The organism is Halalkalibacter kiskunsagensis (genome assembly GCF_037027555.1).
Classification (GTDB): domain Bacteria; phylum Bacillota; class Bacilli; order Bacillales; family Bacillaceae_D; genus Halalkalibacter; species Halalkalibacter kiskunsagensis.
Genome location: NZ_JAXBLX010000039.1, coordinates 1 through 42,868, shown reverse-complemented (window position 1 = coordinate 42,868; position 42,868 = coordinate 1). Strand labels below are relative to the sequence as shown.

Genomic DNA, 42,868 nt, shown 5'->3' with positions numbered 1-42,868 from the left:
GGATCAAACTCTCCATAAAAGTTGAGTTGATTCGCTCAAAATGTATCGCTAACGATACTAAGTTATTTCAACCTATCAAATGATAGGATTTATTGACGAGAAAACATATTTCTCTATTTCGCTTGGCTTTTGTTCAGTTTTCAAAGAACTCGTTAACCGCTGTTTCATCAGCGACATTTATTATCATAACACAACACTCAATTCCGCGCAACAACTTTTTGAAAGTTTTTTTTGCGGCTCGTTACGAATCAATCAATCGTTCGTAGCGACAAGTAATAATATATCACAATAAATAATTCTGCGCAAGAGTTAATTTAAAATTAATTTTTGCGGCTAGATTTAATAATCTATCATATTTCGACACGAATAGCAACAATCAATTTCGATACTACACTTTTACCACAGTTCTCTATTTTTAAACTTAATACTAAAAAAACAAAGAAGACTTTAACTTTTAATATAAAGGAAGCTTTCCATCGCTTTTACATGTTCATGCAAATAACAATCTGCTCTCTATAATTAAAAACTCAATGCTGAACATCTACTCATAATCGTCTGCTCCAGCCACTATTAGGGAATAATAGGAGTAATCCTAAACGAGAAAGGAGCGGCATTTTGAACATAACCTCGATATCGTTTACCGACCCTCCAGTCTTTCATCAATTTCCCGCCATTTATGAAAACTTAGGTCTCCGACAGGTTTCTTCTTATATAGAACAGCCATTTAAATTTGGTTACAAATTAGGGAAAGCCGAAAGTACAGGACATGCTGGCATTCGGTTTTTTCAACAACAAGGGGATTTCCTTATTACCACCCCTAAAAAAATACCTGGATTCGGCACAGTAAGACTTGAGCAGCTAAAGAGTCTGTTACTGGAACAAACGAAACCTCACTTCATCGAAAAGCTGAAGTCCGAACCGCCAAAACAAAAAGTAATCCACACCTATTTCCGCCGAACTCGGAAAGAAACGGGTTGATCGAGTATATTAATGTTCGTTTAGAAAATGCTAGTAAGAAAGGATTTTCAGGAAGGAGATTGCATGATGAGTCATTCAAATGACCAAAACCAAATTCAACAGATGGCTGACTGGCTAAAAACAAATGTTGTGCATGTTACGGAAGGATCAGTCAATAAGACGATGATTCGACATAGTCTAAGAATGGAATTTGACGTTCAAGATGAAGAAGTGGTCGATGAGGTGTATGATTTGATCACTGAATGAAAAGAGAAAATCTCTGCTTTTTCAGGGGTGTCTTCATTCATTTTTCAGGGCTCAAATCCGCTATTTACAGAAGATTGCTAGCTTAACCCATAAAACACTAAATAACGGAACCACAGTCCTCAAACATAGTGCAAACACTGGTTTTTGTCACAAACGTAACGTGAGTCCGCTTGAGTCGATAATAACCGCTAAGGTGGGCCAAGGAACCTGTCCCTCCACGTTTCTCCACCCCCTCACTCCTTTCTCCCAGACCTCCACTTCAACACCCGTAACTGCTGCTTAAGCAACTGGTTCTCTCTTACTAGTAATTCATTCTCTAATTGGTATTCGCGAATTTGCTTTTTCAACAGTGACATATCATACGCTACTTTTAATTGCTGGACTTCTCCCATTTTTCGGCCTCCTTTTTTATAGGCCACTAAAAAAGGGTGCTTTTCCCTTTTTAGTGGTCCTTCGAGGTACTTTTTCAGCGTCCTCCTTTTTTATCCTTTTTCAGTAGCTATGCTTGTTGCTAGATTCACAAACCTTCCATATTCCTTCTCAAATAAGGCCTCCACCGTCCCAACTGGTCCATTCCGTTGCTTTGCGACGATGATTTCAATTTTGTTTCGCCCGTCCGTTTCATTGTCGTAATAATCATCGCGGTACAAAAAGGCAACAATGTCCGCATCCTGCTCAATGCTTCCCGATTCTCGGATGTCCGACATCATGGGCCGTTTCTCTTGGCGGGTCTCAACCTTCCTTGATAGCTGTGAAAGGGCGATAATCGGGACGTCGAGCTCTCTTGCCATCGCTTTTAGGGAACGTGAAATGGACGACACTTCTTGTTGGCGGTTTTCTCCTCGTTTGCTTGAGGATTGGATGAGCTGAAGGTAATCAATGATTACAAGATGGTCTCGGTTCGGGTATCTGCGTTTGATTTCGTTTAGTTTGGAACGAATTTCAGAGACTTTGATACTCGGGTTATCGATGATTTCCATGTCCCACTTTTCAATGGCTCCGATGGCGTTTACGGCTTGACGATAATCGGCAGCGGAAAAGAACCGTGTCGGATTTTTCCATTTCATCCCGTCAATCCGCCCTTCTGCGTTGATCCACCTGATGGCCAGTTGTCTATCCGCCATTTCTAGGGAAAAGAAAGTCGTCACTCCTCCCCTACGGCAGTTGACAGCACCCATCTGCAAGGCAAATGCCGTTTTTCCGACAGAAGGTCTTGCGGCGATAATGATCAAGTCCTGCTTTTGCCAGCCACCCGTCATTTTATCGAGATCGATGATGCCACTAGGTCTTCCTAAGAGATCCTCGGTTGGTTCATGCAACGTTTCGACGACATCAGCAAGGATCTCTTTTTTCGTCCGGTGTTGTTTCTTAATCGTCAGCTCCTGTATCTGTTGGAGCTCCGTTATCAGAGTATCGATGGACTCATCATTTGCTTCATTGTGGAATTGTTCGGTGAGTTTCATGGCCGACCGTTTCCGAACATGTTCGAGGATCAATTCTTCGTAGTGCTTGAAGTTGCTTGTTGTGGCGACGGCATTCATCAGATCAGATAGGTACGACACTCCCCCAATCGATTCGAGGACATCACGTAACATGGTGACGACAGCTACGATATCTGAAGGGGTTTCGGACCGCTCTAATGCTCGCATCGCTTGAAAGATGATTTTATGGCGGGCTTCGTAGAACTGTTCTTCCTGCAGACTGCATTCTTTAATGAGTTCAGGCTCAAGGAGGATCGCTCCAATAACAGCTTGTTCGGCGACGGATGGGTGCTCACTCATCTTCTGCCTCCGTTACTCCAAGCTGCTTGAACCGCGCTTGGAATTCTTCGATTTGCTCTTTGGTTGGGGGATTCCGAGAAGCATGTTTTTCATACTCCTGCGCTTTTCTCAACACTTCGTTTTCCTGAAGTGGATAAGAGGCAATATCTGAAATCGTTGGCGGCCAAGGGTTGGTGAGAATGTATTCATTCAACCGTTTCATGACCCCAGCAAGGTCCATTTGCAGCAAAGCCGGGACAAGGATTTTCATTTTCCGTTCTGTGAGTTCGTAGGATGGATAGACTTCGTGGATCGTTAGGAGAACTTCGGCTGCTTCCTCATTTGTCATGAAAAATCACCTCGTTTCACTCGTTCAAGTACATCTGTTGGGGAGGTTCGCGTTTGTCGCTTCTGGAAGTGGGTGACGCTTGCTTCAATGGCTTGGATGGTCGTTAAGTTTTGATTCGACCATTTTTTCAAAATTCCTTCTGCATAATCCCAACGTTTTTGCTTCATCAAAGCCTTTTTTATGGCAAGCATCACAACTTCCGGACTAAGTTCTTCTAACCAAAGGGCAATTGACTCTGCGATAAATGGATTCAGGACTCCGATGTTTTCTTCGTAAAAACGAAATACGACGGCGTATGGTTCTTGTTGTTGTTCTTCTTCTTTTTCTTCTTCTTTTTCTTCTTCTTTTTCTTCTTCTTTTTCTTCTTCTTTTTCTTCTTCTTGTCCACGTAACGTCGACGTATCGTCGTTTTTAAGGCAGAAGGATGCGTAAAGTTCTCGAATCGACTCATTGGTCACTTCTTGTCCAACATATTCAATAAGAGAATGATCCTTGACGTCCTCTAGTTCCTTCCGAATACAATCAAGCATTGGTTTGCCTCCACGGCCAAGATTGTGCTTGCCCCAGTTCTTGATCGCCAGCTCCCTTGTTTCAGCATTGTAACGAATGAGCTCATGTTGGTGCAAAAAGCGCTCAAATAACAGCTGCACCGTTTCAACGGAGAAGCCAGTTTCAAAAGCCACTTGTTTCTTCGTAATCCGGTAGATGCCAATTTGAGTTACTTGCGGATTGGTGAGCAGATACATGAAAAAGAACTTATCCTCCGGTGTCATCTCCTCCATCACTTTTGGGTCATTCCAAAAGCCTGTTTGAATCATACGGAATTTAGCCATATGAAGTTCCTCCTATCGTATGTATGTCTTCATACTATATATATAAAGATAGGTTGATTTGTGGTGGGAGGATTTTTAAAAAAAGTACTCTTCGTAAATATATTTATAAGTTCTTGCAGATAAAAAGTAGATATCGATAACAATAGCGGTTTTAGATTGCCTACTCCAGCGCTCTGATTTCCCTCATTTCTCTACCAAAATAGTTGACAACGGGTATTTTCATTTTGGGGAGCGCCTGGTCACTCCCCCTTGATGCTAAATAGATAAAAAATCTATATTTAGATTTCAATCCAATCCACATTGCTAAACCTATTTGTTTTCACCTTTCAACCTTTATTTCCTTTTACTCCCTTTATTGTTATCACCGCTAGCTGGAACTTTGCCGTGTAATTCTGGTGCATTTTGATTACGGCTGCCTTTATTATATTTTTTGGTCATATTTCACATCTCCTTTCTTAAATTCTTTCTTCAGTTTATCCCTTTTTTGAAATCATATGTTTTTTCTATTCATATATTGTAGCTAGTCACCTTAAAAATAAATACGCTGGCGTTTTTGTATGTATGATACTGGTGGTGTAACAAGCGGTGCCTGTGCGTTGAGACCCAAAGTGTTTCTGACATTTTTTAATTAACTTATCCATAAATGATAAACTCAGAATTGGGCAATCTAAAAATGGGAGGTATGAAAATGATCGCTTATTTTGGTACTCTGAATAAAATTGAAGATTTTACTAGTGAAGCAAAAGTTCAAAACGTCAATAACGTTATTGGTACAATTGGATTTTGGCTTACATCTGATATTCATTCTGCTAAACCCTATGCAATCGGAACGGAGACGGTTTATCAAAAGTCAGAAACGGAATTTTGGGAAGATGGAAAACCTAAGGTTATTCAAGTTGAAAGGCGAGTAACTGGCTTTATTTACAAACTATTTATAGATGAACCAAACCTTAAAATATATGATTCTAATACCGGGGATTCGTATGATTTGTTTATGAATGATCGTGACAAATATTGTGAATATATTCATGCCGGAAAAAGAAACTTTACCTGGAAAGATGAGGCTACCCTTTTAAATATGGAGGAAGCCAATGAAAAATTTCGTAACAGCCTTATTCAACAGGGGTATGAAGGCTTTGTCATTCAAAATTGCAAACTACAAAATGGGGTTACTGACTTGTATTGTCTTTTTTCAATAGAATCTCCGATCATTTCAGATATTATACCGGTAGAAACTTTGTAGTGTGAAACAGCGCCTGTCCCCCAATCCACTAACGCTTTAAATAAGCGGGGGACCATAACCCACGGTTAACTATGACTACCCATGAATTTTCTCATATCAAATAATACTTCTATCAAACTCTTATGGTATGGTATAAATATTTCTTGGTCGATCATCGTTAAGATTTCTTCTTTTGTCGCCCACTTCACTCGTTGTACTTCCTCTGGCTGTAACGTTAATTCCCTAATATCAAGATCTACTTCAACGAGATAATAGTCATCAAATCCCACTGGAAAGTTTATTGTTAAAGAAGGTCTTATACCGTGTAAGTCAATTTTATAACCTAATTCTTCCAGCACTTCACGCTCCGCAGCTTGTTGGCTTGTATCCCCAGCAACGGCACTACCTCCCACAGTAATGTCCCACATATTGGCCCAACCACTCTTGAAAGGTTGTCTTTGCTGAATCAACATTTCCCCATTTTTGTTGAACATACACACATGAACGACTAGATGGTACGCATCTTTTTCAAAAGGGTCCCCTCTCCTCATCGTTTTACCTGTGACATTTCTGTCTTTATCATAGATATCCCAAAGTTCCACATTTATCTTCTTTTCAATTAGATTCAAGCCCATTAATCTTTCATAGATTATTTGGATGTATTCCTTCTTCATCGTCCGGACGCACTAATGGAGCCTGAAGAGGTTACAGAAGCTTTCGATATTCTCGAAAATTCAGGAAAAGTAAGACATTTCGGAGTTTCCAATCAGAATCCGATGCAGATGGAGCTTTTAAGGAAATACATAAAACAACCGATCGTTGCTAACCAGTAGTCACCGTACAAGATCCCAAATAGAATCTGAGTTAGACTTGGTTCATTTATTAGGACGTAATGGTGCACCTGTTTGTGGGCCAATTCAATCGGTCAAACGTCACTTTATAGAAACAATTGAAGCAAATGATTCTGCAAAATAGAAAACGTTACGTATTCTCCATAGTTGTCTTTATCAGACATAGTATCAAAGAATCCATTTCCACTTACCTCTTCGTATTTAGTATCTCGGAACTTCTTATAAGGTACGAATAGTATTAGTCCTAGTATTACTGACAGCAATAGAAAATCCATTTTAGTCCCCTTTTTAAAGTAACATTTCCTCCTACTTCCTTGTCCCTCCTAAGGACACCAAACCGTATCAAACCCATTTTTAATCGAATAATCATACAACATGATCATTTTCTTAGACTTATAATTCGTCATCAAGGTATCATCTTGAATTTTATGAGTAAGCTCAAAATTACGGTCAAGAATAAATTCAAGGAACGATCGATCCGGCAGCTTGTCACTTTTCGAACTGTTACATCGATTACAAGACAACACTAGATTCCATAATTGATCTGACTGAACAAACGACCAAGGAATAAAATGATCGACGTGCGTTTCTCTCTTTTTTCCGGAAAGAGTCTTATTACAATAAAAACAGCTTGCTTCAAAATGACTCATTAATAGTTTTTCAAATGGTCGTAATGACGATCGTTTTGCGATGCTTTCTACCTTCCCTAGTAAGTAATTAATACTTGGTACTTCATTAAGCTCTTCAATCATGGCTGCCATGTGGTAGTTCGTAAGGTTTACAATCAACCTTTGATAATTCAGCATAAAACTATGTACTCCAGGATTTAATTTAAGACATTCTCTCTTATGATCAAAAGCGTAAAAAGTCCCTCTTGTGTCCCCATAAAGGGCACCGAAGACATTTTCCTTCATGGTTGTTTTTATTTTTTTCACTAGGTTCAGTTGTAGGCTAGCATCAATTTTATCAAAGCTAAATTCAGAAGGGATGGCATAGTTTGTTTGGGTCTCTTTAATGATCGTCACTACCCTCGCATTTTTCCCTCTATTTTGCTTATCTAGATTATGATGAACAATTAAGTTCCAATAAATCTTTGTAAACGAGTAAGCCAATTGATCATACGTCAACTCAAATTGATCATTCACTTGATACAAATTTTCTATCAAAGATTTGATAAGAGCATACTTATATGTAGATGACTTAACCGATTTACTCGATAACACAATCGTAAAGATTCTCCAGATTTCTTCATCTGTTAAATATATTTCTTTAAGCTCACCCACCTTTAACTTATGACTCATTCAATCCCCCCCTAACAATACCAACTATAAAAGCACTACTTATCCTCTACATCAAGTAAGAAAATTCGTTCCTCAAAACCACCGCGTTCTTGCTGCTTCCCTTCTCTAACACGTTCAATCTCAGATGGATCAACCCCGTCAAGATGAGCAAGAGCATAAACAACCTCTAATAAATCAGCCATCTCTTCGACCCGCTCTTTCGTTGTTTCAGCCTGTATTAGCTCTTCCAATTCTTCTTTTAACTTTACTTGTAGTTCTTTTTCATACGTAGGTGTATCTAACATTTCTATCCGATAACGTTTTCCGCTTTTTTCAATGATTTCTGGAATTCGATCTCGGATGAGTTTGTTGTATGTAGGCATGGTTTACCAACCTTTCCCTTTTGCTGCAATCACTCGTTGCAACAAGCATTTCTTAACCTCCATCATGCCTTGCAGCAACCTGTATTTGTGTGCTTTAGTATTTTTGCTAATTCACTAACTGATTTTTTGAACGTTAGATAAATAAAACCCATGAATAACTTTTAACTACACATTAGAACACCAACCTAAACAAAAATGTTATGATTATTACAGATTAACACTCACTAGGAGGACCATCATCTTGAAAAAAGCAGTCAAAGTAGTAGCCGCAATTATTGAAAATAACCAAGATGAAATCTTATGTGCCCTTAGATCTCCTGATATGTCTATTCCGAACATGTGGGAATTTCCAGGAGGAAAAGTTGAGAAAGATGAGGACATCTACACTGCCATTAAAAGAGAAATTAATGAAGAGTTACAATGTCAGATTGAAACTCTTGATTTCTTTAATGATCATACCCATGAATATGAGAATTTCACTATTAATCTTATTGCGGTCAAAGCAAAAATCATTGAAGGTAGCCCTATTCCTAGCGAACATTCCAAACTTATTTGGCTGAAAAGAGAAAACCTAAACTCTCTGAAATGGGCTCCTGCTGATATTCCAGCTGTTGAATTACTAATAGCAGAACAATAGTCAGCTTCCCCACCCTTCTCTTTCCATTTAAAATTCCAATAAATCGCTCAGGCATTAGTTACTCAAACGTTCGTTACGCTTGAAAGAGTTTCCTCGCTATGAGCAATGAAAAGGATTCGTTTATATCCTTTAGCAAAAAAAAGATGATAAATACTTTTACCAAAGCCTCGTCTTCATAATAAGTGCTTTATTATAACCGTCTTCAACTACCCGCTTTAGTTCCTCTAACGCCTCAACCTGAGTTTCACGCGTGTACCGTCTAAAGGTGGTACACGCGTGAAAAATTAAAGAATGTTCTTATTCGCCCTCGGTACCAGATAAGACGGCATTTCCTCATGCAATCTCCACACAAAACTTACCGGCTTACTTCCAGAATGCTTCACATAATCGACAAACCCTAAAAAGACAAACGAAGCAGTTAACCCATACTCTTGTTTATATTCCCTTACAAATAAAGCCAACTTATGCCCTTTCTGCTTATGAGTGATATAACGTTTAGCTGTTTTGCTTCCTTCAGCTACTGTCGATTGTGATTGCCAATGAAATAGCGTTTCATTAATGGCATAATCATCGTATAAAGTTGACGGTGAAAAATCCTTTTCTGATTTATTTAACGTCGTGAAGAAAATATCTAATCCTTTATCTTCAAAGTGTTTTACCCCTTCTCGGAAGAATGGACTTGCCGTTTCACTAAAATACCCTAACGCAGCTAACACTTGCGATCTCGAATATTTGCTATGGACTTTTAACGGACAAGGGAAATCAAATTCATTGTCCTTCTCCATCGTCTCAAGCGAGTTATAGAGAAAAGATAAAATTTCAAGTAGTTCTTCTCTAAATTGCTTCACTTCAATAATTTGATAAATTCCCTCTTCTAAAGAGGCGAACCCTTCCTTCTTTGGGTGATGTTGATAAAAGGAATAATACAACATCGCTAACATCAGCTCGTCTTCTTCGGTTTCAACAACGCCCTCTTGCACATAACGAATCCAAAAATTCAATAACGCTTTTGAATTAATATGAAATAAATTAGGTAATCGACTCGTAATCTGCTTTTCTTTTTCACAATGAAAATCATCCATCGCTTCCGCTAGCACTTTAAATCGAGCAAAGCTACGATCCTTAGTTTTCCCATAAAAATCATACAAAGATAAGTGATAATGCTGTAAGAAATTGTGTAACGTTAGCTCTTTCCCAGTATCTTGCTCGAAATACTTCATTTTAGCGATTAGGTTCCCTTTAGTGTTGGCACTTTGCTTAATATTTCTAAGAATATAATCCTTAGCCTGTTTTTCTAATTGAATGAAACAGCCTTTGGGTAAATAAAAAAAGCCATTCTCGACATAATGCTGAATCGAATGCTTCGACCTTCCTACTAGCGCTTTAAACTTTTCTTCAAAATTATATTGTTGATGGACCTGTCCAACGAAGTCTAAAACCGTTAAACAATCCTTTCCTTCCGAGAGCCGTAATCCCCTTCCCAATTGTTGAAGAAACACAGTTAAACTTTCCGTCGGTCGTAAAAATAAAACGGTGTTTACTTCTGGGATATCAATCCCTTCATTATAAAGATCCACAACAAAAATAAACTTGATGTCTCCCTTTACAAGCTTATCTTGTGCCTCATTTCGTTCCGTCTTGTTCACATCTCCATATAACGACACCGCCGGAATACCACTTTTGTTAAAATAAGCAGCCATATACTTTGCATGTTCGATCGACACACAAAACCCAAGACCCTTCACATCATCAATAGACGTTACATACTTATGAATGCTCTTAATGATCTGGTTGCTCCGCATATCACTCGATGTATACACATTCTCTAATTCTCGAAGATCATAACCCTTTCGACTCCATTTCAGTTTAGAAAGATCAACAGTATCACTCACACAAAAGTATTGAAATGGAGAAAGCAATTTTTGATTCACCGCTTCCGTTAAACGCATTTCAGCAGCTATTGTATCATCAAAATACGTTAAAATGTCCTTCCCATCCATTCGTTCAGGCGTTGCGGTTAATCCAAGAAGAATTTGAGGTTTGTAATGATTGATCAACCGTTGATAGGAGTCCGATGCAGCATGATGAAACTCATCAACAATAATAAAATCGTAAAAATCACTCGTTGTTGATTCATATAACTTCTTACTATTAAAGCTATGAATACTCACAAATAAGTGATCTAACGAAGAAGGCTGATAGCTCCCCACAAGCAGCTCACCAAAATTAGCATCTTTTAAAATCGCTCGAAACGTATCCCTACTCTGCTTGAGGATCTCTTCCCGATGAGCAACAAATAACAAACGAGCTTGGTTCTTGTTAGATTGATAAAATTGCTTATAGTCAAACGCAGAAATAACCGTTTTCCCCACGCCCGTAGCCGCAACCACTAAGTTCTTATACCGACCAAAAACATCTCTCTCAACTTTCAACTTTTCCAAAATCTCTTTCTGGTAGTGAAAAGGCCTTATATCAAAAGCAAAATGAAAATCATTCGTCTCTTTTTGCTTCGTTTTAGACAAAGCACTTTTTAAGAGGTCTTTGTGCTCTGGATCATCAAAATGGAACGTTTGAAATTCCTTGTCATTCCAATAACTCTCAAACGTCGCTTCAAACTTTCTTACGATATCAAACGAATCCTTTTCCGTTACTTTAAGGTTCCACTCTAACCCGGACGTTAACGCCGGATTGGAAAGATTGGAAGAACCAATATAGGCCGTACTGAAGCCAGTATCTCTTTGGAAGAGATATGCTTTTGCATGAAGTCTCGTCCTTTCAACATCATAGGAAACTTTAATTTCCGTATTCGCTAATTGACTTAATTCTTCAATCGCTTTAAAATCAGTCGCCTCCATGTAGGACGTTGTGATAACTCTTAACTTTCCACCTTTTTCAGTAAAGGTGTTTAACTCCTCAATGATGCAACGCAAGCCACTCCATTTGATAAACGAAACAAGCATGTCGATTTGATCAGAAGTTAAAATCTCCTTTTTTAACTCACTCAGCATGTTTGGCTCATAGTTTGAGCCAGTAAAAAGTGAGCTTTGCGAAATCGGTGTGACAGGCCTTATGATTTTTTCCTTCCGTAAGCTTTTCACTGAATTAAGACGTGAATAGACAGAAGTAAGAACCTCGCCCTCTTTTTCTATTTGTAGGGTCTTGTATTCATCATCATCTAGTTTCTGACTAAGTAATGAAATAATGTCATTGCAGACTTTGATTTGCTCCAGTAATGCTTCCGTATCATCTTTTTTATTGTCTCTCAAAAATTTGAGTGCCCGTCTTGTTATGTGAGAGATGTAACTTGATAAGATTTTTCTCGCTTCCTCGACATCAAGTTTCTCTTTTCCGAGTTCATATGTATCTAAGTCTAATTCTTTAAGTTCGGTGTTTAGTTTTTGGGTAATGATTTCTTCGTAGATACCTTGCTTTAGCATGAGTTCACCTCGGTTTGCTAGATTTTGCAATTATCAGCTAGCTTATAATCATTTCTGACTATACTATGGCTATATTCTTATGATACATTAGTTCGGCATTATTTGTTAATAAATGACATGGAAGCACTGGGACGGTTCTTGTGCTTCCTTCGTTTAGCGAAACTAAAGAAGCAAGAGATCCTTTGCTTCCGAAGTTCTGTTTTATTTCACTGTATAGTTCAATATACTTTTCGTCCTTGTTTGAAAAATACATATCTTTCATTTTCATTAATTCTTCATCTTTAAAAACATATAGTCCGATCATTAACAGTGCATCCTCTAGCATGTTTTTTACTGTTGGGATCCATACGATTTTCTTTTCATTTGGGGCATTTGTTGATTATATAATCAGTCCTGGCCGACTATTTTCAGATAAATAAAGGGTATGGGTGATCCCATTTATTCCTCCGTCATATGGATGTGCATGACCTACTAGTATTTGAGCAGTGAATGGTGCCATATTAAATCTCCTCCTCATTGAGTTTCATTGAAAATTGGTTAGATAAATCATCCTTAAGTTTTTTATAGTAACGATCACTTACAAAGCTCTTTGCACCTCGGAGGATCTCTGCTGCATATTGTTCTGGTGGTGCAGTTTCCTTTTCCTTATCAATCACTAAGAAAGTTAATACGTCGTTGTACCAAACACCATCAATGATCACATCCACAAAAGCAGGACGGTAAATATTCATGTACACGCCTTCTCTTTTGTACAAATAATCCAGCGTCTTGTTTTTAATTTGATAGACTTTTCCTTCCACCCACTGATTTGATTCAATTATATCGGCTCTACCGCCATCATGGGATTTTCTTGAATAGGCTAGGGAATAGTTTTTAACAATGCCACAGCCTGCCACTAGAGCAAATTGATCCTTGACGCCAGAACGATGAAACCTCTCACTATCCATACAAGAACCATAGGCGAAATACAGTATCTCATCTTTATTTAAGTAACGATGACACTTCCAATCACCAAATTTAATTTTTTCAAGATTAGTAATTTGAGAAGAGGTGAAAACATAGACGAAAGTTTCAACTGTACTGTTGTCTGTGTAAACTGTTTGTGTGATTCTATCATAATGATTTATTTGACCTTTGCCAGCATAGCCTTCTAAGCTATCAAGTCTGTTTAATTGTTCAGTTGTTATATCATACAGTTCACCGTACACTCTACTAGTCATTCCTTGAGTCATTGCTGGGTATCCATAGCCAGTGTTATAAAGGACACCGTACGTCCAGCACTGGCGTGAATGGCACTTTGATTCTTTCAATAAACGGCAATTTACTTCATGCTGACGTAATGTTCCGTATACAAATACGTGATAAGTTTTGCTCATCATAACCTCTCCTTTTTTTGTTAGACTTTTAGTTCTTTCAAGCTGTAATGATCAAACGATTTGCTCAACTGATATGTCTTTTTTCACGAGAACCACATTCCTTTCTAATTTGTTACGTACAGGATAAAACAGGCGATGTGACAGAGGTGTCACATTGGATATGCGAGAAAAGGAAAGGGGGTATTCCAAAGATAAAAATCATACCTTGATACGCTCCCCCTATTTTATAAAATAAGTATCGCTTCCTTTAAGCCAGCGTTTATCTACTATTTGATTCTCCAAAGCTACTAGATAGTCGCGCTCAGCTTTCTGCAATTCATTTGTGTTTTGAATGCAGATTTTTCCTGAGTGCACATAGATATAATCGTCCTCATAGAGATAGTCGCAACCAAATAAGCAAACAGGCATGACAATATTAGGATCTGTTCGTTCACCTTCAGTACAGGTAGCACGTTTTTTCTTGTGCGCTGCTACAAGGGAGCTGATAGAGAAGGTTCTTCCGCAAATCGCGCAAGTCTCTGTGTTTTTGTTTTTAAATAGCCAGTCTCTAAGTAAGAATTGTTCTTTTCTGGCTTTTGCATATTGAGTTATATCTGTTTTTCCTTCTAGTGCTTTTAATAGCTTCTTATATTTCTCATATGAATTCTCTTCTGTTGGTGTCTGAGGCTTTGCTTGGAATAGGGTAATCAATTGTAATTCATAGTTTCCTCTGCCGTTAGTTTTATCGACAAATATAATCGGAGAATGATATAAAGCTTTATCACGATGGGGTTTACTGTACCCTTTCTCCTCAAGATAGGAATTAATTACGGGATATCTTAGGGTAAAAGTTTTTCTACTTTTATAAAAATGAAGGATGTCATTTTCGATATCTAATAAAGGACTCTTTTCTACGTTTATTCTTGCATAATCACCATTCGTTAGTTTCACGTATTTAGAGTTCATCATGTATTGCTTAATCAGATACACACTTGGAATGACCTTTCGAAACGTTCTTTTGCTAATGTATGTGTGAATAATTTCAGATAAAATATTAATGTTAACATGATTTGTTACATTTACTATTTTTTCTAACGCATTCACCATGACATTGTCTCGGTCTTCAAACATATACCATAGATTTTTTTCGTCTGTTTCATATACCCAAGATGTTTTTGTCTGCATAATGAGTGATTGATAGAAAAGAAAATCATTGTATGTGAAATTATTGATAGAGAAAACTTCATGCAAATTAACCATTCCATGTCGTCCAGGAAGTGCTCTTAGTTTTCTCATATCACTTCTTAGCTCTTCTTCTTTTTCTACTTTTACTAGCAGGATGTTCTCCTTGTCCTCTATTTCTGTTTTTGTAGCCTTGTTTATATCTAGATTGTAGAGTTCATAGTCCTTACAAAGATTAAACGTATGGAGTAAGTTCAATAAACCCCTAATATTTAATTCTTCATCAATTACTTCGCTGTCTATCAACTGTTGAATAAATTCATCAATAAAAATCACTTCATTTCTTTCTACTAACTGACTGATTTTGTGTATTACACTGAAGTGATCTTGATTGATTTTATTCACAAAATTATTTGTAACGATTTGCCTGATTCTTTCTCTTGAACCAAGACCAAATTCTTCTGCTACAGACTCGAATGTTGGGAAAGACTGTGATCCAAGCCCAAAGTAGGTTTGCACAATTTGAATATTTCTATTTAACGTATCCGAATGACGTGTGTGCGCTTCTCTCATTAACTTTTCAATTGTTGTTTTTAACATTTGAATCATCCTCTCTTGATTTGTTAACTAAAATATAAAATAAGTGATGTGACACTTATGTCACATGGAGGAGTCGAATACATTAGGAAAACAAAAAAGCTTTTGGATTAATCCAAAAGCAAGTCCGATGTGATATCTCTACTATGTTTTAGCATCCTGTATTCAAGTTCATTGTTCCAACAATAGCCACCAGTTACCGTTTTGATAAATTCGTACATAGGGTCTAGTTCTTGTAATCTTGAACGTAGCCTTCTAATATTTTGTCTTAATGCAGCCTCCGGATCATTGGATTCACGAAATCTCTTTTGAATGAGATCTTCTCTGCTGACTCCTTCGGGGTTACGCATGATGTATTCCAGAAAAGGTACTTGATTATAGGGGATCTGAATCTCTCTAGTATTAAATGATACGGTCGTGTAATGAATAGTTCCTTGATTTAAAATGATGTGAGCTTTATTTTTAAAAGGATCTGATTGTTGAACGTAATCTTCTTCAGTTAAATTAACATATTCCCATCCATTGATAATCATTTGATAAGGTTTTTCCTCTTCCTTGTTCCTTCGTCCACTTTTTATTTCTTCTATTAGAATCTTGATTTCACCAAATACCTCTAACTCTTTTTCTGGAATTTGCTCGATTTTCCCTAACGTTTCATTAGCAATAATTTGTGTTGCCTTAAGTATGTAATGATGGGCTTTTATTTTTTGATCCTGTTCTAATTGATTTCTAGCATGACTGGCCTTTTTACGTAACGATTGTTGAAAAGAATCAATCGACTTCGCCCAAGCTTCTTGACCGAAATAGAGAAAACCTAAGCGGTAACAGGCTCTAGAATTGGAGGGGTCAATTCTTACAACTGAGTTGAACTTTTTAATAGCCTCATCATAAGCGTGTTGACGCAGCTTCATATCTTCCCCCTGCTTAAGTAGCAGATAGGCAAGTGTTTCTTGATAAGTAATGTCACGTTGATTGATCTTCGAAAGTCTTTTATATAATTGAACTCCTTCATTAATCCAGCTTTGATCGGTGTCATCCTCTCTATCCCACCAATCATTCTCTTTTTCTAACAATTCTTCTTCCGTTAAGTCTGATAATCGTCTCATTCTCCTATCTCCTTCTTAGACTCTTATTTCATTCTTCTTTTCTACAGCTTACTCGTTAACACCTCTTTTTGTTGTGACAGAGCTGTCACATTGATCTTGGTAAATTAATATCAGACAAACAAAAGGAGATGGTTGATTATGAATGGGAAAACACTTTTAGTACGTCATGGGTTTTTGCAATCAGATGTGGAGCGAGCTGCAAACGGGGAGATGACAAAGACAGGTAAGTTTCTAAAGAAAGCAATAGGCCTTGTTAATACAAACGACAAAAAATTAGAATTAGTTTTGGAAAATGATTGGTTACAAGCCTTGAATGAAGCATCGCATCAAGTAGAACGAATGGGTCGTGAATCATTGATTGATCCTATGAAACAAGAGCTTCCTCTAGCAGATATAGATCCACATATGCGGGGAATCATTCGCTGGTTAAATGCTCTAGGTTTTTACACTGTCTATTGCTGCGATGGACATAACACGAGACCTGCTTATGTATATGCGAGAAACCACCTTACCATGCAGCAAATGAATCTTATTCGAGCTTGTGTTATTCCTGGAATCAAAGTACGTTTTTCTGGAAAAAAAGTAGGTTTTTATTATGATCAAGGAGACATTCACAAACTGTTGGATGTTGCTGAGCGACTTTATGCCTTGATCGAAATACCAGAGAGGATAGTTGATTTTGAGGCGGAAATTTTCAAACCTCGCTTACTTGATTTACTCTCTCTATCAGGATCAAGCGGAAACGAACGCCGAATCCGGACGTACTTGCAACAAAGATTACAACGAATGACTGATTATGCGTACGTCGATCATGCAGGTAATCTCCTGGCCTACCTTAATTGCGGAGATGGTCCAACGGTTTTGTTATCCGCTCACATGGATACGGTTGAGGAGTTTGATGCTGGACGTGAAATCCTAGAAGATGGGACCAGTTTAACAAGCTCATCTGGTATTTTAGGTGCAGATGACCGTGCTGGAATTGCAGTCATTTTAGAAACCTTATCCCGAATCCACAAAACAAACTTCAATGGAGCGTTAAAAATTGTTTTCACGGTTAAAGAAGAAATTGGATGTGTTGGCTCAAGAGAAATTGATACAGATTTTATAGAAGATGTAGACGGGGCCATTGTTGTTGACCGTAGAGGCACACGTGACATCGTCATATCTAACGGTGGAACCTCTTTTTGTCCAACTGGTTATGGTGAAGTGTTTGAGAAGGCAGGAAGATTACTTGGTATGGACGATTGGAAGACCACTGCTGGAGGATTAAGTGATGCGAAAGTGTTTGCCGGATATGGAATCCCTTCAGTTAATTTATCTGCTGGTTATATGAATGAGCATACAGATTGGGAGTCGGTTGATTATAAGGCTACGTATGAGACGGTGAAGTTGATTGAGGGGGTGCTGCATAATCAGATGATTCGGCCTCAATTCCCTCTCATGACAAAAAACTCGTCATCAGATAACCCTTCCTCACTATAAATTTAACTGAAATTTATGGGAATAATAAACTCTATCATCAATTGAAAAAAGAACTTCGAATAAGAAAAACATAGGGAGATTTTTGTCTTCCTATGCTTACATTCATATTATTTATCTGTTTGTTTTTGCTTCTTTTTCAAATACTCCGCACGTAATTTTTCAAGTTGCTGCTTTTTATCAAATTTGGCAGGCGTCTGTTTTTCATGAAACTTTGTCACAGCTACCTGACCTTTGGCATCTAATTGATATTTTCCCACTTTGTTCACCTACTTTTCTTGTCTTTAAAAAGAATCTATTCAACAAATATAATATACCTTATTTTACTGAAGTAAACCTTATTACTTTATTATGTACTGCTAACTTTACATATATCAGGGAAGCATCGGAAGCATCGGGACGGTTCTTACGCTTCCTTCGTTTAGCGAAACTAAAGAAGCAAGAGATCCGTCCCCATGCTTCACTTATTAATTTTCAACTAAATCAAAATTAACGCGTATATCACCGTTACCGACTGCTTTTGCAAATCTTTCCACATCCTCGATATATCCGAGACGAGTGTAGCTATAGGAACTTGAAAAGGTTTCATAGAACAATACTAGACAATTGTCCCCATAAAGCATAATTTCTCCCGCATTAATAACGCCGGGTCTCTCAGAATCTGTTGGGAGTCTATCTGAAAGATAATAGAACTTTTCATTTCTATAAAGATCCTCCATGTCTATGCTTAAAGGGAGTAATTCAATCAGTGCTTGTGTTGTTTGGTTATCATAAAGTGTTGCTAAGAATACTTCGTCGCCTATTGTAATGTTTAGATCTATAGTCGTTAGCGGGGGTGACATTTCAGCCTCATCCCTTTCTTGGTTAGTTTCACTGCTTAGCTCTCCTTCTACATTCGACTCTTCACTTCCTTGGTTAGTTTCACTACTTGGCATTTCCTCTACATTCATCTCTTCTCTTTCGTTTGTTTCACTAGTAGAACAAGCAGTCAGGCCAAAGCTGATTATAAACATACATAGTATTAAATGTATTTTTTTCATTACCGATATTCCTTTCTTTATAAAATTATTTAAGTACTTTTCATTCAATACAAATCACCTATAATCTGCAGATAACAAGAAAACAGCAGGATTACTCCATACTGTTTTCGATATTTTTAAGAATTTTTGCAGGTACACCGCCAACAATGACGTTAGGCGGTACATCCTTGGTGACAACAGCACCAGCGGCGACAATAGTACCGTCACCAATGGTCACACCAGGTAGAACTGTCGCGTTTGCTCCAATCCATACATTGTTACCTATCACTATGGGCCCAGGATGCATCGTACTGCGTTTGTTGGGATTAATGTCGTGATTAAGGGTAGCCAAAACAACATTGTGTCCGATAAGCGCCCCATCGCCAATTGTAATGCCGCCCTGATCTTGAAAACGACATCCTGAATTGATAAAGACATTCTTTCCCACATTGATATTTCTACCACAGTCTGTATAAAAAGGGGGAAATAAGGCAAATGTCTCATCTACGGGACTGCCTATTAAATCAGAAAATAATTTACGAATTTCTTCCGGGGGATGATAGCTTCCGTTGATCTGGGCAATCATTTTGAGGGCTTCCTGTGATACTGTATGCATCATTTGATGTATTTCTGATCCCCCCTCAACCGTCTCACCACGGTTCAAGTGTGCTAGAAAATCTCGAATTTCCATTGACATTCTCCTTATCAATATGACTTTCTTAAGATGTTGTTTTACTTCCTTATCATTCCCTATTATTACTGAACAAGAAAGATACTTTGTTTCGTACACATCACTCATTGAACTTGCAAAACTAATTTAATTCTGAATTGAGATTCGATATAGCTTATCGTCATTCTCTGCTGGATTACCACGTCCATCTGTATTATTGCTAATGAAATAAAGGTAATTATCTTCTATTAGTACATCCCGGATTCGGCCAAGTCCAGATATTACTTCTCGTTGTTCACCTGTTTCAAGGTCAAATTCTAAAACAGCAGATCCTCTTAATGCTGCAACATACAATTTACCATCATAATAGTCCATTCCAGATGGTGCCCAAGTATTTGTATCACCAGAAGTAAACAGCGGTGAAACCATACCTTCTTGTTCCTCATTGCCTTCAATAATCGGCCAGCCATAATTTTGACCAGCTTCTATTAAATTGACCTCATCATTTGCTCTGCTGCCGTGCTCACTTGAATATAGCGTACCATCAGACGACCAAGTAATTCCTTGAGGGTTGCGGTGTCCATAACTATAAACATAGGAATTTGGATATGGATTATCATTTGGAATCGATCCATCAAGATTCATTCTTAAAATTTTCCCACCTAATGAATCGAGATCTTGTGCTATATCTGGTGCAGATGCATCTCCAGTCGTTACATAAAGTTTCCCATCGGATCCGATTTTAAGCCTTCCTCCATGATGGTAGGTACCGCTTGGGATATTATTGAGTAGCAAACTCTTTTCTCGCCAAACGTTTTCTTCCAAACGCAGTGTAACAATCCGGTTCAATGGTCCAGAACTGTCATCATAGGTGTAATAAGCGTAAGCTATATTAGATTCCAGAAATTCCGGATCGAGTACAAACCCTAATAACCCTGCTTCTGGAACTGAAGAAAGTTCTTTTTCTAGCTCTACGTCTTGCCGTTCAATTTCTCCATTTTCCATTCTTATGATATATCCTGGTCTCTCTGTCAAATAGAATGTATCTTCAAGTTTTTCAATCGACCAAGGAATCTCAAGATTTTCCGCAATTACTTCTTGATTTTCAATGAGTAAAATTTGCTCTTCTTGCCCTTCATTTTCTCGCTCACCTGAAGCATTTCCCGGCTCAGTCCCAGTATTTTGATGGTCATTTTCAGCACATCCAGCAATCATAAGTAGTAGAAATATAGGTAGGACTATGATTTTTTTCATCCTCAATCACCACTACCTTTCATGTATTTTGTTTTAGTCTTCTTTTAAATAAGAAGGGAGATTTTTTAGAGATAAATCAATCCACTACATATTACATTCTTTGGTTACCATTTTGCCTGCACAAGTAATTTCTACTTCTCTTCTTACCATAAGGCAAGAGGCTGTTTCATGCTAGGTCTTGGATAGATTGAATCTAATTGCTCCAAATCTTGTTGAGTTAATTGAATCTCAGCTGCTTTCACATTATCTATCACATGAGCGGTATTACTAGATTGTGGTATAGCAATTGTTTGACCATTTCGAATACACCATGCTAATAAAATTTGGAAAATATCTGATTGGTGTTTTTCAGCAATTTCCTTTATAACTTTTTGTTTGGTTAGGTTGGTACCAAAACTATCGCCCCGAGCAACTGGAGCATAGGCGATCAATGGCATTTCAAGTTTGTTCATCATAGGTACTAAGTCAAATTCAATTCCTCGATCTCCCAAATTATAACGTACTTGATTTGTTGCACACTCTAGTCCATCAGGCAGTTTTATTATTTTTTCTAAGTCATCAATATCTAAATTAGAAACACCCCATGACTTAATTTTCCCCTGACTTTTTACTTTCTCTAACGCTTCAATCGTTTCTTCAATAGGAATATTCCCTTGCCAATGGAGCAAGTATAGATCTAAGTAATCCGTATTTAATCTTTTTAAGCTATTTTCTACACTAACCGCTAATTGCTTTTTTGAGGCATTTGAAGGAAGAACTTTTGAAATGAGAAATAGTTCTTCACGGTTATAAGGCTTAATAGCATGTGCAACTAACCTCTCAGAATTTCCATCACCATACATTTCAGCAGTATCAATAACTTGAACGCCATGATCAAGACCAGCTCTTATTGCTTCTACCTCTTGTTCAAATTTTTCTGCTTTGTCTCCCATATTCCAAGTGCCTAATCCTATGGGAGAAACTTTTCTTCCTGCAATTTTTACTTTATTCAATCTTTTCACTCCTCATCTAAATATTTTATAGCTGATCTCGATTCAATTAATTATGACCAACTATTGGATGGGGAACATATGGTTCTTCCAAGAATGCAATTTCTTCAGATGTTAACTTAACAGAAAAGCATCAGCCGCTTCTTCAAGTTGAGATATATTTGTAGCTCCAATGACCGGAGCAGTTACAGGTTCCTTCTGCAACAACCATGCTAGAGCAATTTGAACGCGAGGAACGCCATATTTCTCAGCAATTGCCGCAACCCGCTCAACAACTAATCGATCTGCATCAGCCGTTGCATCGTATTTCAATTTTTGAATTTGGTCTGTTTCGGAACGATGTGTTTTTACCGACCAGTCTCGAATCAATCTTCCTGATTAACTTCATATGAAAGCATGAAAGCTTATGCATCCTCGTAAGATAAGGATATCGAAAGGTCACGATAAGCATTGATCTGGTTTTGAAGCTCTGCAACTTTCTGCTCTGCGCCAGCAATCGCATCTGCACCAGCGGTCCAGCGTAAAGGTGGTTCATCCTGATTTACTATGGTGATTAAAGACTTTGCAAGTTTGGCAGGATCGCCTTCCTGTTTTCCATTTTTTTCTTTCCAGAAAGCCTGATATTGTGCATTACGCTCGGAGTAGTCATCGATAGAAGACTCAGCAAGGAATGTTGATTCTGGCTCCAAAAATTCGGTACGGAAGAAGCCTGGTTCTACAATGGTGGTTCTGATTCCATATGGAGCGACATCTTGATGTAACGACTCCATAAAACCTTCAAGAGCGAACTTCGAAGCACGGTAAGCCGCATTGTACTCAAATCCAACCAATCCTGCGAGAGAAGAGACCGAAATAATGTGTCCATTACGATTTTTACGCATCAAAGGTAACACCGCGCGGGTAACGTTCATAGGACCATATAGATTAGTATTGATTTGTCCTTCAATCTGTTTAGTAGTCAATTCCTCAAAGAAACCTCCATAGAAATTACCTGCGTTGTTGACCAATACATCAATACGTCCAAATCGGTCAACAGCCGACTTTACTGCAGCCTCAGCATCTGTGGGGTCTGTAACATCTAACCTCACAATTAACAGATTTTCGTCATCGCCAAGAACTTTGGCTATCCTTTCAGTATTACGACCAGTGGCAACGACCTGGTAGCCTGCTGCAAGAGCAGCTTTTACGAACTCAACCCCCATTCCGCGTCCAGCACCTGTGATAAACCAAACTTTCTCATTATTAGTCATACTTATTCCCTCCCAGATTGATTTTGATTTTATTTTTTTGAAGTCCTAATAATACTGATGTGTCGGACGGATGATGGTTAGATGTACTCATAATAACAACAACTTTATCTTTAATAGTAGACACACTAATCACTGTCCTTTCTACTGATGTTATTACTATTTATTTTAGCTATGTCATTTAGATATAGCTAATACTCATATCGCATATCATGATATGCTTGTTGAGTATTTCTAAAACGTATATACTAAAACGTAATAAGGGAGGAGTATTTTATGGAATTAAGAGTTTTGCGTTATTTTCTAACTATTGCAAGAGAAGGAAGCATTACGGCGGCTGCTGATTTTTTGCATCTTACACAGCCAACCTTGTCAAGACAAGTAAAAGAGCTTGAACAAGATTTAGGTAAAAAACTATTCATTCGAAGTAGTCACAGTATCATTCTTACCGAAGAAGGAATGCTCTTTCGAAAGAGAGCAGAAGAAATTCTTGATATGGTCGACAAATTAGAGGCTGAATTCAGTTCCATGGAAGAGACAATAGGTGGTGATGTCTATATAGGTGGTGGAGAAACAGAGGCTATGAGACAGATTGCACGGGTAGTAAAAGATTTACAATTAAGTTATCCAAATATCCGGTATCACCTTTACAGCGGAAACGAAGACGATGTGACAGAAAGGCTTGACAAAGGATTGCTTGACTTTGGAATTTTAATTCAACCAGCTGATTTATCAAAATACCATTATATCGATATTCCAGCCAAAGATGTTTGGGGCGTAATTATGAGGAAAGACAGTCCTCTCGCCTTCAAAGATACCATTCAAGCCGTGGATTTACTAAATGTTCCGCTAATCTGTTCAAGACAGCCTATGAAAAAAACATTTTCTAAAAATGAATTTACGGATTGGTTTGGTGAAGATTTTGATAAACTAAACGTCGTGACTACATACAACCTTGCCTATAATGCTGCCATTATGGTTGAAGAAGGCATTGGTTATGCAATAACTCTTGATAAAATCGTAAATACGTCTAGCGACAGTAACCTTTGTTTTAGACCGCTAAAACCAAGACTTGAAGCTGGCTTAAATATTGTTTGGAGGAAGCATCAGGTTTTTTCCGCTGCAGCTGATATGTTTTTAAAAGAAATTCAGTCGAAATTTACAAATTCTTTATCATAACATTAGCATTGAAAGCTATTTTGAATTATTAGGCCTGGGATTATTTGTGAAATAAAGAGACTGTTGCTGCGTAATATCGTTGTACTGCGCAGCAAAAGACTCTGTTATTTTTTCATCTTTCTTATTCAACATAAGCTCCCTATAGTTGAATATCAACGAATAGTAAAGTGAAGGAAAATAAAAACTCTCATGTATACAATCTATAAGTAATCTAAATTCGCCACATTTGGTTTTATTTATGTTAAATGACCATTAAAATGATGAATTAAAGTTTACCACAATGCTTGCATCGTCCCCGCCTTTTTAAATAATAGGCTAAAATTGCTATCCCTAGAGATATTCCCCATGGCAACCAAAACAAAAAAGGAACAAATTGTCCCCAATTTTCATTGGTAATTGAGCCATTAACCATCATAAATATGATTTGTGGACTGAGCTTTAGCCCCGTTATCGTGATAATAGTCGACATCAACATTGCAGGAACCATAACAAACCAAATTGGAATTTGTTTACCTGCTAGAAAAAAACACCACCATGGAAAAATCACTCCCCATCTCTGAATAAGTCCAAGAGTTAGAACTCCACCGCCAATACATAATCCTCCCAGTATGGCTTCAACTCTTACATTGTCTTCATTCCCAACCATTGATGAGTCGTTTGTCCCCAAAGGAATTCCTAACGCCCACGCCCATCGGACAATACCGTATGGCAATGCCATAATAACGGCAAAATAGGTAAACCACTTTCCCCACTTTGCTGTTGCTTTTGCTGATGATCCTTCTGTAGCGTCATTCCTGCCACAATTGCCGCAAGCATTCTGTGTAAGACGAAAATATGCTATTGCAGAAGCGCCCCATATGAACCCACCAACTATACAAAAAACTTGATTAATAACTCTCCAATCAAGCAGATCAAAGTGAAGCAAAAACAAATAAGCAAAGTTCTGCACAATTCGCGAATCTGGAACTATAAATATAAGCGTCACACTCATTATCCAAGCATAGGAGAGAAATATTGCACGATGAAAACGACTTCCCCATGTCATTTTCATCGCAATAGCTACCACTGTACCTACCAATCCAGCTATGGCAATGACTGGTCCCCCGACATCAACATTAAGATTTGATAAAAATGATCCCATCATTTCTGCCCGTGAATCGTTTTTACCGAAAGGAAATCCGTTTCCACCTAAAAACCAGTACAGCCCGAGTAACCCGTATAAGAGGGACCATAGAGCAGCTGCATACCCAGTCCACTGCGGCCAACACGACAGCCAGGAAAAATGTGTTGAATTATTGATATTTATTTTCGGTTCCATTTACACCCTCCCTAAAGCATTTTCATAATAAAAATTAAAATGTCATACTCCAAGGTATAGTAACCCTTTCAATTAATTGGATTAACCTTCTAAAAAGATTCTTACTAATTTTACCATTATTTTCTTCCTAAATTAACCTCCCATTACAAGAAAATAGCTTTATTCCTTGCTCCATAATCTGGCCCTTTTCATGAAGAAAGACGCTTTCCTTATTTCAGAAAAGCGCCCTTTAACGGAAGACTCGATTTCAAGATAATCTTAAAAGACATTAATAAAGTTCTTCCTCTATTGCCCCCGTTTTGCGGAATAACATTTCAAAGACCTTATTAAAGAAACGCACCCTTTAGTTGAATAACTCAGGGATGTGTTTTAATGTAAGAAAGCTCCTCAACTCTCCATCAATTTTCTGTAAATTGCTGCTTTTTATCCACGTATATTCAAAATACATTCCTGCATCTTTGTCTTCTCCACTTACTTTATGTTCCCATGAATCTAAAGTCTAGTTTAATGGGGCATGAGAAGAGTGAAACAACACGTATTTATGCTCAATTAAGTGGGAGGCTTAGGAAAGAGTTTTACCAGAAATACTTCTAATCACTACTGGAGCAACACTTTAGGATGTGTTGCTCTTTTCAATTCTCGCTCCCGTTAGTTGAACAAGGACGTTTCACCAATTTGTGGAATTCGTCCTTAATTCTTTCTGAACAGTATATTTGTACTCCCTCAGTTAGATTCTATTTACTCACAAATGCTCGCTTATTCGCAGGATGGTAAATTTATTGTTGCTTTCAGTTACAAATTGGAAAGTCACGCCGAATTTTATCCGTTACATTTCCCAAATTCCAATCTGTAACCTGCTCCCCAAACCACCTCAATATAGGGATTGTAAAAATCTGATCCGTTTTTTTGCGTATTTTCCTTACATGAACGATGACCGTTGCCGAATCCCCCATCGAATTCTCCATTGTTCAGTTTAACCCCTTTTTGGTTTATCTTTACCTGACGCGACGAATTGTTAATAGAAACCTGTGGATAGTTACATTATACCGCCCTAAATAATTTTGCTGAATATTCCTTGAATGGAATATTCCTTATATGGAATAATGAATTTAACAACAAGTTACGACATAGTTATTATGGAAATACGGAGGTGATATTCTTGATATGACAACAAGCGATCATTAAAACTAGAAACATACACATGTTGGGAGATGATTCTACATGAACGTGCAAACCTTCAGTGCTCTAGCTGAACCCAACCGACTTGATATCGTTGACCTTCTTCTTGACGGACCGCTTCCAGTGGGAGAGATTGCGAAGAAGTTAAAACTAAACCAGCCCCAAACCTCAAAACATCTTCGTGTATTGAGTAATGCTGGTCTTGTCGAGGTTCAACAGGTAGCTAATCTTCGCATTTATAATCTAAGACCAGAACCGCTTCAAGAGTTGGATAAGTGGCTTGACTCCTACCGTCGAGTGTGGGAAGCGCGAATGGATCGGTTGGACGATTATCTCAACGTATTACAGGGAAAAAAACCATTGAATTGACTGGGGTAAAAAGAATCAGAAACAATGATTTGTAAAGTTGGTCATGGGCCCGCTTTGATCGATTGTAAAGCAACCTATTTTAAAAAACATCAAGATCGGAGACATCGTAGTAATAATTGCGTTGCCATATTGGAAAAAGTTAATGAAAAACAGAAAAAGATATTTTAAGTGGATGGAGGAATTAAGATGTCAATTAACGAAATAAGCTCAAGAGTAGAGAACGATCGGGTACTGGTGCTAGAGCGCATTTTCGATGCACCGCGCGATCTCGTGTTCAAAATGTTCAAAGAACCAGAGCATCTCAAGCATTGGTGGGGACCTAATGGTTGGGAACTTCCGGTTTGCCACATCGATTTCCGACCGGGTGGAGTTTGGCACTTCTGTATGAAGTGCATGGATCAAAACCAAGGTGATTATTATGGCATGGAATCTTGGGGGAAAGCTATTTACAAAGATATTATCGAACCGGAGACCATTATCTACACCGATTACTTCTCGGATGCCGAGGGAAGAATCGACGAAAATATGCCATCAACCGAGGTCACGTTGGAATTCATCGATCTGGACGGGAAGACGAAACTTATTAACCGTGCTGAGTATGTGTCTGCGGAAGCTCTCAAAACCGTCATGGATATGGGTATGCTACAAGGAATTACCGAGACTTGGAACCGTCTGGAAGAGCATTTGAACGAGATCAAATAAGGTAATTCATACTTACAAGGAGGGTATATCATTGATAGAACAAAAAATTGTCCCCCATCTTTGGTTTAATCAGGAAGCAAAAGAAGCTGCACAATTTTATACTTCCATTTTTCCTGATTCAAAAGTCACCAATATCGCAACACTTCGTAACACGCCATCTGGAGATAGCGATGTTGTTTCTTTTCATATCGCAGGATATTCATTCATGGCTATAAATGGAGGCCCGCATTTTCAGTTTAACCCTTCGATTTCTTTTTTTGTCAATTTTGATCCTTCAAGAGATAAGAACGCAAGAGAAAATTTAGATCAGCTCTGGGAAAAGCTGTCACAAGGCGGTACACCACTTATGCCACTTCAAGAATATCCGTTCAGTAAACGATACGGATGGATACAGGATAAGTATGGCCTGACATGGCAGCTAATCCTCACGAACCCAGAAGGTGAGGAACGACCATTTATCGCACCTTCTATGATGTATGTTCAAGATGTGTGCGGTAAGGCAGAAGAAGCCAGTGCCTTTTATCTTTCTGTTTTCAATGATTCAAGACGAGGGGAAATCGCTCGTTATCCTGCTGGCATGGAACCAGACAAGGAAGGGACTTTGATGTTTACAGATTTTATGCTTGAGAATCAATGGTTCGCCGCAATGGACAGTGCCGGGCCACATGACTTCCATTTTAATGAAGCCATTTCACTTTTAGTTCGGTGTGAAAATCAAGAAGAAATAGATTACTACTGGGAAAAGCTTTCCTCAGATCCAAAAGCAGAACAATGTGGTTGGTTGAGAGATAAGTACGGTGTCTCTTGGCAAATCTGGCCAGAGGTTATAGGAGAAATGATGGCAAACGGGACGAACGAACAAATAGATCGATTGACAAAAGCATTTCTTCAAATGAAAAAATTTCACATAGAAAATTTAAAAGAAGCACATCAAGGTAAGTAACAGTTGTGTGGCTCTGAATTAAAAAAATGATTGATTTTAAAGCTGGTAAATGCCAGCTTTTTCCTATTGCGCAGTATTTAGTCAAACGCGAAGAAACAATTACTTAATAAACGTAATCGTCTCCGTAATTTCACAACAGTATATTTTTGATTCTATTCCTGAAATCGCAAGACAAATCGATATGCTGGATCAAGAAGTAGCCGATAGATTGAGTACCCAAGTATTATAAAACCAAGTATCTAAATTATAGCTATGAATGTTGAGTAGATAAGTTCCGATGGTAGTAAAAGGGACAAAATTATGCGACACACCAGTATAGCTCCCATCAAGTCTATCTGGATAAAATATACCTTTTCCTACAAAGCTAACGAATAACACAAAAGAAATATAAAACAAAGTTAAAACAATAACATACCACCTTGATTTCAAATCAACAACTAACAGCTTCACACACCTCCTCAATAAAAGATATGTCCAACTAATGTTAACTATACGGTGATTATTGAGTTAATCTGTCTGCTTCGTTAGGCAAAAAGGCGCTGCTGCTGCTGCAGAAACGCAACCCGTTAGCATAAAAGAAATAAGTTACTTGGAGAGCTATTACAACGGGATAGATATAAGCGCCCATAAGCGCGAATATCCAAACTCCAGCACTGTTGACTGTTTCATTTCGACATGGCAAGTCTTCGCCTCCTTCAATATAAAAAGAGCCCCAAAGGGAAAAGGGACTCTCTATTGGACCAAGAATTTTTCATGTTGCTCACGCTCTTCTGTAAATCTTGCACCTCATCTAAGATGCTTATAGAAAATCTATTTCTTTCTCTACATAACATAATCAGTCATTTTTCCTTCATTAAGAGAATATGTTATATCTCCCTGTAGATATATATCTGTACTGCTGCTTTCCGACATCATCCCGTCTCCAGAATCACCTCTTTCGAAAGTTGGGTCTATCGTGTCTAAGAATTTGAAGTCCATTTACAATAATCGAATCAATTTCAATTCTTTTTGCTACATCTATATATTGAACCTCTGTACACTCTTTTTCTGATCCAAACGTTCTCTGTTCTTTTACTAAACCAAAGCCTCCATTGTAAATCGTAATGCTTAATTGTTCTGTTTCTTCACTTGTGGACTTATACCTCACATTTGCCACCTCCATCATATTTTCAAATAACTAGTAGTGCCAACCAAGCTATGATTGCTTGGTTGGCTCAAAACACCTATTCAGCTCTCAACTGAAACCAAACTTCCGCATCCGACTTACGCTGGAAAGCTGCTAGAGGATTTTCATCATCCTGATCGACTAGAAAATACGTATAACCTTCGCGCTCTGCTCCTTCATACAATTCATTCCATAAGTCTGGCTCTAGCCCAGAGACGGAAATAAATTGATCATACGTATTGCCACCGCTACTAACTGCATCAAATAAGGAGTGGTTTAGATCGAATGGTTCTTCTTCTACTTCATTCACAACGACATGGTATTTAGCAAGAATGTATTCCTGCCCCTCACCAGGTTCGTCATTAAATTGGTTGCCCTGACGCACCATCTCCCATGCCGCATCACCGCTAATCACTTCAAGTAACTCAATATCTAGTTGAACATTTCCGTGAAAAAGGTCGTAATACGTTAACGAAACACGTTCCCCAATTGTTAAAGGGTTATTTCTTGTACCAACTTCCTTTTCTGAATCGGCTGATGACGATTCTTCTTCGATTTCTTCTTCCTCTTCATACGTAACAAGCTGGTCTGCAGGTGGGACTTCTGCTGACAGAAGAGCTCTCATTTCATCGAATACTTCGCGCATTTCGGCATCTTCTGACGTTGGGCTGAAGATCCATCCTAACTTTTCTTCATAGACAAAGAAAATCTTTTCATGAAGTTTGCCTGATTCGTCTTCCGTTCTCGTGAGCGTAATCATGCCCGTTTCTCCGTCTTCTTCGTGTTCGACGGTTTCAATTACAGCAAACTTTTCCAAATCAATTGTTGTAGTGTCATCGGTAAATCCGCTAACGAACAAAAAGAACTCCTGCACATCTGGATGAACGTATTCGATTATTGCTTGCTCCCTTGCTTCTGGATCAGATGAGTAAAAATCGCTGACAAAGGTTTTAATCATCTGTTCTTCAGCTGTTAGGGTTTCCTTTTCCTCTAACCAATTTGGTTTCGTTTCAGATTCTGTTTCTGAAGCCGTTTGATTGTCTCCCTCTACCTTCTCAACAGTCGCTCCCTCTCCACAGCCAGTCAACATGATTGCAGCAATGACGACGAATGAAAATAACCATAACGTTACATGTTTCATTTGAAATCCCCCCATGAAATTATTCATTACATGAACAGGATAACAAGAGAAATTGACATAGATGTGTCAGCGAACAAATGTTTTTACCAACTTTTTTACAATTTTTTTTGATACATTTGTATCCAGCTCTCAAGTGTCGCTTTCATCTTGTTGCGATACTCAATTGGCTCAAGAATTTCTGCGTCCGTTCCATATTGCATAATCCACTGTAAAAATTCCCGGTCGTGATTTAGCGTAACTTCAAATAGTAAACTTCCATCTTCCCTCTCGGTTAACTTTGGTTTCACAAAGAGCTCTTCTTCTTTTATGTAGCGCGCGATATTTTCACTAAATAGCACTTTAAAATGAATCTTGTCCGTACCTTGGATAATGGACCACGTATGTGTAAAGTAATCTTTTAAGTTGAATTCCTGTTTTTCAAATGTTCGATCTGTTTGTGTTACTTCAAGGAAACGACTCAGTCTGAACGTAAGCACCTTTTGTTTCTCGTGGCAATAGGCAATTAAATAAAAACGATGATCGCGCGGAATCAAATAGTATGGGTCCAGAGAACGGGAAGTTGTGACATCACGGCTCTGTGTATGATACACAACCTCAATTGTGCGTGAATTCAAAATCGCTTGAATGACTGGTGACAAAAAATTTTGTTGTTGTTCTTGAAAGGCAGGAGTCCCCATTTGAATGATGGAAACCATTTTCTGAAGTACATCTTGAAGGTCTTTCTTTTCTTTTTGATGGGTAGCCATCACCTTTTCATAAGCTGGATAAAAATCAGGAGGAACTAAATGGCTGATTGGATCAAGAATGTTTGGCAGCATACCGAATGCTACAGCTTCTTCGTCTGTCCAATCTAGCGGATACAAAGAAAAATTCCCAACAAACCTGTTCCCCTTCCCGTACCCATCACTTACAATCGGCACACGAGCAGCACTTAACATTTCCAAATCCCGATAAATCGTTCTTTCCGTCGTTTCACACCTTTCAGCCAGCTCCTTAGACTTAATCCCAGGGCTTGATTGAACTAAATTAATAATACGTACAAGTCTGATGAGGCGTTCTGACATGGAATCGTCCTTTCTTTTTATACTCTCAAGTTACAGTTCTATATTACCAGTTTTTGGGGTGGATTATCATGGGAAATTGGAACAGGTTTTGCAGAAAGAGAATTTCAGAAAGCATAGGGAAGGTTCGAGACTAGTGTAAAAATGCAATCTCTTTTAAAAAGAGGGATTCCAAATACAACAAGTAGTATCTGTTTGAAGTTCCGATTTCCATATAAAGTAGTCGAAGTTATAGTTTTCGGCTTTTTCACTGATTTCGGACAGTTCTCTGACTTCCTTAAAGAAGCACAAGAACCGTCCGAGACTGGTGAAAAAGTACATTTTCAATTGATCAATCGGTATTCAACTACAACAAATGGTATCTTATTTAATTGTTATACAACTATATATGGTACTCAATATAATAGTTTTTGACTTTTTCACCGGTCTCGATACGTCCCCTTGCTTCCCGTATTGAAAACAAAGGAACAACTTTTACCGTTCGGTTGCCTCTTTCCATGAGTAGTTAATCTGACATAAATTTTCCGTTTGATTGCAACTTAAAGCAACGATCGCTAGCAAAAACCACCAATCTCCTGACAATTAGGGGGTGGTGGTTTTTTACGATGATATCTATTACGCCTTTCTCTCTTGTAACTCTTTTAAAATCTGCGGATATTCTTTATCTAACTTATAGAAATAAAGGAAGATAATCTGAATAATTGAAAACACTAAAGGAAGATAAACGAAAAGAGCTATGAGTGTCGTGTTTGCTGATGCTGACTGCTCAGCGACTCCTCCAACATAACCGCCAAAGGATAACGCCCAGCCCATCATCGCAGCACCTAGACCCATCCCTACTTTCGTTCCGAAGCTTCCAGCGCTATAGACTAGACCTTCTGTCCGAACGCCAGATTTCCATTCTCCGTACTCGATCGTATCTGCTAGCATTGCAAAGATTGATGCGATTAATGGCACGCCACCAATTCCACGGATCATCGAGCCGATTAAGACAAGAGTCCAGTTTGAAGGGTCAATCATAATAACGATCGTTCCGATAGCTCCGATTAGAAGACCTCCGATAATTGCATTACGTTTACCGATTTTTTTGATAATTGGTGCTACAAATAGAATACCGACCATCATTGGGAACAAACCAGCTAGCCCCATTGGACCGACTAATGCAGGGTTACCTAGAATGTATTGTGCATAGTATACATTTAGTCCTTGGCCTAGTCCCATCCCTGCGTATGTGACAACAGCGAAGCCGACCATTATTGCCCAATATTTATTTTTCATTAATGCTTTAAATCCAACTTTTAATGAGACTGTGCTTGAAGTTGTTTCTCTTTCTCTAACTGGTTTGACTCGTTCTTTTGTTGTGAAAAATGTGATCAAAAACAGGATAGCTGCTAGGATGGCAAAAACGCCAAACGTAAGCTGCCAGCCTTGCTTGCCTCCACCAAACGCTTCAACCAATGGAAACGTAAGATACATAAGGATAACATTTGCAATAAGTGCCATAAGCATTCTGAAAATATTTAATTGAGAGCGTTGGTATTGATCTTGAGTAATTAAAGAATTTAATACGCCATAAGGAATATTGATTGCTGTATAGATTATATGAATCAAATTATACGTAACTGCAATATATACAAGCATTGCAACTGGTCCTAAATCAGGAACACTAAACAGTAGTACCGCTGCTACAGCATATGGGATTGCCATCCATAATAACCATGGACGCGCTTTACCGTGCTTCGATTTTGTCTTATCAACAATGGCTCCCATCCCGATATCTGTGAAACCATCAAGTAACCGCGACAACAAAATAATTGTTCCGACAGCCGCTGCAGATGCCCCTGCAACATCCGTATAGTAGAACAATAGAAACATGCCGACTGCAGCGAAGACTAAGTTACTTGCTAGATCCCCAAACCCATATCCTACTTTTTCTTTAAAACTGATATTTGCCCCCACCGGTGCAACCGGTGCCTGTTCCTTCAACTTACGTACTGCCATTTTAAACCCTCCTTTACAAACTGGTAAAACGCTTACATATATTAGAGAAATGCTTGAAACTTTTTTAATTTGAGGCTATTTTTTCTACAGCCCCTTTTTGTTTTTATGCCAACTGCGATTTCTTGTTGTTTAATTGATCAATAAGCTCATTCAGCATTTGTTCCGAGAAACGCTCACTGTTAAACGCCGCTAACGCTCGAAGTGGCATGTACTTCATCATTGCCTCAAACATTTCTGGGTTATCCTCTAATGCATCCCCGATTCCACTGTCTTGATTCATTTCAGCCATCGCTGCTTGGATCACAGTGGCGTGATCTGGATTTTGAAATAGATCTCCGATGGTTGTGTTTCTCGTTACTAGCTTAGTGACAGCTGGTGTTGTGGAGTGAACCGTAACGGTTTCCGTTAAGGCAATGTTAGCAGAAGAGTTTCCTACTAAAATAGTGAATTCCCCGCTTTCCACATGCCAGTCTGCAAGATCAACGTGATAGTAAGCAAAAGCACGTTTGTCTAATGTGATCGTAACAGTTTTCTCTTCCCCAGGTTGTAGTTCTACTTTTTCAAAGCCTTTTAGTTCTTTTTCAGGTCTGACAACACTGCTTTTTACGTCTTTCACGTAAAACTGAACGATTTCTTTTCCAGCTACATTGCCCGTATTTTTCACGGTTACTTGAACGTAGACTGTTTCTGTATCTTGTAACTCCTTTTTATCTACAACTAGATTCGTATACTCAAAGGTTGTATAGCTTAAGCCGTATCCAAATGGGAACAATGGCTTGATTCGCTTCGTATCATAGTAGCGATAGCCAACAAAAATTCCTTCTTTGTATTCAACCTTATCTCCCTCACCCGGAAAATTCAGATATGATGGATTGTGGCTCACGTCAACAGGGAATGTTTCAGCAAGCTTTCCAGAAGGGTTCACTTTGCCGAATAGAAGGTCCGCAATTGCTCCTCCTAATGCTTGCCCGCCTAAGTAGCCTTCAAACAATCCTTTCACTTTATCAAGCCATGGCATTTCAATAGGTGCACCGTTGCTTAAGACTACAATGATGTTGCTTTGCACTTCAGCAACAGTCTCAATTAAACTGCGGTGATTCGCAGGAATGTGAAGATGCTCGCGGTCATAGCCTTCTGATTCATAGCGATCTGGTAAGCCGACAAATAACACTGCTACATCTGATTTACTAGCAACCTCTTTTGCTTCCTCTATTAACGCATGGTCAATGTCATCTGTTTTTACATCGTAGCCTGCGGCATACGCGATTTGCGTACCTACAACCTCCTCGATTTCTTCTAAAATATTATCTAGCTTCGTTGGATTCACGTGCGAGCTTCCACCACCTTGATATCTTGGCGATTTCGCAAATGCTCCAATGACTGATAGTGTTGTCTCTTTGTCTAATGGAAGAATATTGTCTTCATTTTTTAGTAATACCATACTCTCACTGGCTACTTTTCTCGCAAGTTCATGGTGAGCGGCTTTATCATAGGTTGCATTCTCTACTTTATTGTCGACAGCCTTAAACGTAATTCTTAGTAATCGTTCAACGGCTTGATCGAGCTTTTCTTCTGAAAGATTGTCATTTTTTACAGCTTCGACAATTTTGCGGTCACCCATACCGTTACTAGAAGGCATTTCAAGCTCAAGTCCTGCTGCTAGTCCGTTTGCTCGCTCGTTGACAGCTCCCCAATCTGATACAACAAACCCTTCGTGACCCCATTCTTCCTTTAAAATATCTGTTAGCAATGTTTTGTTTTCCCCAGCAAATTCACCATTCACTTGGTTATACGAGCACATAACCGTCCATGGCTGAGCCTTCTTCACTGCACCTTCAAAGCTAGCAAGATAGATTTCATGCAACGTTCTTTCATCAATCACAGCGTCCGTTGACATACGGCGGTGCTCTTGGTTATTGGCTGCAAAGTGCTTCAATGATGTACCGACTCCTTGACTTTGCACTCCGTTAATATGACTTGCTGCAAGTTCTGAAGATAGAAATGGATCTTCTGAGAAATATTCAAAGTTACGGCCACATAATGGTGAACGCTTTATGTTCGCACCAGGTCCTAATAAGACAGCTACATCCTCTGCCTGACATTCTTCTCCGAGGGCCACACCAACTTGAGTAATTAAATCACGGTCCCAAGATCCGGCTAAACCAGCTGCTGATGGAAAACACGTAGCAGGCACACTATCATGTAAGCCGAGGTGATCTCCACTGCCATCTTGCTTTCTAAGTCCATGAGGTCCATCTGTCACCATAATCGATGGGATCCCAAGTCTTTCAATCCCCTTTGTATTCCAAAAATTCTTTCCTGAACATAAACTTGCCTTTTCTTCTATCGTCATTTGTTTAATTAAGCCTTTAATATCTCTTGTCATCTTGCTTCCTCCTTTAGTTTTCACAAAGTATTTAAAGCGCTTTCACGAGTTCATTATAAGTTGATTTATGTATTGTGTATGGTATTATCTAGTTAAGTTTTGTATTTTTTTGTTCTAACATTATAAATTGTTGGTGATATTCATGATGAATTCTCCTTTTTTAACAGAGGTCGAATATTTTTGTAAACTTATTTCTGAGACATTTAAAATCCCTGTCACTTATTATACTCAGAACGATGAACACCTTTTTGAGTTTGGACAAACAGCCCATTTCAATCCATTTGCATCTTCCAAAACGGCGCAACTCGAGCTATTGTCTTCAAATCAAAGTGTCATATCAGACAAACCAGTATTAACAACTTCTTTTCACATAGAAAACTATCTTTCCTTTATCGTTGATTTATCTGAAGAGAGAATGGGAACGATGATGATCGGCCCTTCCCTTTATCAAGACGTTCAAGATGACATTATAAAGGGGATAAAAAATGACTTTCAATTGACTACGGATGAAGCATCATTAAAGGAATATTTTTCATCGCTTTCGATTGTTCCAAAATCAACCTTGCTCCACATTGGAAAAATGGCTTACTACCTGCTTTATCATAAAAAGATTGATATTTTGGATATCATTGAATTTAACGAGACAAGAGATCAGGAGAACCCCGTCATAGAGAGTTTAGATTTACAGGTATCTGCTGAAAGCAGACAAACAAAAGCGTTTCATCACCCTTATCTGCAAGAAAAAGAAGTGTTTCGCTGTATCACAGAGGGGAATAAAGAAGAGCTGTTTATTAAGATGTCTTCCATGACTGAAGCAGGAAAAGCAGGGGTTCTTTCGAAGCGAAGTCATATTCGAAACTACAAAAATCTTTCGATCACGGCGATTACGTTGGCAACAAGAGCTGCGATGGAAGGCGGTCTTGAACAAGAAATGGCATATACCCTAAGTGATATATACATTCAAACGATTGAAGAAGCAGGGACCATCGCTCAAGTTGAACGAATCCAAACAGAGGCTTTAACTGAATTTACCGACCGTGTAAAAAATTCCAAGCAAAAGAAATACTCAAAGCCCATTAACACCTGCCTGAGTCATATTTTCAAGAATTTATACGAGGACCTTTCCCTTACTGAGCTTGCTGAGGTAACGCACTTAAGTTCCAGCTATTTATCCAAGCTATTTAAGCAAGAAGTTGGCGTGTCGCTAAGTGTCTTTATTCAAAATGAGCGGATTGAGGAAGCGAAAAAGCTCCTTGTCTTCTCTCATTATTCATTAACGGATATCTACACGATGCTGAATTTTAATGATCAGAGCTATTTTTCAAAGGTGTTTAAAAAAGTGACGGGGATGACTCCGAAAGAGTATAAGGAGAGTTATGGGTGAGGTTTTTTAGAGATGGCAAAAGAGCTTATAAAAAAGTATTTTCGTGCAAGACAGGTTCGGCAAGGAGGTAACCAATTTAAAAAAACCTCCAACATAAGATCTGAAATCTGAGCACTCATTCTAGCCCTAATTAATAGGAAAATCGCATTGGCTAAAAGCCAATGCGATTTTCTCATCTAATTTACATTCAAGCGCCCGTTTTAGACCAATGATACTTTTTTCTAATTCCCGTGCAACATGAGCAAGTTCTTTGGAAATTGGCTCTAGAATTTGATAGAAGTAGGTTTGTTTGTTCATCTATGAAGTCCTCCAGTAGGTTTATTTATTGTGGAAGCATTCAGCTCAACTCTTTATAGTTTCCTGGATTTTATGCATAGTGCCAAATATAAAATGGATGCGTGCTAACATTGAAAGAGATAGTAAGGTATAGAAAATTAAGCGTTAAGGACAGAGTAGAGTGATTTATCACTTTTCTCTGTCCTTATTTATGTGGGCTTATAAATGCATATTATTTTGAAAACATGATGAAAAACTGAAATGACTATGAGCAACTTCGTTATGAAATCAAACATGAAATGACCAACGATGTCATGGATCATTTCCTGATAATTTGATATATTCTCACCCTGTCTGTTCAAACAATCTGGCTACATTATTCTACTCTTTTCTGTCACAATAGAGTTGTCAAAGCAATGGCTAAATGAAAGATTACAAAGAAACGCCAAATCGTCCACGTGTAAATTGAAAATCAACATTCCCTTGCTGGTAAAGTTGCGATGAATAACTTTGCTCTATCACTTGTTTGATTCGTTCCAGGATTTGTTCATTCCAGACAGCCGGACTTCCTGTAAGCAACAAGTCCAGGTCACTAGCGTATGTTTGTTGCACTACAGGTTTGTCTGCCATTTGGAGCACTGGTACAAATGGATGCACCTGCATCGGTCGGTCGTTGACCAAAGCCAAGATGATTTCTACACCTGTCGCTCCCAATCCTGTCATGGTCTCCACCCAATGCTCGGTAGGCGTCTCCATCATATGAAAGCCAACTTGTTTGGCATGCTCACCATAGGCTAATGATGGATTTACCGTTGGTTGTTTCAGTACAGCATCCCTGTATGATGGTGTAGCAAATAAATCACTGTTATCTGGAACAACAACCAGTCCACCGGAACCGACTATACACTTCGTTAAAGTGGCAAGTTGTTCGGCAGATTCCTTACTGGGAGTACCGTCGGTCATGATACCAATCCGCAAGCCCTCTAACCCGACTTTATCCTGAGCCGTCAAAGGAGTACTAGACATTTGTATTTGATCAGCAAACCAGGACTTTACCTTTTGACTGACCTGTTCGATTCCTCCGTCAAGCTGAATGCTAGCAAAGCCAAGGCGGTCAGGGTCTCCACCCATTTTCACAATTTGGTTGCGCATGAACGCATTATGAGTTTTTTCACACCCATGCTCTAGCAACAGACAATGCCTGACCATAGGGTGATGTATATACCCTACCATTGTACGTGCATACAACTCTTCTGCATTTCCACCAGAATTTCCACACCCTTCCGTGTGCGCCAATGCCACAAAGCGAGAGAGGTGATCGGGTTGCCCTACTCTTTTTTCGTTCAAATCTGCCGTAATCATATTAGCCACCTGACCGGCACAAAGACTGGTAGGGAGAATGAGCCCGATTTGACGTCTGCTTCCACCATTAGAAATGGAAAATGAGAAATCTCTGTTTTCGCTCTCCACATCAGTGCGAATAGGAAGCGGGATTCCATTTGGAACCGAGGCATTATTCAAATTTTTAATCTGGCTGTCATCCGTTTGCTGCCAGTCGCGCCATATCTGAACCTGTGAATGGCCGGCTTGCTCACCTACACTTTTCTGTCCAGAGGCAATACGTAGCATCAGGTCAAAAGTTTGACTGCCCAATTTATCCATTGGCAACCCGTCCTGATACTGCCCTGCATTGACGTCCATATCCTTAGACAGGAGTTCAAAACGTTCTGTCGTTGTGACAACTTTAATTGTCGGAACAAACGGGAAGTTTGTGATCGAACCATTCCCTGTTGTAAAGAAAATAAGATTACATCCTGCAGCCACCTGACCAGCGATACTCTCAAGATCATTACCAGGACTATCCATGAAATAATATCCATCCTCTTTCATAGGGGCACCGGGAAGCATCGGGACGGAAGCATCGGGACGGTTCTTACGCTTCCTTCGTTTAGCGAAACTAAAGAAGCAAGAGATCCGTCCCCATGCTTCCTTCAACTAAATCAAAATTAACGCGTATATCACCGTTACCGACTGCTTTTGCAAATCTCTCCACATCCTCGATATATCCGAGACGAGTGTAGCTATAGGAACTTGATAAGGTTTCATAGAACAATACTAGACAATTGTCCCCATAAAGCATAATTTCTCCCGCATTAATAACGCCGGGTCTCTCAGAATCTGTTGGGAGTCTATCTGAAAGATAATAGAACTTTTCATTTTTATGAAGATCCTCCCTCTATAGCCCCGATATGAACTTGGACAGCTCTAACTAGTTATTTTATAATCATATTAACTAAAGGAGCTGACTTACATCATGAAAAGAACGAGACACCCGAGAGAGTTTAAAATACAAGTTGCCAATGAGTCCATTGAAACAGGAAATGCAGCACTTGTTGCACGTCGTTACGAGCTTAGCCCTAACATGGTAAATCGCTGGGTGAAAGAATATAAAGACGGGAAGTTTGATGACCATATTCCCCATGGTGATACGGCTCCCCTCGAAACAAAACAGTTATCTCAAGAAAATGATCAACTGAAAAAGTTACTCGGTGAAAAAGACCTAGAGATCGCCATACTCCGTGATCTTATAAAAAAGAAAAACCCTCACTTACTGAAAAACTTGAAATAGCTAACCACTGGATTAACAAAGGTTACGCTGTTTCAACGGTGCTAAAAATACTTGGAATTCCTCGTTCCACCTATTATTATCAAAAAAATTATAAGGTAGAGGAAAAGCAAGTGAGTGAGGGACGTCCAGCACCAGGTTACTCCATCACGAAGGACGGAAAGAAAATATCAGATGAACAAATAAAAGAATGGTTAGTAGAAGAAATTGAAGGCGATGCCTATGCGTATGGATACCGGAAACTCACCAAACAACTACGTCGAAACTATGATCTCATCGTCAATAAAAAGAAGGTATACCGTCTGTGTAAAGAACTTGATATTTTACGACCACAGCGGAAGAAAAAAGTCACCTACCCAAGACGATTAGCACGAAATCGTATCATTAAAGCTTCTAATAAGCTGTGGGAAACGGACATTAAATATGGATATATTGAAGGGGAACAACGATTTTTCTTTGTGCTATCTTATATTGACGTATACGACAGATCCATTATTGATTACCATATCAGCTTAAGCTGCAGTGGGAAAGATGCCCTACAGACATTGAAACGAGCGTTATTAAAGCGACAACAGTTCGATAAACTGGAAAAACCTGTGATACGAACAGATAACGGCCCACAGTTTATTTCCCATGCCTTTCAAGAGGGCTTTGAAACTCTGGAAATGGAACATGAAAGAATTCCACCAAAAACGCCTAATATGAATGCTCATATTGAATCCTTCCATCGCATTTTGGAAGATGAATGCTTGAGTAGGTTCCAATTTGAAACCTATGAAGATGCCTACCGGGAAGTTTCAACGTTTATGAAATTCTACAATGAACGTCGTATGCATTCTAGTATTCTAGATCTGTCACCACAGGAATTTTATACGAAACAACAGGTTGAAAAGCTAGAGATCAAAGAAATACATCTGTAGGATGATAACAAACAAATTTAGAAACACAGCTTGATATGGAGTGGCGGGCATGATAGCCTCTTTTGGCCCTGCCAGCACCTAATAAAGCTGGCTTCCTGGCAAGAGAATTATGCCCGCAGAGGCTCCTTGTCAAGCTACTTGGCCCTAGCGAAACATATTGAAAGAACACATAAAAAACAAAAAGATAAGAATGACCAAGAATAAGAGAGCTTATGTCCAAAATTCGGGGGTTAATCCGGTTTTCCTTTAAGCCGTTTCAAAAGGAATAAGCCCTCCACGCTATCAGCTTACAACGTTATATTATATCTATTATAGAAAGAACTTAGGTGCTTCCTTTAAGCCTATTAGCCGTTCATATGCCTGTAACATATCATGGTTTTTCATAATAGTTAGTAACCTCATAACCTCACAATTTGGTGATATACACATTTCTATGTATTCAAGTGTAGATAGGAAAAGGTAAGGCTTTGATATTATCTTCACTTTTAACATAAATATCTAATTCAACTACCAAGTGTTATTCAATTATCTGGCCCTTTTCATGAAGAAAGAGGCTTTCCTTATTTTAGAAAAGCGCCCGATTGTGGAAGATCAATAATATTTGCACTCTTTAGTTTAAAGAAAGAGCTATGTAAACAGCTCTCGCCCCTCAACAAACGTCACCTTTTTGAAGAAAAATGGATTACTCTTCTCTTACAAAAACTCTTCAAAGTTTTATTTTATTTCATGAAAAGCTAAGTTTACAGCTAAGGCACCAAAAACAGATGCCATGAACCAGCGCTGAATCTTAATCAAAAAGGATCTACTTCTAAGCCCAACCGCGACCTGCCCAGCAAATAAAACAATTAGTAGATTTACAGCAAAGCTAACAAAAATTTGCACTGCTCCTAATTTAGCAGTTTTTACGAAGAGCAAACTAATTTAATCCTTCAAATATTATTGTAAGTAAATAGTACCACGTTCAATATTTTTCTTTTGAACATCTAAAATTTTCTGGGCAAGTTCAAAATCAATTAGTCCTTCGTGTGCCATAGTTGATGCATTTTTCATTATTTTTGTACACTCGTAGATAGTCCTCGCATAACTAATGACATATTGCATTTGACCAATGCTTGGAGATAATTTCTCGTCAATCTCCCTTTGTTTATCAAAACTAACATTTGTCGCTTTACTCCATTTTTCTGCATCCATCTCAGTTCCTCCTTAATATCGCTTTATGTGTCAAATGTGCAATATTAAAGAAATAAAAATTCTCATTTATTCATATAAATGAGTGAATTTCATAAATATCATCCCTTGTGTCTCAAGGGTTCCAAGGCATAAAAAAGGAAGTACCTCCCCAAA

Annotated in this window: 40 protein-coding genes and 4 pseudogenes; 13 read left to right on the top strand and 31 right to left on the bottom strand. The window is 38.6% G+C overall.

The features are described 5' to 3' along the window. Positions 1 to 615: 615 nt before the first annotated feature. Both SLH51_RS18900 and SLH51_RS18895 read left to right on the top strand, forming a co-directional pair. Positions 616 to 978, top strand: a complete 363-nt coding sequence (locus SLH51_RS18900; protein WP_335963031.1) for a hypothetical protein — start codon at positions 616 to 618, stop codon at positions 976 to 978. Positions 979 to 1,041: 63 nt separating this feature from the next. Beyond that, a complete protein-coding gene (locus tag SLH51_RS18895; protein WP_335963030.1) occupies positions 1,042 to 1,224 on the top strand; it encodes a hypothetical protein in 183 nt (60 codons plus the stop codon). A 233-nt stretch (positions 1,225 to 1,457) separates the two neighbouring features. Here SLH51_RS18895 and SLH51_RS18890 read toward each other — a convergent pair whose 3' ends face one another. From SLH51_RS18890 to SLH51_RS18875, 4 genes are all read right to left on the bottom strand, one after another. After that, positions 1,458 to 1,616, bottom strand: coding sequence for a hypothetical protein (locus SLH51_RS18890; protein ID WP_335963029.1), 159 nt, complete (start codon positions 1,614 to 1,616; stop codon positions 1,458 to 1,460). A 90-nt stretch (positions 1,617 to 1,706) separates the two neighbouring features. Beyond that, on the bottom strand, positions 1,707 to 3,005 hold the full coding sequence (dnaB, locus tag SLH51_RS18885; protein WP_335963028.1) for a replicative DNA helicase: 1,299 nt from the start codon (positions 3,003 to 3,005) through the stop codon (positions 1,707 to 1,709). Further along, a complete protein-coding gene (locus tag SLH51_RS18880; RefSeq protein WP_335963027.1) occupies positions 2,998 to 3,333 on the bottom strand; it encodes a replicative helicase loader/inhibitor in 336 nt (111 codons plus the stop codon). The genes dnaB and SLH51_RS18880 overlap by 8 nt, the downstream gene beginning before the upstream one ends. After that, on the bottom strand, positions 3,330 to 4,166 hold the full coding sequence (locus tag SLH51_RS18875; RefSeq protein WP_335963026.1) for a DnaD domain-containing protein: 837 nt from the start codon (positions 4,164 to 4,166) through the stop codon (positions 3,330 to 3,332). The genes SLH51_RS18880 and SLH51_RS18875 overlap by 4 nt, the downstream gene beginning before the upstream one ends. 688 nt (positions 4,167 to 4,854) lie before the next feature. Between SLH51_RS18875 and SLH51_RS18870 the strand changes: the two genes are divergently transcribed. Next, entirely contained in the window at positions 4,855 to 5,409 is a 555-nt protein-coding gene (locus SLH51_RS18870) for a hypothetical protein (RefSeq protein ID WP_335963025.1), read from the top strand. A gap of 65 nt (positions 5,410 to 5,474) precedes the next feature. On the opposite strand, the gene SLH51_RS18865 is transcribed toward SLH51_RS18870, so the two are convergent. Then, on the bottom strand, positions 5,475 to 5,990 hold the full coding sequence (locus tag SLH51_RS18865; RefSeq protein WP_335963034.1) for an NUDIX hydrolase: 516 nt from the start codon (positions 5,988 to 5,990) through the stop codon (positions 5,475 to 5,477). Between the two features lie 45 nt (positions 5,991 to 6,035). On the opposite strand from SLH51_RS18865, the pseudogene SLH51_RS18860 reads away from it, so the two are divergent. After that, positions 6,036 to 6,218: pseudogene (locus SLH51_RS18860) on the top strand (aldo/keto reductase); the annotation flags it as partial. 107 nt (positions 6,219 to 6,325) lie between these two features. Here the strand turns inward: SLH51_RS18860 and SLH51_RS18855 are convergent. The 3 genes from SLH51_RS18855 to SLH51_RS18845 are packed head-to-tail and all read right to left on the bottom strand — an operon-like array spanning position 6,326 to position 7,902. Beyond that, positions 6,326 to 6,514 carry a hypothetical protein gene (locus tag SLH51_RS18855; RefSeq protein ID WP_335963024.1) on the bottom strand — a complete coding sequence of 63 codons (189 nt, stop codon included), beginning with the start codon at positions 6,512 to 6,514 and terminating at the stop codon, positions 6,326 to 6,328. Positions 6,515 to 6,562: 48 nt separating this feature from the next. After that, positions 6,563 to 7,540 (bottom strand): HNH endonuclease domain-containing protein, encoded by a 978-nt coding sequence (locus SLH51_RS18850; protein WP_335963023.1) that lies wholly within the window; start codon positions 7,538 to 7,540, stop codon positions 6,563 to 6,565. A gap of 35 nt (positions 7,541 to 7,575) precedes the next feature. After that, positions 7,576 to 7,902 (bottom strand): nucleoside triphosphate pyrophosphohydrolase, encoded by a 327-nt coding sequence (locus SLH51_RS18845; protein WP_335963022.1) that lies wholly within the window; start codon positions 7,900 to 7,902, stop codon positions 7,576 to 7,578. Positions 7,903 to 8,143: 241 nt separating this feature from the next. On the opposite strand from SLH51_RS18845, the gene SLH51_RS18840 reads away from it, so the two are divergent. Further along, positions 8,144 to 8,539: a (deoxy)nucleoside triphosphate pyrophosphohydrolase gene (locus SLH51_RS18840; protein ID WP_335963020.1), complete on the top strand. Its 396-nt coding sequence runs from the start codon at positions 8,144 to 8,146 to the stop codon at positions 8,537 to 8,539. A gap of 284 nt (positions 8,540 to 8,823) precedes the next feature. On the opposite strand, the gene SLH51_RS18835 is transcribed toward SLH51_RS18840, so the two are convergent. From SLH51_RS18835 to SLH51_RS18815, 5 genes are all read right to left on the bottom strand, one after another. Continuing rightward, a complete protein-coding gene (locus SLH51_RS18835; protein WP_335963019.1) occupies positions 8,824 to 11,976 on the bottom strand; it encodes a DEAD/DEAH box helicase in 3,153 nt (1,050 codons plus the stop codon). 58 nt (positions 11,977 to 12,034) lie between these two features. Further along, positions 12,035 to 12,280, bottom strand: coding sequence for a hypothetical protein (locus SLH51_RS18830; protein WP_335963018.1), 246 nt, complete (start codon positions 12,278 to 12,280; stop codon positions 12,035 to 12,037). 196 nt (positions 12,281 to 12,476) lie between these two features. Then, positions 12,477 to 13,352: a gamma-glutamylcyclotransferase gene (locus tag SLH51_RS18825; protein ID WP_335963016.1), complete on the bottom strand. Its 876-nt coding sequence runs from the start codon at positions 13,350 to 13,352 to the stop codon at positions 12,477 to 12,479. A gap of 219 nt (positions 13,353 to 13,571) precedes the next feature. Further along, on the bottom strand, positions 13,572 to 15,113 hold the full coding sequence (locus SLH51_RS18820; protein ID WP_335963014.1) for a hypothetical protein: 1,542 nt from the start codon (positions 15,111 to 15,113) through the stop codon (positions 13,572 to 13,574). 107 nt (positions 15,114 to 15,220) lie between these two features. Continuing rightward, the gene (locus SLH51_RS18815; RefSeq protein WP_335963013.1) at positions 15,221 to 16,216 is read right to left on the bottom strand and encodes a hypothetical protein; all 996 of its coding nucleotides are present in this window, start codon (positions 16,214 to 16,216) and stop codon (positions 15,221 to 15,223) included. Between the two features lie 138 nt (positions 16,217 to 16,354). On the opposite strand from SLH51_RS18815, the gene SLH51_RS18810 reads away from it, so the two are divergent. Beyond that, positions 16,355 to 17,698 (top strand): M20/M25/M40 family metallo-hydrolase, encoded by a 1,344-nt coding sequence (locus tag SLH51_RS18810; RefSeq protein WP_335963012.1) that lies wholly within the window; start codon positions 16,355 to 16,357, stop codon positions 17,696 to 17,698. A 107-nt stretch (positions 17,699 to 17,805) separates the two neighbouring features. Here SLH51_RS18810 and SLH51_RS18805 read toward each other — a convergent pair whose 3' ends face one another. From SLH51_RS18805 to SLH51_RS18775, 7 genes and pseudogenes are all read right to left on the bottom strand, one after another. Beyond that, positions 17,806 to 17,955: a hypothetical protein gene (locus SLH51_RS18805; RefSeq protein WP_332699002.1), complete on the bottom strand. Its 150-nt coding sequence runs from the start codon at positions 17,953 to 17,955 to the stop codon at positions 17,806 to 17,808. 207 nt (positions 17,956 to 18,162) lie between these two features. Beyond that, positions 18,163 to 18,783: a cyclophilin-like fold protein gene (locus SLH51_RS18800; RefSeq protein ID WP_335963009.1), complete on the bottom strand. Its 621-nt coding sequence runs from the start codon at positions 18,781 to 18,783 to the stop codon at positions 18,163 to 18,165. A gap of 43 nt (positions 18,784 to 18,826) precedes the next feature. Continuing rightward, on the bottom strand, positions 18,827 to 19,405 hold the full coding sequence (locus tag SLH51_RS18795) for a DapH/DapD/GlmU-related protein (RefSeq protein ID WP_335963007.1): 579 nt from the start codon (positions 19,403 to 19,405) through the stop codon (positions 18,827 to 18,829). 126 nt (positions 19,406 to 19,531) lie between these two features. Further along, entirely contained in the window at positions 19,532 to 20,638 is a 1,107-nt protein-coding gene (locus SLH51_RS18790) for a PQQ-dependent sugar dehydrogenase (protein ID WP_335963005.1), read from the bottom strand. A gap of 143 nt (positions 20,639 to 20,781) precedes the next feature. Next, positions 20,782 to 21,630, bottom strand: coding sequence for an aldo/keto reductase (locus SLH51_RS18785; protein WP_335963004.1), 849 nt, complete (start codon positions 21,628 to 21,630; stop codon positions 20,782 to 20,784). A gap of 46 nt (positions 21,631 to 21,676) precedes the next feature. Continuing rightward, positions 21,677 to 22,005 (bottom strand): annotated as a pseudogene (locus tag SLH51_RS18780) (aldo/keto reductase); the annotation flags it as partial. Positions 22,006 to 22,031: 26 nt separating this feature from the next. Beyond that, positions 22,032 to 22,877 (bottom strand): SDR family NAD(P)-dependent oxidoreductase, encoded by an 846-nt coding sequence (locus SLH51_RS18775; protein ID WP_335963003.1) that lies wholly within the window; start codon positions 22,875 to 22,877, stop codon positions 22,032 to 22,034. A gap of 273 nt (positions 22,878 to 23,150) precedes the next feature. On the opposite strand from SLH51_RS18775, the gene SLH51_RS18770 reads away from it, so the two are divergent. Further along, positions 23,151 to 24,053, top strand: coding sequence for a LysR family transcriptional regulator (locus tag SLH51_RS18770; RefSeq protein WP_335963002.1), 903 nt, complete (start codon positions 23,151 to 23,153; stop codon positions 24,051 to 24,053). 265 nt (positions 24,054 to 24,318) lie between these two features. On the opposite strand, the gene SLH51_RS18765 is transcribed toward SLH51_RS18770, so the two are convergent. Next, complete coding sequence (locus SLH51_RS18765; protein ID WP_335963000.1) at positions 24,319 to 25,371, bottom strand: hypothetical protein; 1,053 nt, start codon at positions 25,369 to 25,371, stop codon at positions 24,319 to 24,321. Positions 25,372 to 25,872: 501 nt separating this feature from the next. On the opposite strand from SLH51_RS18765, the pseudogene SLH51_RS18760 reads away from it, so the two are divergent. From SLH51_RS18760 to SLH51_RS18745, 4 genes and pseudogenes are all read left to right on the top strand, one after another. Beyond that, positions 25,873 to 25,965: pseudogene (locus tag SLH51_RS18760) on the top strand (integrase); the annotation flags it as partial. Between the two features lie 627 nt (positions 25,966 to 26,592). Continuing rightward, the gene (locus SLH51_RS18755) at positions 26,593 to 26,919 is read left to right on the top strand and encodes an ArsR/SmtB family transcription factor (protein WP_335962998.1); all 327 of its coding nucleotides are present in this window, start codon (positions 26,593 to 26,595) and stop codon (positions 26,917 to 26,919) included. A 186-nt stretch (positions 26,920 to 27,105) separates the two neighbouring features. Then, positions 27,106 to 27,621 (top strand): SRPBCC domain-containing protein, encoded by a 516-nt coding sequence (locus SLH51_RS18750; RefSeq protein ID WP_335962997.1) that lies wholly within the window; start codon positions 27,106 to 27,108, stop codon positions 27,619 to 27,621. Positions 27,622 to 27,646: 25 nt separating this feature from the next. After that, a complete protein-coding gene (locus tag SLH51_RS18745) occupies positions 27,647 to 28,564 on the top strand; it encodes a VOC family protein (protein WP_335963033.1) in 918 nt (305 codons plus the stop codon). A 928-nt stretch (positions 28,565 to 29,492) separates the two neighbouring features. Here SLH51_RS18745 and SLH51_RS18740 read toward each other — a convergent pair. From SLH51_RS18740 to SLH51_RS18720, 5 genes are all read right to left on the bottom strand, one after another. Beyond that, the gene (locus SLH51_RS18740) at positions 29,493 to 29,711 is read right to left on the bottom strand and encodes a hypothetical protein (protein WP_335962996.1); all 219 of its coding nucleotides are present in this window, start codon (positions 29,709 to 29,711) and stop codon (positions 29,493 to 29,495) included. Positions 29,712 to 29,787: 76 nt separating this feature from the next. Further along, a complete protein-coding gene (locus SLH51_RS18735; protein WP_335962995.1) occupies positions 29,788 to 30,870 on the bottom strand; it encodes a hypothetical protein in 1,083 nt (360 codons plus the stop codon). Between the two features lie 95 nt (positions 30,871 to 30,965). After that, positions 30,966 to 31,934, bottom strand: a complete 969-nt coding sequence (locus SLH51_RS18730; RefSeq protein WP_335962994.1) for a helix-turn-helix transcriptional regulator — start codon at positions 31,932 to 31,934, stop codon at positions 30,966 to 30,968. Positions 31,935 to 32,546: 612 nt separating this feature from the next. Then, positions 32,547 to 33,932 carry an MFS transporter gene (locus SLH51_RS18725; protein ID WP_335962993.1) on the bottom strand — a complete coding sequence of 462 codons (1,386 nt, stop codon included), beginning with the start codon at positions 33,930 to 33,932 and terminating at the stop codon, positions 32,547 to 32,549. Between the two features lie 103 nt (positions 33,933 to 34,035). Next, a complete protein-coding gene (locus tag SLH51_RS18720; protein WP_335962991.1) occupies positions 34,036 to 36,318 on the bottom strand; it encodes a beta-glucosidase family protein in 2,283 nt (760 codons plus the stop codon). 142 nt (positions 36,319 to 36,460) lie between these two features. Between SLH51_RS18720 and SLH51_RS18715 the strand changes: the two genes are divergently transcribed. Next, positions 36,461 to 37,702 carry a helix-turn-helix domain-containing protein gene (locus SLH51_RS18715; protein ID WP_335962990.1) on the top strand — a complete coding sequence of 414 codons (1,242 nt, stop codon included), beginning with the start codon at positions 36,461 to 36,463 and terminating at the stop codon, positions 37,700 to 37,702. Positions 37,703 to 37,828: 126 nt separating this feature from the next. Here the strand turns inward: SLH51_RS18715 and SLH51_RS18710 are convergent, their stop codons facing one another. The 3 genes and pseudogenes from SLH51_RS18710 to SLH51_RS18700 form a co-directional block, all read right to left on the bottom strand. Then, a complete protein-coding gene (locus SLH51_RS18710) occupies positions 37,829 to 37,999 on the bottom strand; it encodes a hypothetical protein (RefSeq protein ID WP_335962988.1) in 171 nt (56 codons plus the stop codon). Positions 38,000 to 38,410: 411 nt separating this feature from the next. Continuing rightward, positions 38,411 to 39,868, bottom strand: coding sequence for a UxaA family hydrolase (locus SLH51_RS18705; protein ID WP_335962986.1), 1,458 nt, complete (start codon positions 39,866 to 39,868; stop codon positions 38,411 to 38,413). 67 nt (positions 39,869 to 39,935) lie between these two features. After that, positions 39,936 to 40,199 (bottom strand): annotated as a pseudogene (locus tag SLH51_RS18700) (cyclophilin-like fold protein); the annotation flags it as partial. A gap of 93 nt (positions 40,200 to 40,292) precedes the next feature. On the opposite strand from SLH51_RS18700, the gene SLH51_RS18695 reads away from it, so the two are divergent. After that, positions 40,293 to 41,524, top strand: a protein-coding gene (locus SLH51_RS18695; RefSeq protein ID WP_335962985.1) for an IS3 family transposase whose coding sequence is annotated in 2 segments (ribosomal slippage) — positions 40,293 to 40,584 and positions 40,584 to 41,524 — 1,233 coding nt in all. Because the reading frame shifts where the segments join, the coding sequence is not laid out codon by codon here. Between the two features lie 714 nt (positions 41,525 to 42,238). On the opposite strand, the gene SLH51_RS18690 is transcribed toward SLH51_RS18695, so the two are convergent. Together SLH51_RS18690 and SLH51_RS18685 are read right to left on the bottom strand one after the other, a co-directional pair. Then, the gene (locus SLH51_RS18690) at positions 42,239 to 42,439 is read right to left on the bottom strand and encodes a lysine transporter LysE (protein WP_335962984.1); all 201 of its coding nucleotides are present in this window, start codon (positions 42,437 to 42,439) and stop codon (positions 42,239 to 42,241) included. A 21-nt stretch (positions 42,440 to 42,460) separates the two neighbouring features. Beyond that, a complete protein-coding gene (locus tag SLH51_RS18685; RefSeq protein ID WP_335962983.1) occupies positions 42,461 to 42,715 on the bottom strand; it encodes a hypothetical protein in 255 nt (84 codons plus the stop codon). Positions 42,716 to 42,868: the final 153 nt, after the last annotated feature.

Bases quoted from the DNA above. Each gene is read 5' to 3' on its own strand.
- SLH51_RS18895 (WP_335963030.1), top strand. From the start codon at position 1,042: ATGATGAGTCATTCAAATGACCAAAACCAAATTCAACAGATGGCTGAC.
- SLH51_RS18890 (WP_335963029.1), bottom strand. From the start codon at position 1,616: ATGGGAGAAGTCCAGCAATTAAAAGTAGCGTATGATATGTCACTGTTG.
- dnaB (WP_335963028.1), bottom strand. From the start codon at position 3,005: ATGAGTGAGCACCCATCCGTCGCCGAACAAGCTGTTATTGGAGCGATC.
- SLH51_RS18880 (WP_335963027.1), bottom strand. From the start codon at position 3,333: ATGACAAATGAGGAAGCAGCCGAAGTTCTCCTAACGATCCACGAAGTC.
- SLH51_RS18875 (WP_335963026.1), bottom strand. From the start codon at position 4,166: ATGGCTAAATTCCGTATGATTCAAACAGGCTTTTGGAATGACCCAAAA.
- SLH51_RS18870 (WP_335963025.1), top strand. From the start codon at position 4,855: ATGATCGCTTATTTTGGTACTCTGAATAAAATTGAAGATTTTACTAGT.
- SLH51_RS18855 (WP_335963024.1), bottom strand. From the start codon at position 6,514: ATGGATTTTCTATTGCTGTCAGTAATACTAGGACTAATACTATTCGTA.
- SLH51_RS18850 (WP_335963023.1), bottom strand. From the start codon at position 7,540: ATGAGTCATAAGTTAAAGGTGGGTGAGCTTAAAGAAATATATTTAACA.
- SLH51_RS18845 (WP_335963022.1), bottom strand. From the start codon at position 7,902: ATGCCTACATACAACAAACTCATCCGAGATCGAATTCCAGAAATCATT.
- SLH51_RS18835 (WP_335963019.1), bottom strand. From the start codon at position 11,976: ATGCTAAAGCAAGGTATCTACGAAGAAATCATTACCCAAAAACTAAAC.
- SLH51_RS18830 (WP_335963018.1), bottom strand. From the start codon at position 12,280: ATGATCGGACTATATGTTTTTAAAGATGAAGAATTAATGAAAATGAAA.
- SLH51_RS18825 (WP_335963016.1), bottom strand. From the start codon at position 13,352: ATGAGCAAAACTTATCACGTATTTGTATACGGAACATTACGTCAGCAT.
- SLH51_RS18820 (WP_335963014.1), bottom strand. From the start codon at position 15,113: ATGTTAAAAACAACAATTGAAAAGTTAATGAGAGAAGCGCACACACGT.
- SLH51_RS18815 (WP_335963013.1), bottom strand. From the start codon at position 16,216: ATGAGACGATTATCAGACTTAACGGAAGAAGAATTGTTAGAAAAAGAG.
- SLH51_RS18810 (WP_335963012.1), top strand. From the start codon at position 16,355: ATGAATGGGAAAACACTTTTAGTACGTCATGGGTTTTTGCAATCAGAT.
- SLH51_RS18795 (WP_335963007.1), bottom strand. From the start codon at position 19,405: ATGGAAATTCGAGATTTTCTAGCACACTTGAACCGTGGTGAGACGGTT.
- SLH51_RS18790 (WP_335963005.1), bottom strand. From the start codon at position 20,638: ATGAAAAAAATCATAGTCCTACCTATATTTCTACTACTTATGATTGCT.
- SLH51_RS18775 (WP_335963003.1), bottom strand. From the start codon at position 22,877: ATGACTAATAATGAGAAAGTTTGGTTTATCACAGGTGCTGGACGCGGA.
- SLH51_RS18770 (WP_335963002.1), top strand. From the start codon at position 23,151: ATGGAATTAAGAGTTTTGCGTTATTTTCTAACTATTGCAAGAGAAGGA.
- SLH51_RS18765 (WP_335963000.1), bottom strand. From the start codon at position 25,371: ATGGAACCGAAAATAAATATCAATAATTCAACACATTTTTCCTGGCTG.
- SLH51_RS18755 (WP_335962998.1), top strand. From the start codon at position 26,593: ATGAACGTGCAAACCTTCAGTGCTCTAGCTGAACCCAACCGACTTGAT.
- SLH51_RS18750 (WP_335962997.1), top strand. From the start codon at position 27,106: ATGTCAATTAACGAAATAAGCTCAAGAGTAGAGAACGATCGGGTACTG.
- SLH51_RS18735 (WP_335962995.1), bottom strand. From the start codon at position 30,870: ATGAAACATGTAACGTTATGGTTATTTTCATTCGTCGTCATTGCTGCA.
- SLH51_RS18730 (WP_335962994.1), bottom strand. From the start codon at position 31,934: ATGTCAGAACGCCTCATCAGACTTGTACGTATTATTAATTTAGTTCAA.
- SLH51_RS18725 (WP_335962993.1), bottom strand. From the start codon at position 33,932: ATGGCAGTACGTAAGTTGAAGGAACAGGCACCGGTTGCACCGGTGGGG.
- SLH51_RS18720 (WP_335962991.1), bottom strand. From the start codon at position 36,318: ATGACAAGAGATATTAAAGGCTTAATTAAACAAATGACGATAGAAGAA.
- SLH51_RS18715 (WP_335962990.1), top strand. From the start codon at position 36,461: ATGATGAATTCTCCTTTTTTAACAGAGGTCGAATATTTTTGTAAACTT.
- SLH51_RS18710 (WP_335962988.1), bottom strand. From the start codon at position 37,999: ATGAACAAACAAACCTACTTCTATCAAATTCTAGAGCCAATTTCCAAA.
- SLH51_RS18705 (WP_335962986.1), bottom strand. From the start codon at position 39,868: ATGAAAGAGGATGGATATTATTTCATGGATAGTCCTGGTAATGATCTT.
- SLH51_RS18685 (WP_335962983.1), bottom strand. From the start codon at position 42,715: ATGGATGCAGAAAAATGGAGTAAAGCGACAAATGTTAGTTTTGATAAA.